This window comes from Frankia sp. R82 (assembly GCF_023716925.1).
Taxonomy (GTDB): domain Bacteria; phylum Actinomycetota; class Actinomycetes; order Frankiales; family Frankiaceae; genus Frankia.
On record NZ_JAMQQG010000021.1, the window covers coordinates 35,666 to 93,336 of the forward strand.

Below are 57,671 nucleotides of genomic sequence, written 5' to 3' on the forward strand. Positions count from 1 at the left end.
CCCACACCACCCTCACCGGCCACACCAGCACCGTCCTCGCGGTGGCGTTCTCCCCCGACGGCCACACCCTCGCCACCAGCTCCGACGACCACACCGTGCGACTGTGGGACACCCGCAGCGGACAGACCCACACCACCCTCACCGGCCACACCCGCAGCGTCCGCGCGGTGGCGTTCTCCCCCGACGGCCACACCCTCGCCACCGGCTCCGACGACAACACCGTGCGACTGTGGGAGGCCCACAGTGGCGCCGAGATCGCGGTACTGCTCACTCTTCCGGACGGTGGGTACGCGATGCTGGCCGCCGACGGCTCGTACACACTGACCGGGGAGCCCGATGGCCGGTTCTGGTGGGCGATCAACAACCATCGGTTCGAGGTGGGTGAACTCGACGACCATGTCGACGCAGTGCGACGACTTCCCGACGGTGCGCCGATCCCCCGTCCGTCCACATCTCGGCCGTCCGCGTGACGCGTGCGGCGGACGGGTTCACCGGATGGTTTCGTCGACGCCATGTGTCGGATGGCTCGCCGTCCGTCCGGGCGGCCAGCATCGACGGGCATGGACGCGAACCCCTCAGCTGCCTCGGTCCACGCGCGCGTCACCAGCACCGCGCCCATCCACCCGCCGCCCGATCCTGACGTCGACGGCGCAGCCGCCAGCCCGACTGACATCGCTCGCCCGGCTGGCGGAACGTCCCGGCGGGGGCTGCTGCGGGCCGGCGTCATCGGCGGCGGGCTCGCCCTGGTCGGCGGGTCGGCGCTGGGTGGCGGTTCGGGTGGGCCGGTGCTGTGGCGGCAGGCGGCGTTCGCGGGGACGAGCGCCGGGACCATCCCGGAGCAGATGCATCTGGCCTGGGGTGATGATCCGGCGACGTCCATGACCATTTCGTGGGTGTCGCCGGCGGCGGTGCGGCGACCGCGGGTGCGACTCGGGACGGCGACCGGCGGGTTCGGGCGGTACGTCGACGCCGAGGAGCGCACGTACGTCGACGGGCTGAACGGCCAGCGGACGATCGTCTACCACGCCCACCTTCGGGGGCTGCGCCCCGGAACCGCGTACACCTACCAGGTGGACACCGCCGACCGCGGCCCGGCTGCCACCGCAACCCCCACCAGCGGCGGCCCCACCGCGAGTCCCACGGGCGGGCCGGCCGGCAACGCCGGCATCGGCACGTTCACCACGGCCCGGCAGGGACGGTTTCCGTTCCGGTTCACCAGCTACGGCGATCTGGCCACCGACCGGGCCTGGACGATCTCGTCGCCGAACGCCTTCCACGCGGTGAACGCCGTCGAACGGTTCGCGCCGCTGTTCCACCTGCTCAACGGAGACCTCTGCTACGCCAACCTGACGTTCGCCCAGCAGCCGGCGGTCTGGCGGGACTTCGGCGTCAACGTGGCGCGCTCCGCGGCGAACCGGCCGTGGATGCCGGCGCTGGGCAACCACGAGATCGAGTTCGGCAACGGACCGCACGGCTACGAGGCGTACCTGACCCGGTTCAGCCTGCCGTCCAACGGCATTCCTGGCCTGGTCGGCACTTTCTACAGCTACCGGGTCGGCTCGGCGCTGTTCGTCTCCCTGGACGCCGACGACGTCATCTACCAGGACGGCGGTGCCTTCGCCGCCACCGACATCATCCCGGCCAACGGCACGGCCACCATCCCCGGCGGCACCAGCCGCTACAACCGTCAGTACACCGGGACGCTCGCCGCCGGCGCGAACGGCACCCTGGCCCCCGGCGGCAACCGGCAGACCCGCTGGCTGGAGCACACCCTCGCCACCGCCCGCGCCGACCACACCATCGACTGGATCATCGTGCAGATGCACCAGTGCCCGGTGTCCAGCTCGGCCACCGGCAACGGCTCGGACCTCGGCATCCGCCAGGCCTGGCTGCCCCTGTTCGACCGCTACCAGGTCGACCTCGTGGTCACCGGCCACGACCACGACTACGAGCGGACGTTCCCCCTGCGCGGTTTCGACCGCGACCACGGCACCGAGGTCCCCACCGCCTCAACCACCAGCGGCAGCACGGGTGCCGGCACGGGTGGCACCGCAGGCGCCTCCGGTGGCACCTCGGTCGACACGCTGCGACCGCGTCCGGTCGTCACCGACGCGTCGGCCGACACCTTCGACACCGATGCCGGCACCGTCTACCTGGTGCTCGGCGGCGGGGGGACGTCCGGCCCCACCGACACCTACGGCACCACGCCCACCGGCGCCCGCCAGGGCAAGGTCATCACCAGGCGCACGGCGATCAGCCGCGACGCGAGGACCGGCGCCTTCACGAAGTCCCCCGCGGACGCCGTCGAGGACGCCGTCTGGTCCGCCCGCCCGGACACCACCGGCCACCCGTACGGCATCGCCGTGTTCGATCTCGACCCGGGCACCCGCCGCGGCGGCCCCACCACCATCACCGTCGGTTACTACCATGCCCCGCGCGTCCAGCCCGGCGATCCCGCCCCCGACTACACCCTGTTCGACCACTTCACCCTCCGCCGTCCACGCCGCGACTGAACCACTTCACGCGGACCCTTCCTCCTTCCGGCCACCACGAAAAGTAACCGGTAAATGGCTCCATGCGCAGATTGCGGGTGCGTCGCCCCCAGGCCCGACGGCATCCCCCGAACCGTGGTCGCTCAGCCCGACCATGACCGTGCCCAGCGACCACGGTTCGGACCCTGACCGCGCCAGCCCCCTGATCCACGAAAAACTGGCCAGACCGCGGATCATCCCCGGCCAGACCGCGGATCAGCCCCAGCCAGACCGCGGATCAGCCTCGGCCACACCGGCGCCGGTCAGCCACCGGTCCCGCGGTTCCTGCCGAAGAGCTCGAGGTAGCGGCGGGAGCTGTTCGGGTTCAGGTTGGGGTTGTTCAGCGAGGAGCGGACGTTGTCGGCCTCGGAGTTGTTGAAATACGCCTCGTAGGCGAGGACGTCGGTGTTCTGGGTGAAGAACTCGTGCATCTTCTCGATGTAGAACGGGTTGTCGCCACCGCCGCCGTTCGAGTAGGACAGGCCCCATTCGGGCACCGCGAGCTTCTTGTGGTGGGCGCGGGCGAAGTCGGTGACGGTGCACAGGCCGGAGGGCTGGTGGCACTGCTTGTCCCAGGCCTCCTGCGTCTTGGCGGCGGGATAGATGTCGTAGTCGTCGATGCCGACGACATCCACATAGGCGTCTCCCGGATAGGCCGCCCACACGTCGTTCTTACTTCCGGGCAGCGTGTCGGTGTGTGCGCTCAGGGTCCACTCGATCTTCACGTGGGGCGCGGTTGACCTGATCGCGGTGGCCGCGCGCACAAAGCAGCTCTTCCAGGTCTGCGGGTCGCGGACGTGCCAGTACATCCAGCTGCCGTTGAACTCCCAGCCGAGCCGGACGTAGGCATCCCCACGATGGTAGCGGGTCAGGGTCGAGCCGAACTGGGCCCAGTAGCCGTCGTAGTCGCCGCGGGCGCAGGCCTGCTCGTCACCGTTTTCCGGATACAACGGCTGGGCCACCGACAGCTGGCCGGGAAACTGGGCCGGCGTGAACGCGCCGACCGGCCAGGGGGCCGTCGTGATACTCGGCCAGTCCTTCCGGGTGGTGAACACGACGGCCACATCCACGGGACGGCCCGTCCAGGTTGCCCATGCATTGATGTCCGCGGGATAGTTTCCGTTGGCACCGGACGCCCACCCCAGGCCGGACCGGACGGCCGGCGGTGACGGTGCTGCAGACGCGGTCGCCGACGGCACAGGCGTCGCAGGTCGACCGGCCGGCTTGGACCTGCCGGAACAGGCCTCGATCCCCAGTAGGAGAGCCAGCGCCACGATCAGCAGGAGCATCGGCACGCGTCTGTGCGCCCGCTGGGAAGTGGGCAGGACGGCCGCCTTGTCCCGCCGCCCTGCGACCAGGCCGGATTTTCTCATGTGGTCCTCGGATCCCCTTCGTGCTCCCGGGCGCCGACCCGTCGCCGTCATGCACGCCCGACACCAACCCTAACGTAACGTCAGACTCGATCTGTCGGCGCAACCGACACAACGCCAGTAACCGACGCAGACGAGCCATCCGTGGACGTTGCGTTAGTGAACGGCACATCAGAGGGCGGCGGCGGTCTGTGCTCAGGCACGTGCCGGATGGGAATGGTCTGCTGACCCGGTGAGCGGCGCCCCGCCCGGAGCAGGTACCCATGGGCAGGCTGTTCCACTCCGTGGTGCAGCGCCGCGGCACACGCGAACGCCAGGAGAAAACCGCCGATGACGCCGAGCGCCAGCCCGGCCGAGGTGGTCGCGTCGAACCAGCCGAGTTCGCCGGCGGCGGTCAGCGCGACGGGGTGCACGAGGTAGAACGCATAGGAGATCACGCCGAAGTACACCAGCGGACGGGCACTCGCCCCGGGCACGCGGCCACCGTCGGCCTCCCGGGTGGCAACCAGAAAGATCACCACCGCGAAGGACGGCAGGGTGAGGGTGTCGATGAGCCCCTGGTGATCGCCGTAGGGGTAGCCGAGCGCGATCGGGACGGCGAACCAGGCCGTGGCCAGGACGGCGAGGGCCCTGCGTCGCCCCGCCGTGCCGCGCACACCGTCCCGCGCCAGCAGCGCCAGGACGATGCCCAGGACGAACTCCCCGACCCGCACTGCCGGATTGGCGTAGGCGGCGAGGTCGATACGCGGATCAATCGCGCCAGCCAGGCAGGCCACCGCCGCGGTCGGCGCCAGAACGCTCGACGCCAGGCGAATTCGCGCCACGTTGGACCGGGCGGCAAGGCGTGAATGGACGAGCGGGAAAACAAGGTAGAAGAACGCCTCACAGGAAAGCGACCACAGAACCGCTCCACCCCACCCGAAATAGATCGACTGGGTGGGAATCCAGGCCTGAACAAGCAGCAGGCTCGGCAGAATAGAAGCGGGTTTCGAGCCGAACTCACCAATCTTTCCCAGCGACCCGGCGACGACGAACCACAAAAATATGGCGACAAGATACAACGGGTAGATTCTGGCGAACCGGCGCCAGAAGAACCGGGCTCGCGACACCGGGCCAGCCGACCAGGTGAGAACGAAACCCGAGAGCACGAAGAAGAACGAGACCCCCGCATATCCGATGTTACCCAGGGGGGCCACGGGAAGAGTCTCTCCCACGTCCGCATCGATGTGGCGCAGGAACACGAGGGTCGCAGCGACTCCGCGCAGACCCGTCAGCGCAGGCAGGTTGGCGCGGGGAGTGGAAGGTTGCGGACTGGCCCGCGACGTGGGACCCATCCGGTGCCGGCCAGGCGGTCGAGGCGGCATTCTCTGCGTCACCGCATCCTTTCTCGCTCATCCGGAGAACACCTGAGTGGGGGCGTCCACACGGGGGGCGGAACATGCCGATCACGCGGGCGGGTAGGACTGGCCGTGACGGCCGCCAGGCAAGGGACCGTCCGAAGGCCGTGAATCCAGCGCACCACCTCCCTTCCCTGGCCCGGATCACCCGACCTCCCGAGCGCAGGCCAAATATACTCTTACGTGAGAGTCTAGTCCGGATGGGGTAGAGCACCCGCATCATCAAAAATGGGGCAATCTAGAACCTCGCGTAACTCCTCGCGGGCGAGACCGCCGGCAGGCTCGAGCGCCGGCAACGGTCCACGGTCCGCCGGGTGGGATCACCCGCATCCGACGACGCGCCCGCAGCCACGGCGATCCTGCCGCCGACGGGACCCCGCCGATCTCGTCGCGGAGACGGGCGACCCGGTGACCGCCACCGAGCCCGTGTCACCCGCCGAATCCGCCCGAGATACCGGGGCCCCGCCAGCTCCATTCACGCCGACGCCCTCGGCCACCTGGCCACCCCGCCATGTCACCTTGAGCAAAGGGTTGACCGCAAGATACCCCCAAGGTGCCGACTTTCTGTTTAGATTGACTACATAGACGAGTCGCCCGCCTTCCCAGGGCTCACATCATGGCTAATCTTCCGGACGTATACCGGGCTGCGATGTCAACGGAGGCAGCCGTGACCTGGGGTCGGCATGCGGACAAAAACGGCAACACGTCCGGCGGCAGTAGCACGGGCCGCAACGGGCAGAAACGAGGGGGACGCAACTACACCGCCGACCAGGTCGTCGCGGCGGACCGCGGCATGCTCACCTGCCCGCGCTGCTCAGGCGCCGGCGACCTCTTCATCCCCAAGGCCGAGATGGACCAGAACGGCTCGTTCGACGGTTCCGACGAGGTGACCTGCCCACGGTGCGGGGGAACAGGAACGGTGTCAGCGTGAACGAGAAGACCCCGGCCGAGAACGCGCAGCCAACGCCGACGACGAAGCCGGCCTCAACACCTGAGCCGGCCTCAACATCTGAGCCGACACCGACACCGGCAGCGGCGGCGGCGGCAGCGGCGCGGAACGGACCGACCGGTCCCCCGCCCCAGGTGCGCGCGCTGTTCCCCACCTGCAACCGGTGCCGCCGCGAACGCGCCCGGACACTGCGCGCCACCCGCACGGGAGCCGCGACCAGCCCGGGCCTGCCGAGCCTCACGCTTCACCACCCGGTAAGACGCTGCCCCCACATCCCGGACGTCTGGGCCCCCGGTTTCGGCCCCGGCGCACAACCGCCACCCGACTCCGGCTGGGACACCCGCCCCGACAGTCCCACCTGACCCGCTGCGATCCGCCACCCTGAGGGACGTGTGCACCGAGGTGGCATGCGCCAAAGGGGCCGTCGGACCAGCCGCGACGGGCATAGCCTCGGGGATGTGGAGCTGCGCGAGGCGATGCGGACGGCCGGGGCCGTGCGGGAGTTCACCGACCAGCCGGTCACCGACGAGGTGCTCGAGGGAGTGCTGGAGGCGGCACGGTTCGCGCCGAGCGGCGGTAACCAGCAGCCGTGGGTGGTGCTGGTGCTGCGCGACCCCGAGCTGCGCCGGCGGTTGCGGGAGATCTCCCAGCTCGGCTGGCGGGAGTACGTGGCGCAGAACAACGCCGGGGTCCGCCCGTTCGCACCTGGTCCGGACGGGCGGTGGCAGGGGCCCGCGATCGATCTCGAGGAGGCGTCCCGCACACCGGCGCCGAGCCCGTTCGTCGATGACATGGACCAGGTGCCGGTGCTGCTGGTGCTGGTCGTGCGGCTTACCGCACTCGCGGTCACCGATGTGGAGCTCGAGCGGCAGAGCATCGTCGGCGGTGCGTCGATCTACCCGTTCGCCCAGAACATCCTGCTCGCCGCCCGCGACGTCGGCCTCGGCGGCACCCTGACCACCTTCGCCGTGCGCCGTGAACCGCGGCTGGCGGAGCTGCTGCGCATCCCTTCCGATCATGCGGTCGCCGCCGTACTCGCTCTGGGCTACCCGACCCGCCCACCACGGCGCCTCACTCGCCGTCCCGTCGGCCAGTTCGCCCACGTCGACACGTTCGACGGCCCGGCCTTCGGCACCGGTTCCTGACCGACCGGACCGGTCACCCCGCCCGGCGAGCCAAGCACTTTTCCCTGGATCTCGGCTGCGGCGGCGCGAGGCTCCGTCAACACCATTGACTATCTTGATGGTGGGCATCGAACCATCACCTTCCGCTCCTTGCGGGAATTTCTGCTGATGGATTCCCGGCGCCAAGAATGGCGAGGAAGGTCGGCGATGTCACCGAACCGCCAAGCCCGGCAGACACACCCGGACTGACGATGTAATCCCGGACCTGTACGGGATCCCCCGAGGCAATTGACGTTTCTTTGACTCGCCCACGGTCAGATGGGCCGAGGCCAGGTCACCGCGAGAGAGGGACGTCGCGGTGGCCACGAAGATTCGGGGGAATCATGGTCAGCAAAGCGATTGACGTGCACCACCACGCGATGCCGGCGCAGGTGCGGGCCTGGCTGGTCGAGCACGGGCAGCTGCCGCCGGTCGGGGGGCCGCTGTTCGCGACCTGGTCGCTTCAGGCCACGCTCGACACGATGGACCAGGCCGGCATCGAGCTGGCGCTGCTGTCCGCGGCGATTCCGGCCGAGTTCACGCCGACGCCGGCGCTTGCCGCCGAACTCTCCCGGCTCGCCAACGACGGCCTCGCCGAACTGGTCAGCGCGCATCCGACCCGGTTCGGGCTGCTGGCCAGCATCCCACGGGCCACGCCGGAGATCGCGGTGGCCGAGATTCGTCATGCCTTCGACGTTCTGCGGGCAGACGGGGTCCTGCTCATGGCGCACGACGGGTCCACCTATCTGGGCGATCCGGCGCTGGCGCCGATGATGGCCGAGCTGAATGCACGCGACGCGGTGGTTCTCGTCCATCCGTACAACCTGCCGTCCACCGCGCCGGTGGCGGTCCCGCCGTTCGTCGCCGATTTTCTTGCCGACACGACCCGCGCCGCCGTCCAGCTTGTCGTGCGCGGCGATCTGGACCGCTATCCGCGGATCCGGTGGATCCTTGCCCACGGTGGCGGCTATCTGCCGTACCAGGCCGCGCGGCTCAGCCTCGGCCAGGCGCTCGGCTACGGAGTCGACCCAGGGGTCGTGCGGGCGGCGCTACGCCACTTCCACGTGGACACCGCCGGTCCCATGTCGCCCTACAGCACGCCATCGCTGCTGGCCGCGGTCGGCGCCGAGCGCATCCTGTACGGCTCGGACTACAACGCCGTCCCCGCGGACACGGTGTTCGCCGGCCGCGACGCCCTGCTCGCCGACCCCGCGCTGCACACCCCCGCCCGCCGCCGCATCGAACGGGCGAACGCGCTTGCCCTGTTCCCGCAACTCGCCCACCGGCTCCCCGCCCCCGCCCCACGAGCCTCCGATCCCGCCGAGCACTCCGGATCCGCCGAGCATCCGCTTGGATCCTGACCCACATGTGAGCGCCCAGCCCTGACGCCGCCCGTCCGGGCGCCCGGTTGCGGGATGCCACCGTCGGACTGTCGGTGGCATCCCGAATACTGGAGGGGCGCGGTGATGCTCGGGGCAGAGCACGCTGCCGGGTGAGGCACGCAGCAGGGTGAGGCACGCAGCAGGGTAGGGCACGCAGCAGGGCACGCCGTCACGGTCAAGGAGGACCCGATGCAGCCAGTAGCGCCGTCCGGGCGGCAGGTGGAACTCGTGCACGGCCGTGCCCGGGTCGCCGTCACCGAGGTCGGCGCGGGGCTGCGGGAGTACCGAGTGGGCGGGCGGAACGTCCTCGATGGCTACCCGGTCGACGCCATGGCCAGCCGGGGCCGCGGCCAGCTGCTGGCGCCCTGGCCGAACCGGATCGCCGACGGGCGCTACGAGTTCGGCGGTGCGAGCTATCAGCTCGCGCTCAACGAGGTGCCGCTGCGCAACGCCAGCCACGGGCTGGTCCGTTGGTCCGCCTGGCAGCTCGACCAGTCGGCGCCGGACGCGGTACGGGCGTCGTTCGTCCTGCGGGCGCAGAGCGGCTACCCGTTCACGATCTCCTTCACCGCCGACTATCGGCTCGCCGCGGACGGCCTGACGATGACCTTCACGGCGACGAACGTGGGTGCTGAGCCTGCCCCGGTGGGGCTCGGTCTGCATCCGTACTTCGCGGTCACGGGCCTGGGCGGCGATGCCGAGCTCGCCGACGAGGTGACACTGACCGTCCCCGCCGCTACCCGCCTGCTCACCGATGACCGCATGATCCCCACCGGCACCGCAGCCGTCGACGTCAGCCCGGCCGACGGCGGCTCGTTCGATTTCCGTACGGCGCGTCCGATCGGTGATCTTGCGTTGGACACCTGCTACACCGATCTCCGGCGCGATCCGGACGGACGGGCCCGCGTCGTGCTTGCCGTCCCCGGCGGGGACGCGCTCACGGTGTGGCAGGACGAGGCCTGGGGCTATCTGCAGGTCTTCACCGGGGACACCTTCGGCCCGGCACAGCGGCGTCGCAGCATCGCGGTGGAGCCGCTGACCTGCCCGGCAAACGCGTTCAACAGCGGCGCGGGGCTGCGCGTCCTCGCCCCGGGCGAGTCCTTCGGCGGCTCCTGGGGCATCTCCCCCGCCTTCGACTGACCGTCCGGGGTGGCCGCCCGAAGTGGCCGTCCGGGGTGGCCGCCCGAAGTGGCCGTCGGTCGAACGCCCGTCCACCGACTAACCGTCGGCTGAGGCCGGTGGGCTGCACAGATCCGGCCCGGAGATGGCTGGAGACGGGCCCGACCCCCTGTCTCGTGCGGACAGGACGCGGATCACATCAGGCGGGCGGGCGCGCTGACGCAGGTTACGTCCTCCGGTCGACCCGGAAACCCTGGCGTTACCTGACACCCTGTCGTGACGTGGCGGACTCGGCCCCCCCCACGTCGCACAGGTGCCACGCAGGCGCCGCGAGGTACGAAAATATTTGTCGAAGCGTAAAAATGCGAAATATTTTCTCCCCTCGACGCGACTTTTCGAAAACTTCTCACCCCTCACCTGCGGACATCCGACGACTCGGCAGGCTGGACGCAGGGACCGGCACGTTCGGCGGGCCGCCCGTACACACAGGACCAGAGTCGCGCCTGCATCCGCAGATCAGGGCTTCCAGCCGCGTGACAGACGCAGGTGCGGGGTCTATGGTGCATCCCAGCCGCGTTCGCGGAGTTTGGATGCACCGGAGCATCGCCCGCCGGCCCGCGGCCGAGATCGTCACGGCACACCGTCAGTGCCGACTGAATCACCCTCTGCTTTTACCGGCAATCACCCGTTCGGGGGACGAAGACGTGGCAGCAGGCTCCACCGTGTTTTCCCGGCACATGGTCGCGAGCGCGAGCGTGGCCAGGTGCCGGACAGCCGCGGGTCCGGATTCCCGCGGCCCGGTCGCAGGTCCGGACTCCCGTGGTCCCGTCGCACGGTCGGGGCGGCGCTGCGGTACGCGGCTGACGCGCACCCGTCCGTTGGCGCTGACCGCCGCGGCGGCGGTGCTGGCGCTGGCCGCCGGCTGCGGCTCGTCCGGCTCCTCGGGCCCGTCCGCGACGGCGCCGGCCGCGCCGACCACGCAGGTCGTGACGTCCATGAGCGGGGAGAAGGTGACCGTCCCGCTGAAGATCGACCGGATCGCCGAGCAGTTCCCGGCCCACACCGTGACCGACATCATGCTCGGGGTCGGGCCGAAGCTGGTCGCCATCCCGCAGAACGTCAAGACCATTCCGTTCCTGCGCAAGGTCTTCCCCGGCGTGAACGGCCTGCCGGAGCTGTTCCGCAGCGGCGGCAAGGTGAACATGGAGGAGCTGCTCACGCTGAAGCCGGACGTCGTGTCCACGATTGACGGCGGCGCCACTCTCACCCCGTTCCAGCAGGCCGGCCTGCCCGCGCTGAACATGGACTTCGACACCTTCGACCAGCTCGTCCCGTCCATCGAACTGGCCGGCACGGTATACGGCGGCACGGCCGCGGCAAAGGCCAGGGAGTACGGCGCCTACGTCAACGCCCGACTGAAGCTGGTGCAGTCGCGGCTGGCGAACCTGCCGGATGACCAGAAGCCGAGTGTCGTGCATGTCGCCAGCTACCCGCCGCTGGTGATCGACGGCGGAAAATCCCTCATCGACGGCTGGATCAGGCTCGGCGGTGGCACGGACTCCGCCGGCGGGGCCAAGGGCACCCACGTCACGATCAGCATGGAGCAGCTGCTGCGGTGGAACCCGGACGTCCTCGTCGTCGAGACCCCGGGCGGTGACCAGGGGCTCGCGGCGAACACCGCGCAGTCGGTCATCAGCGAGTTCGAGAAGGCGCCGGGCTGGCAGAGCCTCAAGGCCGTGCAGACGAACCGGGTGTATCTCAACCCCCAGGGCCTCTACCCGTGGGACCGGTTCGGCCCCGAAGAGGCGCTGCAGATCCAGTGGATCGCGAAGATGCTGCACCCCGACCTGTTCAAGGACGTCGACATTCGCGCGGAGACGCGTTCCTTCTACCAGAAGTTCTTCGACTACCAGGTGACCGACGCCGACCTCGATCAGATCCTGCAGGTCGGCACCAAGTAATCACCTCTGGACGGGAAGGGCCGCGCCCCCGGCGCAGTGGCACACATATGATCATGCAATTCGGCCTGCCCGGCGGGCGCGGCGACCTCGGCGCAAGCGGGGCCACCTCCACGGTGGAACTCGCCCGGATCGCCGAGACACTCGGCTATGACAGCGTCTGGTTCACCGACGGCCATCTCGGTTCGGTCGGCTCCCGGTCGGTGACGTCCCGGCCGTCACCGATTCCGCTGGCCGCGGCGGTCGCCGCCGCCACCTCGCGGATCAGCCTCGGTTTCACCGCTCTGTACCTGCCGCTGCACGACCCGATCCAGCTCGCCGCGGACCTCGCCACCCTCGACCAGATCAGCCGCGGGCGGGTCATCCTGGGCATCGGCTGGCCAGTGGACGCCTACGCCGCGGCCTACCAGGGGGAGAGCAGCCCGGCCACGGCCGCGGTCGATCTGCCCGAGGCCCTCGACACGCTGCTCGGCTACTGGCGCGGCCGCACCCGCAGCGCCGCCGACGGCGCGCAGTTCCGGGTCGGCCCGGCCCCGGTGCAGCAGCCGCATCCTCCGATCGAGGTCTCCCCCTGCTCGGAGGAGTCGATCATCTGGGCGGCGAGCCGCCGGCACCGACTGCTGCTGCCGGCGGTCACGACCACCGCGTCGATCGCCGCCTGCGTCGCGCTCTACACCGCGCACGGCGGGCAGGCCGCCGACGTCCGGGTCGAACGGTTCTGCCTGGTCGCCGAGACCGACGAGGCCGCCCGGGAACGGGCCACCCCGATCGTCGTGCGCCTGACCCGGCGCCTGGCCGCCCTCGGCGGCGAGGAGCACGGCCACCAGATCGTCGGCGAGAGCGACTTCGATCCGGCCCGCTTCCAGGAGGACACCGCGGTGGTCGGCAGCCCGTCCACCGTCGCCCGCCGGCTGGCGGTGCTGCGCGACTCGCTCGGCGTGGAACGGGTCAACCTGCGGCCGTCGTTCAGCGGCACCGCGTCCCTGGCCCTGCAGCAGAGCACCGTGCGGATGTTCGCCGGCAAGGTCGTCCCCCTGCTCGCCCAGCCCGCTGTCCGCCGAGTGATGCCATGAGTCCCACCGAGACCGCCTCCCCCGCCCCGACCGTGACCGCCGACGTTCCCGAGGCCGGCACGCCGAAGGGACGGCGGGAGCGGGCGACCGCCCGGGCGCGCCTCACTCTCGGTGACCATCTGCGGGTTGTCCTGCTCGGGATCGTCCTGATCGTGCTGGTCGTGGTCTCCTTCGGGCTCGGACGGTTCACCCTCAGCCCGTGGACGGTGCTGCGGGTTCTCGGCCACGAGCTGTTCGGGATCGGCCACGCCGTCGGCGGGCAGGACCGGGCCGTCGTCATGGACATCCGGATGCCACGCATCCTCGCCGCACTGCTCGTCGGCACGGCGCTGGCGTCCTCCGGCGCCGCCTACCAGACGATGTTCCGCAACCCACTGGTCTCCCCGGAGATCCTCGGAGTGGCGGCGGGCGCCGGGTTCGGGGCGTCCGTGTCGATCCTCATCGGCCTGGACACGACCCTGCTGCAGATCATCTCGTTCGGCTGTGGTCTGTCCGCCGCGGCGCTGTCGATGGCCATCGCCCGGTTCGTCGGCCGCGGTTCACTGATCATTCTGGTGCTCGGCGGCATCATCATCGGCGCGATGTTCAACGCGCTGATCTCCAGCGTGCAGTACTTCGCCAACCCGGAGACCACCCTGCCGGAGATCACCTTCTGGCTGTTCGGCAGCCTCGCCCGGGCCAGCATGCACAGCCTGATCGTGCCCTCGGTCATCGTCGCGGTGTGCCTGGTCATCCTGTACGCGGTGCGCTGGCAGCTGACAGTGCTCGCCACCGGGGACGACGAGGCCCGCTCGCTCGGCGTCAACCGGGCCCGGATCTGGACGCTGACGATCGGCGCCTCCACCCTGATGACGGCGACCGCGGTCAGTGTCGCCGGCATCATCGGCTGGGTCGGTCTGGTCGTTCCGCACCTGGCCCGCTTCGTCGTCGGGCCGTCGTTCAACCGGCTGCTGCCGGTGGCGGCCATCATCGGTGCCGCCTACCTGCTGGCCGTGGACGACGTCGCCCGCACCGCGACCTCGCTCGACCTGCCACTGGGCATCCTGACGGCGCTCATCGGTGCTCCGTTCTTCGTCGGCCTGCTCGCGAAGGCGGGACGCCAGTGGCTGTGACCAGCACGCATCCAGGCTCGCCCGCATCGGCCACCGCCCCGGGGACGGCCGCGGCCGCCGACGCACCGCAGGTCCAGGTCAGCGGGCTGTCGTTCGGCTACGGCCGCAACGGGCACCGAATCGTCGACGTGTCCCTGTCGGTGGACTCCGCCGAGGTGTGCTGCCTGCTCGGACCCAACGGCGCCGGCAAGACGACGTTGCTGCGCTGCCTGCTCGGGCTGCTGCGCCCGCACGCCGGCGTGGTGCGCATCGGTGGACGGGACATCACCGAGTTCACCCCGCGTGAACTCGCCCGGCGGGTCGCCTACGTGCCGCAGTCGACGTCGTCGCCGTTCCCGTTCACCGCGCTTGACATCGCCGTGATGGGCCGCACCCCCCATCTGGGCCTGCTCGAGGCGCCGGGCGCCGCCGACCGCCGCCAGGCCCTCGAGCAGCTCGAACGGCTCGGCATCGGCCGCCTGGCCGACCGCTCCTTCGCCGCGCTCTCCGGCGGTGAACGCCAGCTCGTGCTGCTCGCCCGGGCGCTGGTGCAGCAGGCCGGAATCCTCATCCTGGACGAACCCACCGCTGCCCTGGACTACGGCAACGAGGTCCGCACCCTGCTGGTGGTGGCGGAGCTGGCCCGCGAGGGGCACTGCATCATCATGACCACCCACCAGCCCTCGCACGCCCTGACCTACTCCAACCGGGCGGTGCTGATGCGCGACGGAGTAGTCATCGCGGATGGATATCCCGACGACGTCGTCACCGGCGAACGGCTCAGCGACCTGTACGGCGTACCCGTGCACGTCACCGGCGTCACCCTGCCGCCCGGACACGGTCGACGCGACATCCGCACCTGCGTACCTATCCCCACCAGCCCGTCCGGCATGACCACCCCCACCGATGCAACCATCCCCACCGATGCGACGAGCCCGACCGACCCGGCCGCTCGGAGAGGAAACTGAGGCCGGCCCACGTTCCCGGGGCGGGCGGTGCTCTCGTCCGCTCCGTGGTGGGAACAGAACTGGACTCGGCGGCCCTGTCCCCGCCGCCGCGGTCACCTGCCATTCGACCGGCAGCCTTTCTGCCCACGGCCGGTCATCGCCCCCGTCCCACCCATGGGGCGCGACCGACCCAGGACGTTGTCCTGTCATTGGTTGAGGCTCGGGCAATGCAGCATGAGACGCCCGCCGCTCCCGCCCGAACAATGGTCGCAACCAGCGGTTCACGCCGGTCATCACAAAGTAACTCCCCACGGTTTCCCAAAAATCCTTCCACCAGGGCCCCGACCGCGTTATAGTTCTGCTTCACAGGGTCCGTACCGGTTCACGGATCAATGCGACACCAGATCACCGCGACACCAGATCACCGCGGCCGCCCGACGTATTCACGGGTCGACGAGTTTTTCCGACCGTCGCGCCGCCCCGGTCGCGACCCCGCTCGCACCGGGCCCGAAAACCCTCATGGTTCGCTCTGTTCACCGCGAAGTGCACTCCAGCATTGGGCACGGCACCCATGGCTGTCTCTGTACTCGGCCATGGCGACCCGAAGCCGGCCGTCCCGGGCCGGGCGAGTGAGGAGGAGAAGAAGAGATGACCTCGTCCGAGATCGTCGTCGATCCGTCCCGGATACGCCAGTTCGGCGATCCCACCGGCACCGTCTTCTGTCTTGTGACCAATGCCGGCCTCATAGACAAGATCCGCCTGGTCCGGGACGCCGCGTACGACGACTATCGCATCCTCGATTTTCGTGGTGGCGAGGACGAGTTCGCCCGGCTCATGCGCGAGGACGTGCCCGAACAGGCGCATGTCCTGGTCATGTCGCCCGACGCCTTCTTCCAGTCGCCGCCGGTCGACGTGCTCGGCCCGCGGCGCAAGCTGCTCGGCATGGCCTGCAACTCCACCCCGACCGACCTCGAGACACTGAAACACTTCCTGACCTGCGTCGAGGCGACGGACCCGCAGGCCCAGGAGGAGTTCTCCGACCGCTTCTTCGAGCTCGCCGAGCGCGGCGAGTCCCTGGAGTACCGCGACGACCGGTACGGCACCACGGCGGTGCTGCGCCTGTTCGACCGGGAGCTGGTCTGGAACCAGCAGGCCGGCCTGGTCGGCTGGGGTGAACAGCAAATTGTGCCGGCCGGTGAGATCAGTGTGCTGCCGATCGAGATCCGGTCTTTTGAGGACTACCTGCGCCTACCACTCGACGGTGATATCGTCTTTCAGGGGTATCCGATCCTGCACTCGGGCACACCGTCGTTCTCCCGGAACGACCAGGAGCGCATTCACGGCAAGTTCTGGCCGATGCGCGAGTACGCCGTGGTCGCCCACGTGGAAAACGGACTCATCACCGAAATGTCTTCCCCCGACCCGGGTGGGCATGTTATCATAGAGATGTTCGAGGCGCTCTTCACGGTAGACTCCCGATACCGGTTGGTCTGGGAGATCGGCCACGCGCTGAACACCACCCTGAACATTCTTCCCGGTAACCACGCGATGAACGAGGTCTACGGCGGAACCCAGGGCTGCCTCCACTGGGGGATCGGGCTCACGCCGTTCACGCAGTACCACCTCGACATCATTTCTCCGGGAACTGTCGTCCGCAACGACCAGGGCGACATCATGCTCGGCACGCCGACCGACGCCATACCGTCGGCGGCACCCCCAAGAAGTCCGGTCGGTCTGGCCACCTGACCGGTCGGGGCGAGGTTTTCCTCGTCTCTCACCGCACTACCGTGGATGAACGGAAGGAGGTGATCACTGTGGAGAAGGTCGCGCAGAAGAAGATCCAGGTGAAGAAGAACGACCGCTACCTGGGCACCCTCCTCGGCTGATATGCCGCGGGGTAGGGGTGGGTTGACTGGACCGGGTTGGCCCACCCCGACTCAGGGCGCAGCGCCGCGCGTTGCGCCCTGAGTCCCAGCAATGCCCACCAAGGTGCAATATCCGCCGAGGTGCAATGCCCACCGAGTCCCATCCGGTCGTCCCGCCACGCGTCAAGCCGCCCGTCACCTGCCATCCCGTTCTCCGTCGCGTCGCGCCTTCTGGTGGTCCTCATGGCACAGTTCGTCGTGCAGCCCGACTCCCATCGGGAGTTCCCCGGCCCCCACAACACGTTCTGCCTGCTCACCCAGGCCGACCGGGCCGCCGACTTCGTCCTGGCCGCAAGCGAGCGTTACCGCGAGGTCGTGCACCGCACGATCGAGGCCGGCCAGAGCCTCGCCGACGCCCTGCGCGCGCCGGGGATGCCCGCCGAGGCCGACGTGTTCGTCGTCTGCCCCGACCGTTTCCTGGTCTCCCCCGAACCCGACGAGATCGGGCCGGGGCGGCGCCTCGCGGCGATGCCCTGCGGTTCGACCCCGGTCACCGACGCGCACGTCGCCTACTTTCTCGACGTCGTGCAGCGCACCGACAGCGGCGCGCTCGAGGCTCGTGCCGACCGGCTGTTCGAGGCTCTGGGCGACGCGGACGAGGTCCTGTTGGCCGACCATGCCGGCCACGCCACCGCCCGCCTGGGCATCTCGGGTGACTATGAGTGGAACCAGCAGGCCGGGGTGCTCGGCCCGGGCGAGCAGCAGATCGCCCCGTCCGGGGAGGCCAGCGCCGCGCCGACCGGGCTCTACCGGTTCGACACCTCCAGCCGGCTCGCCCTGCACGGCAGCATTGCCCTGCGCGGCGCGCCGATCGTGCACCGCGGCGACGACCCGGCGGTCCTCGGCGAACAGGCGCAGCTGTTCGCCGACCTCGACGTGCTGCGCAACGCGACGATCGTGCTCGATCTCGCCGACGGTGCGGTCACCGACGTGCGCGCCATCGACCCGGCCGGGCAGCGTGCCGTCGACGCCCTCGGCAAGCTCCACGCCGCCGACGAGTCCTACCGGATCGTCTGGGAGTTCGGCATCGGTCTGAACCCCGAGCTCGTCCAGCAGTCCGGCAACTGCGGCCTCAACGAGATGTTCGGTGGCGCCGACGGCACCGTCCACCTCGGCTTCGGCCTCACCCCGACGACCCGGTACGCGCTCACCTTCACCTGCGCCGACACGGTGATCACCGACGCGGCCACCGGCGTCCGGATCGCCGGCCCCGAGGCCCCCGTCCGCGCCGCGCCCGACCCCGGGCCGACGCCCGTCCGGCGGCTCAACCGGCGCCGCACCCCCACCTGCGGCTGCTGAACCCGCCCCCTGTCACCGTCCCGTCCGGAAGGAGCCCCTCGCGATGACCGACGACCCGCGCAGCTGGTACGGAGACCCGCGGGCGGCCGCCGCCGCCCGCACCGCCGATCTCGGCGCGCTGCGCACGCAGGTCGACGACCTGCTCGACGCCATGATCGCCAAGTTCTACGCCGAGATCCCGTATGCGGACCACCAGGCCCGCGGCGAGGAGCTCAACCTCGCGTACTACAAGCGCCACAACATCGAGACCATCCTGCGGCTGCGCCGCAAGCGCACCATCGACGCGCTGGCCATCAACTACTTCACCAAGCGCGACCCGGTCCGCGGCGCCGCCTGGGCGCACTACGTCGAGGACGAGATGCTCCACGACGAGTGGTTCGCCGGTGATCTCGGCCGCGTCGGCGTCACCAAGGACGAGATCTACTCCACCGACCCGTTCCAGGCCACCAAGCTGCTCACTGGCTACCTGCAGTACGGCATGGAGTTCGAGGGCACCCCGCTGGCCCTGCTGTGCAGCGTGTACTTCGTCGAGTACACGACCACCAAGACGCAGCCGTCCTGGGTGAAGAACCTCGAGGACAAGCTCGGCCGGGAGAAGGTCGCCGGCGCCCGTCGGCACGTCGGCACGGACATCGACGACGAGCACGCCGACTTCGTCTGGGGTGTGCTCACCTCGCTGGTGTCCTCCGCCGAGGACGAGGCGAAGGTCATCCAGCACATGAAGATCGTCGCCAACCTGTGGGTGGCCTACTTCCTCGAGCTCTACCAGGCCGTGGTCGCCCCGGCGACGAACTCCTTCCAGGCCGCCGGCACCCTCGCCGGCCGGTTCGCCTGACCGCGGCGCCCGGTCCACCCATGGTGCCCGGTTTACCGTCGTCGCCACCCGTCATGCCCGGTACTGCCACCTCCACCGGTGCGGCGTCCACCTCGATGTCACCGCACGCCGTGCTCCGGTTCTCCCGCGACGAGGTCCCGCTCGGCCCGGCCGAGGAACGCTGGCTGCGGGACGGCCTGATCGACGCCCTGCCGGACCTGCGGATGAGCGCCCTGTTCGACGCCCGGCCAGGTCTGCTGCGCGAGGCGCAGCACCTGGTCATCGGGGTCGAACGCGACAGCGGCGCACCCGTGTCGGCGCTCGGCGCCAGCTGGGCGACCACCGCGTCCGGCCGGCCGTTCCTGCACATCGGCATCCAGTTCGTCGGGGCCCGGCTGCGCGGCGGCGACGTGTTCGCCACCAGCTGGCTGGCGCTGCTCGAGGAGGTCATCGCCACCGGCGGCTTCCCCTACCTGGCGGCGCTGCGCACCTACAACCCCGTCGCCTTCTGCGCGATGCGTGCCTACGGCCAGCTCCCCGGCGCCGCCCTCTACCCGTCGACGAGCACCACCCCTGGTGGGGACGACGGGCCGGGCGGCCGCGATGCGCAGGTCGCGGCGCTGGCGGGCGAGATCGCGACCGCCCTGGCGCCGGACGCGCCGTTCGACCCGGCCAGCGGACGCATCGCCGGCATCGGCGTACCCACCGATCTCTACCGCACCCGGCCGCGCTGCGACGACGGCGACGTCAACGCCCATTTCGCACAGCACACCGAACCGGGCGACCGGATTCTGTGCGTGGTGCACATCCCCGCGGCGACCGTCGACGCGATCATGGCGAACTTCGTCCGCCGCACCGACCAGAACCACCGGTCCGCGCGGACCTCCACCAGTTCCACGTAGTCCCCTCGTTCTTTTCCTTTTCCGTCCCAGGACACAGGAGCACAGGTGCTGGATCTGACAGGCAAGGTCGCGGTGGTCGTCGGCGCCGCGTCCGGCATCGGCCGCGCGATCGCGATCGGCCTGGCCGCCCAGGGCGCCGTCGTCGACTGCGGCGACCTCGACACCGTCGGCGTCGAGGAGACCGTCGCCACCATCGTCGCCGCCGGCGGCACCGCCAAGGCGGCCACCATGGACGTGCGGCTTTCCGCCGACGTCGACGGGTTGCTCACCCGCGTCGCCGCCGAGCGCGGGCAGCTCGACATCGCCGTCGGCACCCCCGGCATCAACGTCCGCAAGCCGCTCATCGACTACACCGACGACGAGTACAACGCCGTCACCGACGTGAACCTGCGGGGCGGCTTCCACGTCCTGCGCGGCGCCGGGCGGATCATGGCCGCGCAGGGCAGCGGCAGCATCATCGTCATCTCGTCGATCTCCAGCCGCGCCGTCGAACCCGGCCAGGTCATCTACGCGGGCACGAAGGCAGCGCTCGCCCAGATGGTGCGGGTGTTCGGCGCGGAACTCGGCCCGCTCGGCGTGCGGGTCAACGCGATCGCCCCCGGCCCGGTCGAGACCGCGCTGACCGTGCCGATCCGCTCGTCGTCGGCCTGGGCGAACGCGTACTCGGAGAAGGTGGCGCTGCGTCGCTGGGCCAAGCCGGCCGAGATCGCCGGTCCGGCGGTGTTCCTCGCCTCGGACGCGGCCAGCTACGTCAACGGCGAGGTCCTCTACGTCGACGGCGGCTGGGTCGACCTCGACGCCGACTTCGCCGACGAGAAGGCCGTCGAGACCGACACCGCCGCCACCGCCTGACCGACGGCGCACCGCCACCGCACCACGGGTGCGCGCAACCGTCGGCAACCCGCCCGGCACGGTTGCGCGCACCCGCCGCACGCCGCCCATCACATTCGAGCTACCAGGGGGAATCGCACGTGGACATCGCCGTCATCGGGGCGACGGGGGTGGTCGGCCGGGAATGCCTGACCCTGTTGGAGTCGGGCCTGGTCCCCGGCGTCGACCGGGTGGTGCCGGTCGCCTCCGCCGGGTCGGCCGGACGTGCTCTCGGCGCGGAGTTCGGCCTGAACCTGAAGGTCGAGCCCGTGGTCGCGCTCGAGGAGTTCGACCCGGCCAAGGTGGACGTCGCCGTGTTCAGCGCCGGCGCCGCGATCAGCGGCGAGTATGGTCCGAAGGTCGCCGCGGCCGGCGCGCTCGTCGTCGACAACAGCTCGGCGTTCCGGATGGACGACGACGTGCCGCTCGTCGTCCCGCAGGTCAACCCGCAGGCCCTGGCCACCCGGCCGGCCCGCGGGATCGTCGCCAACCCGAACTGCTCGACGATCCAGCTGGTGCGGGCGCTGCACCCGCTGCGGACCGTCGGCGAGCTCGAGCGGGTGATCGTGTCCAGCTACCAGTCGGCCTCCGGTGGCGGCCTGCGCGGCCTCGAGCAGCTCGCCGAGACCACCCGTGGCCTGCTTGACGGCGCCGACCCGGCCGACCCCACCCCCGGCAGGTTCGGCCCGCCGTTGGCGTTCAACCTGATCCCCGAGATCGGGATGCGCGACGACGACGGCCACTCCCACGAGGAACGCAAGCTGCGCCGCGAGCCGCGCAAGATCATGGACCTGCCCGGGCTCAGGGTCGCCGCGACCGCGGTGCGGGTCGCCGTCATCAACGGCCACTCCGAGGCCGTGCACGTCACGTTCACCGCACCCGTCTCCCCCGACGACGCCCGCGCCGCCCTGCGCACCGCCCCCGAGCTGCGTGTCTACGGCGACACCGGTGCTGGCGGCAGTCCGGCGGACGGTTACCCGATGCCGCGCTTCGTCTGCTCCTCGCCGACCGAGCGCCGGCTCGTCCACGTCGGCCGGGTGCGCGCCGATCCCGATGATCCCTGTGCCCTGTGGATGTGGGTCGTCGCCGACAACCTGACCGTCGGCGCGGCCCTCAACGCCCTCCAGATCGTCTCGCTCGCCGCCGGGATGCCCTGGTGGCGCTGACCGAGGTGCTCGTGCTGAAGTTCGGCGGAGCGGCCTTCGCCGCTCCCGGCGCACACCGCCAGATCGCCACCTATGTCGCCGACCGGCTGCGCACGGGGGGCGCAGCCGGCGCCGACGGCACGTACCGGGGTCAGGCGGTCGTGGTGGTCAGTGCCGTTGCCGGAGAAACCGACCGGCTGGCCGCGACCATGCGGGCCGTCAGCCCCGATCCCGACCGGGAGCTGCTCGCCGCGGCGCTCATGGCCGGCGAGACCGTCAACGTCGCGGTGATGACCGCCGCCCTGCGTGACGCCGGCCTCACCGCGCTGCCCCTCGGCCCCGCCGACACCGGCCTGCTCGGCGCGGGTGAGCCGCACAGCGCCGAGCTGCGCGCGATCGATCCGTCCGCGATCGTCGCCCACCTGGCCGGTCAGCCTGCGGGAACGGTGCTCGTCCTCCCCGGCGGACAGGCCCTGGACGCCACCGGCCGGCCGGTGATGCTCGGTCGCAACAGCTCGGACCTGTCCGCGATCGCCGCCGCCATCGCCCTGGCCTCCTCGGCCTGCGAGATCTTCTCCGACTCTCCCGGGATCTGCACCGCAGATCCGCGGCTGGTCCCCGCCGCCCGCACCCTGGGCACCGTCGACTACGACACGATGATCACCATGTCCCGCCACGGCGCCAAGGTCCTGCACCACAGCGCCGTCGACTGGGCCCGGCGGCACCACGTCGAGATCCGCTGCCGGTCGCTGCTACCCGAAGGCCACATCCACTCGGTCGTGTCCGCCAGCACCACCACCGACCCGGCCGTGCTCGTGCACACCACAGGCGCCGTCTGGACCGGCGCCACCCCCCTGGTCCACGCCCTGTTCACCGAGCTCACCGCCCTCGGCGCGGATGTCGTCCTCGTCGCGTCCACCGTCGACGTCGGGCCGTCCGGCAGCGATGTGTCAGCCGCCGGTGACGACCGCTCGTACCTGGTGCTTGCCGACGCGGTGCGGGATCTGCGGGCCCGCGGTCTGCACCCGCTGCCCGACCTACGCCTGGTCACCACGCTGTTTCCCGACGGCCGACTCGACCATCAGGTCGTCGCCGCCGCGCAGGCCGCTGCCGTCGCTCGCGCCCAGCACGAGGCCGTCTCCCGCCCGACCCCCCGGGCCACCGGCGCCGCACCGATCCCGGCACGCTGACCCGCTGGCGGTCCCGTCCCGACCCGGCTGGTCCCGTCAGCGCCCGGGTCGGGACGCCCCGGGCAGGCCCGTCGGCGGTCTGCCACGCCGGGTAGCCAGGGCCCATGACCTCCGGGACCTGCGGGACCTGCCCTTCGGCACCTACGGCCAGCTCTACGACCGGTTCGGCACCCAACGGATCCTCAGGGGCGCCCGAGCCCGACCGTCGCCGCACGGACGCCGGTGGCGGCGCGGGTGACGGTGGCCAGGCCGTTGTCGAGGACGTCGGCGCGCCACCGGGGGTCGTCGGGGTTGAAGGCGTCGCGAACCAGCTCGCCGATATGGGCGCGCACGGCGTCGGCGACGGGCTCGCGCTGCTGCCACAGCCAGTTGTCGGCCTGCAGGGCGCGCAGCACGGTCAGACCGTCCTGGGTGCCGAACTCGCAGGTGATGGCGGTGATTTCCGGGGTGCTGGCCAGGGACCCCGGGTCGCTGAGCTCCTGGACGAGGGCGCGGGCGGAGTTGCCGCCGATCGGCGTCGAGCTGGAGGTGCCCGCGTCGGAGTCGGTGAGGCCGTCGCCGTACCAGGCACGGGCGCGGCGCGGGGCGTCCGGATCTGGACCGCCACGGAAGATCGGCTCGGCGGCACCGCGGGTGCCGAGGCCGCTGTGCAGATCGACGTAGGCGACGTGCTCGTAGCCGGCGAGGAAGGTGCGGATGATGCCGCGCCAGGTGCGGTTCGACCAGCTCGGCGCCGCGCCGCCGTAGAACAGCCCGTCCGGATGGGTGTACTGGCCGCCGGTGATCCGCTGCTGCACCTCACGCAGACCGAGCCGGTCGGCGTGGGCGAACAGGGCGGTGTCGGCCGCGGCATGGGCGGGGCCGTCCCAGTCGCCGGGCAGCAGGGCGTCATGCAGCTCGCCGTAGCCGCCGGGGGCCGGGGGGCGGTCGTGGTCGATGAAGTTGCGGTTGACGTCAATGTTGTCCTCGTTGACCCGACGGCGGTGGGCGAAACCGAACGGGTTGAGCGCGTGGACGAACACGATCGGCAGGTCCGGCCACGACGTCTCGCGCAGCACCCGCAGCTGACAGGCGGACCCGGCGAACCCCTCGGTACCGTGGGTACCACTGACCAGGACCAGCACCGCCGGCCCCGCGGCCGCACCGATCCGGGCGACGTCGGTGCTCAGCGGTTCGCCGGACGGGCCGCGCAGCCCGTCCAACGTGCTGGACTCGACGTGCGCGCCGCGCTCGGCCGCCGCCGCGAGAAAGCGTCGCCGCGCCTGGGCATAGTCCGAACTGAAGTACATCTGCCTGCCCTGCCCTTCAGCCCTGCCGCGCACCGGTCGGGTGGCCGACCGGACCCGCTGCCACCTCGGCACCAACCGCACCGGCCGCACCGGACCCATCGGCCGATGCCGGGTCCACCGCCTGCCCGGCCTGCCCACGGATCTGACCGAGCGCTGTCACCATGCTGGTGATGCCGATGAGCAGCACGAACAGACCCCGGTACCCGTAGGCGTCGACGACCGCGCCGGCGACGATCGGGAAGGCGAGGATCGCGACCTCGAACAGCAGCCCGGCCATCGGCAGCATCCGCACCCGCTCGGCCGGCCCGGCCAGGTTGACCGCGCGTGCCTGGAACGCCGGCAGCCCCAGCCCGTAGGTGCACCCGAGCAGCAGCGAAGCCACGCAGTACAGCACCGTGCTCGATCCGACGAACACGAAGGCCACCGACGCGGCCGTCATCCCGATGGTGGTGATGGCGACCACCCGGTCGGACGCGCTGTCCGACAGCATCCGGGCCAGGCCCAGCCGGACCGCGATGACCGCGATCGTGTACGTCACGTAGAACACGTCGAAGTCGAGGTGCCGGCTGTCGGCGAACGTGGTCTGGAAGCTGTTCATCGTGGTGAACACGCAGGCGCTGAGCAGCACCATCGTCAACGGCACGACGCTCGGCGAGCGCAGCATCCGCCGGAAGTCCCCGTCCTCGGCGTGGACGCCGTCCACCGGGCCAGCGGAGCCGGCCTCGTGGGCGGACGGGACTGTTCCCGGCCCCGATGCCGACGCGGCGGCCTCGGCTCGGGCGGCGTTCACGACCGCCAGCCGCCGCAGCTGCACCGTCAACGGGAGGACCAGCAACGCGGCCCCCAGCGCCAGGCCCGCGCCGACCAGGAAGACCTGCTGGTAGGACAGGCCGGCGTCGCGCAGCGCGTTGCCGAGCACCGGTCCGATGCCGAAACCGGCCTGGATGGTCCCGGTGGCGTAGCCGATCAGCGTGGCACGGGTGCGATCATCGGACAGATCGGAGGCGATCATCGGAGCGGCCGTGTAGGTGACCGCCCAGGCGGTGCCGAGCACGATCGCCGCGACCACCAGCGCCGCCCCCCGCGCGTGCACGTCGGCCGCCAGCACCGCGGCTGCGGCGTACACCAGGCAGGACGCGGCGAGCAGCAGGTTCGGCGGCACCGCCCGGGGATGGCGCAGCAGCAGTGCCAGCGCGATCGCGGTCGGGATCGCCGCCGCGGCGCACAGCGCCCCGTAGGTCTGTTCGGTGCCGCCGAGGGTCTTCACGAACGGCCCCATCAGCAGCAGCACCCCGAACGCCGATGACGACAACAGGACGACGCCCAGCAGGAGCCCCAGCACCGCCCGGTGGCTACCTGCGGGCGCGGCGACGCCGCGCCGGTTCACGGCACCGACCTGCTCGGTCTGTGGCTGCTCGATATCCCTCGTCCCACCGCCCCGGCCTCTGCCAGATTCCTGCATCTGCGGATCGAGGGCCGATATCTCATCCGCAGATGCGGATAGAAACTAACACAGAATCCGAAGGCTCGGGCCTGCTACCTGCGTTCCGTCCGACCGCCGCCTGGCCGCCCTACCGCCGCCCGGCCCACACCACCGTCACCCCTGCGTCCGGCTCCGGCCCGCACGTCTTCCGCACGTCCTCCGGAGGCCGTCAGCGCTCCCGAGCGAGGTAGCCGTGGCCCAGCAGCCAGGTGACGTCCACTCGCCCCGGCGCGCCGGGGATGAGGGTTCCGTCCAGCTGGTACTGCAGGCCACCGCCCGGCTGCCCGAACCATCCCGCAATCGGTCCGCCGTAGACGGCAAACGGCCGCAGCACCCGGTACTCGTGATGGTCACAGCCGGCCGCCGGGGTGTCGACCAGGCTCGACGGTGGGATCGAGCGTTCACGGTAGGGAGTGTCCGCCGGCGCGAGATAACGACCGCCCTCGGCGCCGTACCGATCGACCTCCTGCCCGGGCGCGAGGACGGTCGCGACCTTCACCGGCGTGCCGTCGGAGCGGACGACAAAGCCATCCAGCGGCGGGTAGCGCCAGCCGGCGGCGGCCGGATCCCAGAAGACCTGCAGGAATCGCTGTTGCGGAAAGTCTCCGGTGCGGGACCAGAAGAACAGCTGACGGCCAACCTCGCCCAGCAGCGGCAGACTCGCCGGCCCAAGCCGGACGTCTCCCTGATACAGCTGCGACGAGCAGGTCTCGAGCGAGACCGGGGGCAGCTGGACGGCCGGAGCCGGCACCACGCCGACCGGCGGCGACGCTGCCGATGGCGCTGCCGAGACCGCCGTCGACCCACCGAGCACGAGCGCCAGGGCGCCCGTCGCCGACGCGACGAACCTCCGAACCCGCACGCGCCACCCCTCCAACCATCACCGTCAGCATGTGATCGTGGCGCACAGTAGCAGTGCTGTGGCGCGCGGGGGGTGCGGTCGAGCATGGCCAGGACCCGGCGTGGCGCGTCCTGGCGCCGTCGACCCGCCGGTCCAGCCCCACAGACGTAGCGCCGTACAGTCGTCGAGACGAGGAAGCACCGGGCGCGCAGCCGCCGAGGTGCCGAGGTGCCGACCGTCCGGTTGCCGGACTGGCGTCGACACCGCCGCGATCAGCCCAACTACGCTGCACGACATGACGAACGTGGACGGCCACCACCCCGCCCGAACGTCGCCGTCACGGACGCCGGGCGGATCACCAGCGCCCGGCAGGACGGTCGCACGGTTGCCGGCACGGACGCCGATGGGACGACCGTTTCGCCAGGTGGACGTCTTCACCGCCACGCCGCTGCTGGGCAACCCGGTCGCCGTGGTACTCGACGCCGCCGATCTCGATTCCGCGACGATGCAGGCCTTCGCCCGCTGGACCAATCTCTCGGAGACCACCTTCGTCCTGCCACCGACGTCACCGGCGGCGGACTATCGGGTGCGGATCTTCACCCCGTCGACGGAGCTACCCTTCGCCGGGCATCCCACGCTCGGCACCTGTCATGCCTGGCTGGAGACGCAGCCGGACGGGGCGAGCCGCACGCACCTCGTCCAGGAGTGCGCCGCCGGCCTCGTGCCACTGCGACGCGGCCCGGACGGCCTTGCCTTCGCCGCACCGCCGCTGCGCCGGTCCGGTCCCGTCGATCCGGCCCGGCTACCCGGGATCGCGACGATGCTGGGCATCTCGCCGGACGACATCGTCGAGGCCGTCTGGGCGGACAACGGCCCGGGCTGGATCGCCATCCTGCTCGACAGCGCCGAGGCGGTGCTCGCACTGCGACCGCACGACGTCGACGGAGCCCTCGGCGTGGTCGGCCCCTGGCCGACGGGTTCGACCACGGCCTTCGAGGTCCGCGCCTTCCTCGGCCAGGGCGACGCCACCGTGGAGGACCCGGTGACCGGCAGCCTGAACGCGGCTGTCGCCCAGTGGCTGCTGGGCACTGGGCGGGCTCAGGCGCCCTACGCGGCAAGCCAGGGCGCAGCCGTGCACCGCGCCGGACGGGTGCAGATCTCCACCGACGCCGAGGGCATCGTCTGGGTCGCCGGCGAGACGATCACCTGCCTGAGCGGTACGGTCCTGATCTGACCGTGCCGGCCCCGACCTGGCCAGGCCGGCTCCACGGCGACCGGGTCAGTTCTCGACCCAGCCGTAACGTTCCGCGATCCGAATGAGCTCGGCGCGGATCCTGACGATCTGCGTGCTCGTCAACGCGGGGTCGATCCGCAGCAGTGTCTCGGTCACCTCCTGGGTGAGCTCGCCAACCGGCAGGACATCGCACAGCCCGTCAGTGTCCTCCGCGTGCGAGACAACCCGCACCGGCGCGATCGAGGGGACAGCCGACTCCGGCGCCGACGAGCCCACGATGCGGGCCGCACTGGCTTTCAGCCCGCGCTCCCCTTCTTCAACCTTGAAGTCCATGAGGACGCCCGGCACCACGAGATGTTTTTCCACAAGCAGATCGTTCGCATGGAGAAAGATATCGTCGCCGCCGTCACTGGGGGCAATGAAGCCGTAGCCACGAACCTGGTCGAACCGAAGAACCTTACCTGTACTCACGACTCACCTCAACAACACCAGAAAGATTTTGTCCCCGCCGTGACAGCCAATTCCACTCCACCACCAACACAGCGGACCCGACCTGAGGGCCCTTAGCATACCCGCCCCGCCAGCGTCCCGTGCACGGACTCCACGCTGTCACCGAACCCGCGCGACACAAGGTCCCGCCCGACTCCATCGAACCGGGTTCATCGCCCATCCGGCCCGAGTCGGTCCTCATTGACAACCACTTCCTCAAGTGCAGCCACCACACACACCATATCGAACGCAAGTTCGACATCCGCATTCGACTGCACTATCTTGATGGCATCAGCACACCGGTTCCCCGTCGCTACCGGGAACCGATCGTCGATCGATCCGCTGCCACCCGGATCCACACCCATCCTCCGGTATCGGAAGGCTCTACGCGTGTCCGCACTCCCTGCTCGCACACCCGATCGGCATGTCGGCGCACCGGTCCGTGGGCCCCGCGCCCGCGCTCCACGAACCGAAGCGCGCGCACCAACCTCCCCCATCGCCCCACCCGGGTGCCAGGTCGCTCCGGCCGACCGTCCCGGTGTGCGGCCTCCCGCGACCGGGTTGCGTCCGTCGCCATGAACGCCCCATCCATGTCCCAGCAGGCCGCGCCCGTCAGTGACCAGGCTCGCAAGGTTCGGCCGCCCACCGCGGGCCCGTCCGCCGACGTAAGACTCTCGACCCCAGGGGCCGGCGGCCGCCAAGACCGCCCCCCTGAGGCGGAACGGCGCACCGCCGGTAGACGACAGGGGCGCCCATCCTCCGGCCGGAGGAGCCAACAACCCGGCACACAGCGATCTTCGCCGCCGGCCACCGCCACAGTGCGTGAGCATGCCCCAGGAACCAGAAGCCTGGTGAAGAGTTCAGCGGAGCCGGCTACGCGGCGATGTGGTCGGCGGGCAAGCGCCCTCGCCGCCCCACGCAGATCGCCACGAGAGATAAAAGACCAGTTCAGAGGGCTACGCAGTCGGATGTCGTCACAACCGAGAGCCAACGGCGAGATCGGCCGGATACGGCCGCCATGGCCGCTGCAACACGCTGGCCGCAGCCTCAACTACCGGCCGGCCCAATAACAGAGCGTTAGTAACATTTGATCACAGGTTCGCCCCGGGAAGGGCCAAAACAGACGAAAGGAGTATTCTTGCACTCGTGCCGAACGTTGCGGCGGCGTCAGGCGGGCGGACGCCGTTGTCCGACCACCTCGCGGTTCAGGCCGCCGCGGGAGACGCAGGGGCAGCCATCCAGGCCAGGTCCGCCACCGTCACCACGAGACGACTGGCAATATCGTCGGCATCCAGGCCTCGGTCGAGCGCCTCTCGCAGGGCGATTCCGCGTACGGTCCGTAGTTCCAGACGTCGCGGATGGTCCGCCCACATCAGCTGGTCCGCGAGCCTGGCCCGCTCGACCGGATCCGTTACCTGCAGCACGTCGTCATAGGTCATCACGGGCCAACATGGTTACGGTTTGGCGGACGTTTCGCAACATTGCAGTAGCGATATTTTTGCCACGGTCCAGGCCGAGCCGCCCGGCCATGGCCGTTCCCTGTCATGGTCCTGTCCCGCAACCCGGCACCGATCTTCTTCTGTACCGGCTCGCCGCATGACCACCGAGCCACCACCGGACACTTTGGGCGAACAAAGCGTCACATGCCGTGTTTCCCCTGGTGAAGTGCCGCACGCTGCGGGCCGGGGCCCAGGGCGACGAGCTACTGGAGGGCAGGGGCGCCAGCTTCGGCCCCGAGCCACTGGCCGGCGATCCGCAGAAGGTCACCGGAACCACGGAGCCGGGAAAGCGCATCATCGACACTCTGGGCCAGCGGGTTTCCCCTCTCGAACACCATGCCCAGCTGGTCAGCTGGTTCCGCGCCGAAGAACTGTCCGAGGATGAACGCGTTCGGAAGGGTATGCGTCAGCGCGAAGGCCGTCACAAAATCGACGACGATGCCGTCGATCGGCCCGTTTTCCAACGCCTCGGCCGCCTCGTTCGTGTCGGCAAAGACGGCAGGTTCCTGCACGGGCGCGATCAGTTTGGCGATTGTCTCCTGGCCGTTTCCGGTGGCCCGAACCCCGAGCTTGGCGTCACGGAGAGCAGCCAACGTGGTCACCTGCGCGATCCGCGAGGTCCTCAGTGCTACGACCGTCTGCGGGATGGTGTAATAGCCGACGCTGAGATCGACGTTTTCGCGAAGCTGCGGACTGATCGCCACGTGGTCGATGTCGATATCGAAGGATTTTTTGCCCGCCGCGATCGCGTCGTTGTGTGACACGGTCGTCCAGCGCACCCGGTCTGCGGAGAAGCCGAGTTTCGCGGCAATGGCGTAGGCGAGGGCACTTTCGAATCCACGGCCGTTCGTCGGTTGGCCGTCGGCGAACCACGGAGTGTCGAACGGCGCGCTCGTCGCGAACGTCAGCTGACCCTGGTGGACGAGGTTCAGGTCGCCGTCTCCGGCAGACGATCCCGAACAGGCGGCCAGCATGACCAGCAGCACACTGATCGTCGCGAGCACGCCGAGCCGCCGCGGGCGTGCGGACATAGGGGCCTCCCGTGATGCCCACCGTCTCGCGGTGGCGCGCCGGACGAAAAGTGAGCAAAAGGGTCTTACGTGAGGAAGCAGCTCACAGTATGGCCGGGCGACTACCCGCTCCTCGCGGGTGCCCCGCTCTGTCTTCGCCGGGTACCCCCAGGCGGTGGCCCCCGCGGTCGATCCGTGACGCGGGCCGGCTCAGGCTGTCGCGACCACCGGCGACCCGACGTACACGCCGCGTGGACGCAGACGCAGGGGACGTTCCTGGTACTCCTCCAGGGCATGCGCCAACCACCCGGCGGTCCGCGCCACGGCGAAAATCACCTCGCCGGCGTCTGCGGGCATGTCCGCGGCAAGGGTGAGCACGGCCAATGCCAGGTCGATGTTGGGGCGCAGGGCGCGTTCCCGCCCGGCCGCCTCGACGAGTTGACGGGCTGCCGCGCACGCATCCTGCGCAGCCGGCACCGTGCTCAGCGCCTGCAACAGGGCCCGGGCCCGAGGATCACCGTCAGGATAGGCGGGGTGCCCGAATCCCGGCACCGGTTGACCCGCGCGCAACCGTTCGGAGAGCACACCGACGGCGTCGTCTCCTGCCAGAACCTCTGCGATCAGGCGGTGGGCGAGTCGGCTCGCCCCACCGTGCAGCGGGCCGTCCAGCGCGGCGAGTCCGGCTGCGACCACAGCGTATGGATCGGCCCGAGCCGAGGCCGCAACCCGGGCCGCAAACGTGGACACGGCAAGATCGTGATCTGCGAGCAGGCCCAGGGCCTGGTCGAGGCAGCTCACCGCGCCCTGCTCGCCGACCAAGCCGGTGAGCCGCTGCCACAGCCGTTCGGCCAGCGGCGCCGCGTCACCGGCCGCGGAGGCCAGGACGGACGGGGGCCCCGGCAGGGCAGCCACGAGTGCCGCGACGAGCGTGCGGGCGGTGAGCAGGACGCTGTCCTCCCGCAGATCGAAGCGCAGCGGATCGTTCGCCGCCGCGAGGGAGACCGCGATCCGCAGCCGGTCGGTCAGCCGAGCGCGCGCCGGCACCAGCGCACCGACCTGCTGGAGCATCGCGGCAAGCTCAACGGGCACGGCGAAGGGTGCCCGCGGTTCGAATCGCCCGTGCCAGAGCCAGCCGGCGACCTGTTCGAACGGGCGATGGGCAGCAAGCTCGACGGCATCGACGCCTCGGTAGTAGAGGCGGCCGTCGCGGATGACGGTGACCCGGGTACGCACCGCCGGCAGACCGGGATCGTTCTCGGACCACAGACCCACCCCACCCGCACCAGACCCACCAGACGCTTTGGCAGCCGTGACGGCAACGCTCGGACCGACGGCACCCGTCCGTACCGCGCCATCGCCGCCAACCAGACCTCCGTTGAACCTCGGGACGACCTCGACAGGCGGGCGCGCCTCCGCGTAGGCGGAGATCTCACCGCCACGCAAGCCTGCGCGCCCGCTGCCGCGCAGCTGCTCCACTTCGGCGGGGTCGAAGGTACTGCCGCGCCGGCCAGGCTCGCGCTGACTGTGCAGCAACCCACGACTCGCGTAGGCGTACACAGTTTCGATCTTGACCCCGAGGCGCCGCGCAACCTCCCGCGAGGTCAGCCGCTCCTGGCCGTCGTCCACCCGATCCCTCCCGCCGCTCCGGGCAAGTGTACTGGTTCACGTTGACTGAAATCAATGTTGACTTCGGACACGACTGGATCAATCATTGATGTCGAGGAGGTCAACCATCATGGTGATCACAACGCGGGCTGCGGCTCGAGACCCTCGCGATGACGCTGCCGGCACGCACACCTCGGCTGCACCGGCGCGAGCGCCACAGGCGGCGACCGCGCCGGCACCGGGGGCACCAGGCGGGGAGGCGCCGCCCGGTCTGAAGGGGCTGGTTGTCACCCGGACCGAGCTCGGCGACGTCCACGGTCGCGAGGGCTTCTACCACTACCGCCAGTACTCGGCGATCGAGCTGGCCGAGCGCCGCAGCCTGGAGGATGTCTGGCATCTGCTGCTGTTCGGCGAGCTGCCGGACGAGGAGGCCAGGACGGCCTTCGTCGCCCGGGTGGCCCCGCTGCGCCACCTACCACCCGAGATCGCCGAGGTGCTGCCCACGCTGGTGCGGTCAGGGCGTCATGGTGGGCCGCTCGACGGGCTGCGCACGGCGCTGTCGCTGGTCGGCGCCGCCCGCGGCATGCAATCCCTCTACGACGCCGATCCGGCCAGCCGCCTTGAGGACGCGTTGGTGGTCGGGGCGGTCACGCCGACGCTGGCAGCGGCACTGCACCGGCTGGGGCTCGGGCTGGCCCCGGTATCGCCCCGCGACGATCTGTCCTTCGCCGCGAACTATCTCTGGATGCTGCTGGGTGCGGAGCCGACCGCCGGCCAGGTGCGGGCGATCGAGCGGTATCTGATCGCCACGATCGACCATGGCTTCAACGCCTCGACATTCACCGCCCGGGTGATCGCCTCGACGGGGGCGGATCTCGCTGCCTGTGTGGTCGGCGCAATCGGCGCGCTGTCCGGTCCGCTGCACGGCGGGGCACCGAGTCGGGCGCTGGACACCCTCGACGCCATCGGCAGTCCCGAGCGGATTGATCCCTGGATCCGGGAGCATGTCCTCGCCGGCGATCGCATCATGGGGTTCGGCCATGCGGTGTACCGCACCGAGGATCCGCGGTCCCGGATGCTGCGCGGGGTGGCCGAGGAGTTCGGTGGCGATCTGGTCGCCTTTGCCATGCGGGTCGAGCGGCGGGTGGTGGAGCTGCTGGCCGAGCTCAAACCGGGGCGGGAGCTGCACACCAACGTCGAGTTCTACGCCGGCGTGGTGATGGAGCTGTGCGGCTTGTCCCGGGAGATGTTCACCCCGACGTTCGCCGTGGCCCGCACGATCGGCTGGACCGCGAACATTCTCGAGCAGGCCACCGATCCCCGGATCATCCGACCGTCCGCCCGTTATGTGGGACCGCCGGCCCCACAGCCAGTGCCATAGCGGCAGCTGGCCGGCGGTGTCCGAATGCAGCGGCCGGCCGCGGGCGCGGTTCCGGCCGCGGCCATGACCTCACAGGTCATCGACGGCCTCGGCGGCGTGCGGCACTGTGAGCGCATGACAGAAAACCAGGAGGTACTGCCGGTGCCGTTCCACGAGGAGTCCATCGAGCGCTATTTCGCTGCCTGGAACGCCACGGACGACGTTCTCGACAAGGCGGTGTCCGCAGCGCTGACCGAGGACGCAACTTACACCGATCCACTGGCCGATGTTGCCGGGCATGAAGGGATTGCCGCGGTGATCCGCGGAGCCCGCGCACAGTTTCCCGGATTCGAGTTCCGGGTTTCCGGCTCGCTGGATGCCCATCACCACGTTGCCCGATTCGGTTGGGAGCTGGTCTCCCAGGCAGATGGTTCGGCACCCGTGGCAGGCTTCGACGTCGTCGCCCTTGCCGAGGACGGACGCATCCGCTCGGTCAGCGGCTTCCTCGACCGCGTTCCAGGCGCGTAGAGATCCGTCAGGTTCGCCTGCCGTCGGTGTGGCATTCCCCGCCGGACCGCCACACCGGCAGCAGGTGGCCTCGATCCATACCGCTCCTCGGAGCCCGGTGGCCGATTATCACAACATGACACAAGAAAGGATTTATATCGGCGTGGTGGGCCGAGCAGTGCGGCCTCCGCCCAACTGCGGCAGGCCGAGGTGATCGGTCGGCTGCTCGCCGAGGCCGGCTGAGCGGTCATCTGCGGTGGGCTCGGCGGAGTGATGCCGGCGGCCTGCCGCGGAGCCGCGCAGGCCGCCGGGATGACGATCGGTCTGCTGCCCGGCACGTCCCGACGCGACGGCACTGACCATCTCGCCTGGCGCGGCTCTCTGAGCTCATCGGACCTCCTCGTTCGAGCTACGGGCGTGCCCGCTGTCAGCTGCGTGTGCGCGCATAGCCCACCGCCGTGACCACTGCCCGAGTGGACGAAGTAACTCCATGAGCTCGCGGCCCTCGGCGGTGAGGCGATAGCCTCCGTCCCCCCGCTCGACGATCCCGGCCGCCGTGAGGTCGCGCAGCCGGTCGCGCAACACGCTCGACGACACGTCGTCGCAGCGGTGCGCAAGGTCGCGGAACGTGGCGTCGCCCTCGCGGAGTTCCCAGACGATGCGCAGCGCCCACCGGCGTCCGACGAGGTCGAACAGCGCCATGATCGGACGTCCGGTGGTCGAGCCGCGTACCGGGCGACCGGGGATCGGAGTGCTGGCCATGCGAGAAGTATTGCTTCTGAAAGCAAAGCATGCCACTCTTGAAGTATGCCTCTGATTCCGAAGCGTCCGAGGATTGCTCCGACGGCACGGCCTTTCGACGACGACACCCGCGCGACGCTCGACATCCTCGGGTCGCCGATCGCGCTGTTCGGTGTGTCAGCGGATACCGCACTTCCGGCGCAACGTCGAGACCGAACTCGTCGCGCTGCTACCGCGCGAAGTCGGACGGTGTTCGGGCCAGCTCTGTGACGCACCTACGACGTGCTCGCCCCTCGCAGCAGAAATCGATCTCGGCGAGCTGACATGAGCCGCAGGACTGTCCAGTACGCCGTCCCCAACGACCCCGAGAGATTCGACAACCACCGAAGGTGGCACCTACCCGATGTACCGACTGACCGTGGTCTATGACGAGCCTGCCGACAAAGAGGCCTTTGACCGCCGCTACACCGACGAGCACGTCCCCCTCGTCAAGGCCTCACCCGGGCTGGTCCGCTTCCAGCTCAGTCACCCGAAGGGCGGCACGCCGTACCTCGTCGCCGAGCTGTTCTGGCACAGTGAGGACACCTTCAAGGCCTGGACCGCGACGCCCGAGAGGGCCGAGGTCCGCAACCACGCGGAGGGCTGTGGCACGACGTTCACGACCTACACCGGCGACGTCGCCGAGGTCTGACCGACCGCGCTGGTCCGTGCTCGGACTGGGATAGCGCCGATCACATGGCACCATGGCGGGCAGCAGGGGATCGATCAGTGGTTCCTCAGGTACCGAGCTCGACGTCGACGACCGGGCGGCGATCAAGGTGGCGTTAGGCTCACCGGAGACGGTGAAAGCCCGCGTTACCGTCGGCCGTTCCCGTCCGCGCAGGGATCGCGGACAGGGATCCCACCGCAGAGCCACGTCGTACGCCATGCGAACCACTCGCCGGGACGAGTCGCTCGACGTCGGTGCTGCCGGCCACGATGTGCAGCAAGGGCACCAGCGTCCCGGCGGTCGGGGCGGTGTAGTACCGCAACGACAGTCGGGTGAGCTCGGGTAGTTCTTCGATGCGGACACCGGTGTGGCGCAGGGTCTCGACCACTGCCCAGAACCAGAATCCGCCCTCCTTCATCACCGTGACCCGAGGACGTCGTCTCCGCCCGGTGCGCCCTCCTCGTCGCGGCGCGACCAAAGAACGTCCAGGTGTCGTCAACTTTCGACGCACCGAACCGGAATCACCTTTTGTGACCGACGGTTCCCGTCCTGCGATCGCGCTGTCACCGCCGCGCGGCCGGTCCAGCGCCCGGCGCTCGCGACACCAGCACCCGAGGTTCCGGGAGATAGCGTCACGTCCATCGGGACGGCGCGAAGCCGCACCGGCTGGGTCGGATGCCCAGCCGCCCGGCCCCGCGCGTCAGGACGATGGACGCTGGAAAGGACGGCGAACGCGATGTTCCCGGTAGGCATGGTCACCGGTCTGCTGGTCGCCATTGCGGGGGCTACCTGTGCTGCGCTGCTGTCGAGCGCGGGCTGGTGGGCGGCGGTCGGCGTACTCGTCGCCGCACTCGCGCTGGCCGGGTACGACCTGGCGCAGCGGCAGCACGCGATCCTGCGTAACTACCCGGTCGCCGGGCATCTGCGGTTCGCGCTGGAGCGCATTCGGCCCGAGATCCAGCAGTACTTCATCGAACGTAACTACGACGGCACGCCCTTCGACCGGGACGTGCGCACCAGCGTGTACGAGCGGGCCAAGGGCATCCACAGCGATCAGGCGTTCGGCACCGAACGGGACGTCAACGCGGTCGGCTACGAGTTCCTGCCGCACTCGACGGCACCGCGCACTATCGCCGCCGATGCGCCACCACCGCGGGTACGGGTCGGCGGGCCCGACTGCACACAGCCCTACGACATCGCGCTGCTGAACGTGTCCGCGATGAGTTTCGGGTCGCTGTCGGCCAACGCGGTACTGGCGATGAACCAGGGCGCCGCCGCCGGCGGATTCGCCCACGACACCGGGGAAGGTGGTCTCACCGAGCACCATCTGCGTTACGGGGCCGATCTTGTCTGGGAGATCGGCAGCGGCTACTTCGGTGCGCGCACCCCCGACGGCGACTTCGACCCGGCCCGGTTCAAGGACAAGGCATCGTTGCCGACGGTGCGGATGGTCGAACTCAAGCTCAGTCAGGGGGCGAAACCCGGCCTCGGCGGCATCCTGCCGGCGGCGAAGGTCAGCGCCGAGATCGCCGCCGCCCGTGGGGTCCCGGCCGGGGTGACCTGCGTCAGCCCGGCCGGCCACCGGGTGTTCGCCACACCGCGGGAGCTGGTGCTGTTCGTCGCGCAGATGCGGGAACTCGCCGGCGGCAAGCCGGCGGGGTTCAAGCTGTGTGTCGGGTCGCGGCGGGAGCTGCTGGCGATCTGCCGGGCGATGGTCGCCGAAGGCGTCACGCCCGACTTCATCGTCGTCGACGGCGCCGAGGGCGGCACCGGCGCAGCCCCGCTCGAATACGAGGATCATGTCGGCACCCCGCTGACCGAGGGTCTGATCACCCTGCACAACGCACTGGTCGGTGTCGGCCTGCGGGACCGGATCCGGATCGGGGCCAGCGGCAAGGTCGCGACCGGGGTGGACATCGTCAAACGGCTCGCCCAGGGCGCCGACTACACCAACTCGGCGCGGGCGATGATGATGGCCGTCGGCTGCATCCAGGCACAACGCTGCCACACCAACACCTGTCCCACCGGCGTTGCCACCCAGGACCCGCGGCGCGCCCGCGCGCTGGACGTCGCGGACAAGGGCGAGCGGGTCCGCCGCTACCAGCAGGCCACCGTCGCCACCGCCGTCCAGATGATGGCGTCGCTGGGCTGCGCGGCGCCCGGCGAGCTGCATCCCGGCATGCTGATGCGCCGCGTCACGCACACCGACACCCGCAGCTACGCCGAGCTCTTCGACTGGCTGGAGCCCGGCGAGCTGCTCGCCGACCCGCCAGCAGGCTGGATCGCGGACTGGGTCACCGCCGACCCCGACAGCTTCCGGGCCTGACGGCTGGCGAAAACTGTCGGAGGGAGCAGCTACGGTTCTGCCCATCGGAGGCGAACAGGCGTCCGATCCAGGCGACCGATCCCGACGAAGGGTCCGCACATGCCTCCCATCACGCCGTGCCTGTGGTTCGACGATCAGGGCGAGCAGGCCGCGCAGCTGTACACGTCGCTGTTTCCGAACTCGCGCATCACCAACGTCAGCCGGTACGGGCCCGGCGGGCGCCGGCCCGAGGGCATGGCGATGACCGTCCAGTTCGAACTGGAGGGTCGGGAGTACGTCGCGCTCAACGGAGGCCCCGAGTTCCCGCAGACCGAGGCGTTCTCCCTACAGGTGTTCTGCGAGTCGCAGGCCGAGATCGACCGGTACTGGGACGCGCTCACCGCCGATGGCGGCACGGAGAGCCAGTGCGGCTGGCTCAAGGACCGGTTCGGCGTGTCCTGGCAGGTCGTGCCCACCGCGCTTGGCGAACTGCTCGGCGATCCGGATCCAGAGCGCTCGCAGCGGGCCACGGAAGCCATGCTGAAAATGTCCAAAATCGATATCGAGGAGCTCCGGCGCGCAGCGGCCGGCTGAGTTCCTGCCGGTGGGCCGGTGGGCAGTCGGTGGACGTGGGCCGATACCTGCCCGCAACCACGACCTCGACGCGACATACGATCATCCCTCGTGCGTAGGGTGCTCGTCGTCGGTGCGTCCGGATCAGGCAAGTCCACGCTGGCCCGCCGGGTCGCCGACACGCTGTCGGTGCCGTACATCGAGCTTGACGAGTTGCATCACGGCCCCGGCTGGGTGCCTCGGCCGACCTTCGTCGCCGACGTCGATGCGGCCACCGCGGCGCCTGCCTGGGTGGTCGACGGCAACTACTCTGCCGTCCGAGATCTCGTCTGGGCCCGTGCGGACACGGTGGTCTGGCTGGACCTGCCGCGGTGGCTGATCGAATGGCAGCTCGTCCGCCGCACGGCAGAGCGGTTGCTGCTGCGCCGCGAGCTGTGGAACGGCAACCGCGAACGCTGGCGCGATCTGCCGCGGGCCGACCATCCGATCCGCTGGTCGTGGCGCAAGCACCCGATCTACCGCCAGCGCTACGGCGCGCGCTTCGCCGATCCCACCACCAGCCAGACCTGCATCCGGCTACGCAGCCGCCGTGAGGCACGAGGATGGCCTGCCCACCCATCGCCCTGATGCGGCTGGCCGTGAGCTCAGCGTGCGGGGGCGGGTGTGGCGGGTGCAAGCAGGATCAGCGCGGTGCGGACAGCCACGGCGACGATCTCGCCGCGCTGGTTGCGGGCGGTGTGTTCGAAGGTGACCACGCCCTCGCCGGGCCGGCTGCGGGAACGCCGCTTGGCGAGCACCACCGTTTCGGCGTTGAGGGTGTCGCCGTGGAGGACGGGTGCCGGGAAGCGGATCTCGCCGAAGCCGAGGTTGGCGACGGTGGTGCCCTGGGTGAGCTGGCTGACGGACAGACCGACCAGGGTCGACAGGGTGAACATGCTGTTCACCAGGCGGGTGCCGAAGGGTTGGGTGGTGCTCCACGCCTCGTCCAGGTGCAGGGCCTGCGCGTTCATCGTCAGGGTGCTGAACAGCGTGTTGTCGGCCTCGCCGACGGTACGTCCCGGCCGGTGCACGTAGACGATGTCCGTCTCGAGCTCGTCGAAGTACAGCCCACGCTGCTCGACCCGCCGCCGCGAGCCCGCTGGCGTTTCGCCGTCACGGGGAGATGCCGCACCCTCGCGGCGAGATGAACCGCCCTCGTGTACCGGCGCCTCGCCGCCAGCGAGAGGCTGCTCGACCTCGGCGCGAGGTGTCCTGCCGTCGGGTGCGGTCATCGCGGTCACAGGCCCAGGTGGCGGGCGATGAGAAGCTTCTGGATCTCGCTGGTGCCCTCACCGATCTCGAGGATCTTGCTGTCGCGCCAGTGGCGGGCGACCGGATACTCGTTCATGAACCCGTTGCCGCCGTGGATCTGGGTGGCGTCACGGGCGTTGTCGACGGCGGCGGCGCTGCTGACCAGCTTGGCGATCGCGGCCTCTTTGGCGAACGGTCGGCCGGCGAGCACGCGGGCGGCCGCGTCGTAGTAGGCGGTGCGGGCGACGTGGGTGCGCGCCTCCATCTCGGCGATCATGAAGGCGATGGCCTGGTTCGAGGCAATCGGCTGGCCGAAGGCACGGCGGCTGCGGGCGTAGGTGATCGACTCGTCCACGCAGCCCTGGGCGAGCCCGACCGCCAGCGCCGAGATCGCGATCCGCCCCTCGGCAAGAATCGCCAGGAAGTTCGCATAGCCCCGTCCCCGTTCGCCGAGGAGGTGGTCTTCCGGCACCCGCACGTCGGTCAACGTCAGCGGATGGGTGTCGCTGGCATGCCAGCCGACCTTCGAGTACGCCGGCCCCACCACGAGCCCCTCGCTGGGCACCGGCACCACGATGGCACTGATCTCGCCGGTGCCGGTGCCGGTGCCGCGGCCGGTGGCGGTGCCGGTGCCGGTCAGGGCAGTGACGGTGACGAGGCGGGTGATGTCGGTACCGGAGTTCGTGATGAACGACTTCGAGCCATTGACGACCCAGGCACCGTCCACGAGCTCGGCGGACGTGCGGGTTCCGCCCGCGTCACTGCCCGCCTCGGGTTCGGTCAGGCCGAACGCGCCAAGGGCCTCCCCCGCGCACAGCGCCGGCAGCCACCGTTGGCGCTGTGCCTCGGTACCGAACCGGTAGATCGGCATGGTGCCGAGCCCGCAGCCGGCCTCCAGGGTGATCGCCACCGACGAGTCGACCCGGGCCAGCTCCTCGATGGCCAGGCACAGCGAGAACAGGTCGCCGCCCATCCCGCCGTACTGCTCGGGAAACGGCAGCCCGAACAGCCCCATCTTCGCCATCCCCGCGACGACCTCGTACGGAAACGAGCGCTGTTCGTCGTGCTGCGCGGCTACCGGCGCGACCACCTCGCGAGCGAACTCGGCGACCGAGCGCCGCAGCGCCTCCTGCTCGTCGCTGAGCTCCGTGTTCGGCACGGCACACCTCCCGTCCGAGACCCGCGTACCCGAAGCCTGTCGCCCCGGGCCGAGGATGGCACCTGTCACCACGGGCAACCGCCCGGACGCTAGCACGAGCAACGCCGCGCCCACGCGAGGAAGGAAGACCCCGCCGTGACCGACCCCTCGTTCCGCCCGCCGACCGTGCGGTTGATGCAGGCCAGCGCTGCCGGCGAACGCGAGATCCTCGAGTCGTTCCTCGAGTTCTACCGGGACGTGTTCGTCCACAAGGTGCGCGGCGTCAGCGCCGAGGACGCCGCCCGCCGCCTGCTGCCGTCGCAGACCACGCTGACCGGCCTGGTCCGCCACCTCATCCAGGTCGAACGCAACTGGTTCCACCGCCTCACCAACCCCACCATCGACGCCGACGACGAGTCCGAGGCGAACGGCGAGCCGCCGTCGAGCTGGAACCTGCACCCCACCGACACCCTCGAGGCTGCCCTCGCCGACTACGAACGCACCTGTGCGCACTCCCGGACGGCGGCGGCCGGCTTCGCCCTGGACGACGTCGTCGGGCAACCGGAACTCGGCACCGTGTCGATCCGCTGGATCTACATCCACATGATCGAGGAGATCGCCCGCCACACCGGCCACGCAGACATCCTGCGTGAACTCACCGACGGCGCCACCGGCGAACTCGGCTAGCGCGCCGTCCATGAACGTTTCCGGTTGTGGCCAGGGTGCCGGGGTGACTGCGGGCGCATCCACCGGGGGCGGAGGCAGCCACCCGGCACCGGCGGCCTGCACCCGGCGACCGGCGTGACGCACCGTGATCAGATTGGCTCGTCGGGTCGAGACAATCCCGGGCGTGTCGATCAACATGGCCCTTCTATAGGGGTCAAGCCGAAATTTTGTCCGTTTCATCCCTACAGAAGGACCCATCCGCCCCGCCAGGCCCGCCGACGCCGACAACGGCCCGTGACGGCGGCGAGGTCGGCCGTCGAAACCAGCCTCGCGGGGCCATGGAGCCACAGAGGGTGCCCGGGCAACACCGGAGAGCACCCACGGACAGCAGCGGACGCCAGCCAGCGACAGCCCAGCCAGCCCCAGCCCCAGCCCCAGCCCCAGCCCCAGCCCCAGCCCCAGCCCCAGCCCCAGCCCCAGCCCCAGCCAGCTAACCGAACGTGAGATCAAGGCCTCGCTGATGGCTCCGGGTCAGCAAGGATCCGGAAGGGCACGGCGTTCTCGCGGATGCGGGCGCACGCCGCCGCGGCGGGTTCCGGATCACAGCGACGGCCGTCGCGCAGCCGCAGCGCGATGTGGCCCGCGGCGACCTCGGCCGGGCCGAGGACAGCCTGGTAGGGGACGAGGCGGGCGGCGCGGATGCGGGCGGCGAGGGAGCCGCGGTCGGGAGCGGCGATCTCGGCGCGCAGGTCGAGGTCGGGGTCGAGGCAGCGGCGGGCGAGGACACCTGCGGCGGGGAGTTCGGCCTCGGTGACGGGCAAAATCATCAGCTGGATCGGGGCGAGCCAGGTGGGCAGCGCGCCACCGTGGCGTTCGAGCAGGCAGGCGACGGCCCGCTCGACGGAGCCGATGATGCTGCGGTGGATCATCACCGGGCGGTGGCGTTGACCGTCGGCGCCGGTGTAGTGCAGGTCGAAGCGTTCCGGCTGGTGGAAGTCGATCTGGATGGTGGACAGGGTCGACTCACGTCCGGCCGCATCGGCGACCTGAACATCGATCTTGGGGCCGTAGAACGCGGCCTCGCCGGCCGCCTCCTCATACGCGACGCCGGCTCGATCCAGCACCTCCCGCAGCAGTGCGGTGGACCGTCTCCACAGCTCGGGCGCCGCGACGTACTTGCCACCAGAGCCCGGCAGCGACAGTCGGTATCGGGCGGCAACGAGGCCCATCGCCGCGTACGCCTCGCGGATCATCGCGAGCGCGGCGGCGGCTTCGCCCGCGACCTGGTCGACGGTGGCGAAGATGTGCGCGTCGTTGAGCTGGATCGCGCGAACCCGGGTCAGTCCCCCGAGCACACCGGACGGCTCCGAGCGGAACATGCCGCCGAGTTCGGCGAGGCGCAGTGGCAGCTCCCGGTAGCTGCGCCCGCGGGACCGGTAGATCAGCGCGTGGTGCGGGCACAGGCTCGGTCGCAGGACGAGCTGCTCGCCACCGACGTCCATCGGCGGGTACATGTCGTCGCGGTAGTGCGACCAGTGCCCGGACAGTTCGTAGAGTTCCCGCTTGCCGAGCACCGGCGAGTACACGTGCCGGTAGCCGGCCCGCCGTTCCGCGGCGCGGACGTACTCCTCCAGCACATGGCGGATGGCGGCCCCGTCCGGCTGCCAGTACGGCAGACCGGCGCCGATCAGCGGATCGGTGTCGAACAGCCCCAGCTCCCGTCCGAGCCGTCGATGATCGTGGGATACCGGGTGGTCGTGAGATACCGGGTGGTCGGGCATGACGGGCTCCTCGCGGACGGGCGAGGCGGGCGCCCACGTGGCGAAGCCCCGGGGCACTCGCCCCGGGGCTTCGGCTGCAGGTCAACGTGTCAGCGCGCCGGGACGGACTCCGGCGTCGTCGTCACGGCGAACTCAGCGCGCTTCACGGCGATCACGGTAGGCGACGCCGCCTGCGCCGTCCACCGGATTTTCAGGCGAACTGGGCCTCCTCGGTGGAGCCGCGCAGGGCGACGGTGTCCGAGGTCGGGTTGACGGCGGTGCTGACCAGGTCGAACCAGCCGGTGCCGACCTCACGCTGGTGGCGGGTGGCGGTGTAGCCGTCGGCCTCGCTGGCGAACTCGCGTTCCTGCAGGTCGACGTAGGCGGTCATGCCGTCGCGGGCATAGCCGTGGGCGAGGGTGAACATCGAGTGGTTCAACGCGTGGAAACCGGCCAGCGTGATGAACTGGAACGCATATCCCATATGCCCGAGTTCCCGCTGGAACTTGGCGATGGCGGCGTCGTCGAGGTGAGCCCGCCAGTTGAACGACGGCGAGCAGTTGTAGGCCAGCAGCTGGTCGGGATAGCGGGCCTTGATTCCCTCGGCGAAACGGCGGGCGATTTCGAGATCCGGGGTGGACGTCTCCATCCACAGCAGATCGGCGTACGGCGCATAGGCGAGGCCGCGGGCGATACACGGCGCCAGGCCCGCCTGCACCCGGTGGAAGCCCTCGGGGGTGCGTTCGCCGGTGACGAACGGACGGTCCCGCTCGTCGACGTCGCTGGTGATCAGAGTCGCGGCCTGGGCGTCGGTGCGGGCGATGATGAGGGTGGGGATGTCCGCGACGTCCGCGGCGAGGCGGGCGGCGTTGAGAGTGCGGATGTGCTGGCCGGTCGGGATGAGTACCTTTCCACCGAGATGACCGCACTTCTTCTCCGCGGCGAGCTGGTCCTCCCAGTGCACGCCGGCCGCACCGGCGGCGATCATTGCGGCCATCAGCTCGTAGGCGTTGAGCACACCGCCGAACCCGGCCTCGGCGTCGGCGACGATCGGCGCCAGCCAGTCCGTCCCCCTGGCCGCGCCGGCCGCGCCGGCCGCACCCGCGGTGGCAGTGCTGCCGGCGCCAGCACCTGCCACGGCCGGGGCGGGAGCAGGGGAAGGGATACTCCTGGATGGGGCGCTGCCCGCCTCGGCACAGGCGATCTGGTCGGCACGCAGCAGCGCATTGTTGATCCGGCGCACGACGGCCGGCACCGAGTTCGCCGGATAGAGGCTCTGGTCCGGATAGGTCTGGCCGGCGAGGTTGGCGTCCGCGGCAACCTGCCAGCCGGACAGGTAGATCGCCTTGAGGCCGGCGCGGACCTGCTGCACCGCCTGGTTTCCGGTGAGCGCGCCGAGTGCATGGACGTAGTCGGTCTCGTGCAGCAGCCGCCACAGCCTCTCGGCACCGAGTCGGGCCAGGGTGTGCTCCTCCACGACGCTGCCCCGCAGCCGCAGGACATCACGGGCGGAATAGGTGCGGCTGACATCAGCCCAGCGCGGATCGTTCGCCCACCGGTCGGCAAGTTCCCGCTCGGCCCGCTCCGCCCGTTCCTTGTGCACGTCGGCGGGCGCTCCCGCCGCAGCCGGCCCGGGCCTCGCCATCTCGGTCTCGGTCATCGTCGTCTCCCTGTCCCGAATCCGTTCGTGTTGTCCGCCTGCCCTGGTCCCTGAAACTGACAGATACATTCCCTGGGGTCGACCCGACCAACGGGCCAACTTCTGCAAATCCTGGCGCCTGTTCCGGCAAATTCTGCAAATGGCGGGTTGGCAGCAGGTGGGATATCCTCCGATCAGGAGGAGGTCGATGCAGAAGACGTTTGTCGGGAGCCGCCTGCGGGAACTGCGCGAGGAACGCGCGATGAGCCAGGTCGAACTGGCTCGCCTGCTGGCCATCTCACCGAGCTATCTCAACCAGATCGAGCACAACTCCCGGCCGCTGACCGTCCCGGTCCTGCTGCGCATCACCGAGGCGTTCGGGGTTGACGCCGGTTTCTTCGCGGCGCCCGATGTGACCCGGCTGATCGCCGAGGTCCGCGAGGTGCTCTCCGACGACACGATCGGTCTCGGCGTGGCCGGACTGCGGGTCCGTGACGGCGAGATCACCCAACTCGCCGAGCAGCTGCCGCAGGTCGCACATGCGTTGATCATGCTGCACCGGCGCTACCGGCAGGCCGGCGAACGGCTGGTCGCCCTCACCGGCGAACGTGATCCACAGCTCGGTGGGCCCAGTGGGTCGGCGGCGGTCCCGATGCCGGACGAGGAGGTTCGCGACTTCTTCTACCAGCGCCAGAATTACGTCGATGAGCTGGACGTCGCCGCCGAGGAGCTGGCCGGCGAGCTGTGCCTGACCCCCGGTCGGATGCACGCCGCGCTCACCGAACGGCTCGCCCGGCACGGCGTCCGCGTCCATGTCCGCGAGCCGGAGTCGCCGACGTCCACCTGGTTCGACCCGGGCGGCGCCGGCATCGGCCCTGCTGCTGGTGGCGTCGGGGTGGGTGGCATCGGGATGGGTGGCATCGGTGCTGGTGGCGGCAGCGGCGGTGGCGGGCGCGATCTCGGCCGGGACGAGCTGTACCGGTTCGACGAGCAGACCGGCGTGCTGACCCTGTCACGCCATCTGCAGCCCGGGCAGCGAGCGTTTCGGATGGCGTTACATCTGGGGCTCACCGAGTTCGGCGCGTTGATCACTCGTCTCACCGACGAGGGCATCCCGAGCGGTCCGCCGGCACGCACCCTGACCCGCATCGGCCTCGCGAACTACTTCGCCGCCGCCCTGCTACTGCCCTACCATCGGTTTCGGAGCACTGCGGAACAATTCCGCTACGACGTCGAACGCCTTTCTGATAATTTCGGCATGGGCTTTGAGACAATCTGCCACCGGCTGAGCACACTACAACGTCCCCATGCCCGCGGCGTGCCGTTCTCGTTCATCCGGGTCGACCGGGCCGGGAACATGTCAAAGCGCCAGTCCGCCACCGGTTTTCATTTCTCCCGGGCCGGCGGAACCTGCCCGCTGTGGAACGTCTACGAGGCACTCGCGGCGCCAGGTCGTATACACACCCAGATTGCCCGGATGCCGGACGGGCGCAGCTACTTCTGGATCGCCCGCACGGTCAGCAACGGCTACGGCCGCCACGGGCGTCCCGGCAAGACGTTCGCGATCGGGCTGGGCTGCGAACTGCGCCACGCCAGCCGGCTGATCTACTCGACCGGGCTCAACCTCGACGATCCGGCAGCCGCGGTGCCGATCGGCATCGGTTGCAAGGTCTGCGAGCGATCCGACTGCGCCCAGCGTGCCTTTCCCCAGCTCGGCCGCGCCCTCGACCTCGACGAACGCCGCGGCACGTTCGCTCCCTACCCCGTCGCCCCCACCACCTGATCCGCGCGACAGCGCACCGTCGGGACGGACGATCCTCGGAGCGGACGATGCTCGGAACGGGACCTGCTCGGGGCGGAGGATCCCTGGGACCGAGGATTCCTGGACCGGGATCAGCGGGGCGAGGGCTCGCCGCGCAGCTGGTTGCGGCGCACCATGTCGACGATGCGGGCGACCGGGCCAACCACGAGCAGTTCGTCCCCCGGGCGCAGCCGCGTGTGCCGACCCGGCCGGTAGTTCGGCGGACCGCTCACTGCGCCCGTCGCCCCATGCACCGGCTCGGCCTCGCCGTCCGGCCTAGCCTCGCTGCCCGGACTGGCCTCGCTGCCCGGACTGGCCTCGCTGCCCGGACTGGCCCTGGCGACGGGATGCACGGCGAGGACCCGTGTACCGGTGGCGAGCTCCTGCAGCGTCGGGCCGACCAGCTCGCCACCACCGTGCACGGTCATCCGGGCCACCAGAAACGGCGTCCGGTCAACGTAGAAGGTGCTCAGGACGTCGTAGCCGAGTGCCACCCCGACGAAGTACGGCGTGGCCAGGTCGGACGCGCTGCGTGCGGTGTGGATCCCGAACCGGCGCTCGACCTCGTCGGCCATGGTCGTGTCGACGATCCGCAGCACCACCCGAAGCTCGTCGTGGGCCTCCCGGGCGGACAGGACCGTCTCCAGGTTCGCCAGGCCGTCGCTGGTCAGTGCGGCGATCGCGGTCGCATGTGCCAGGCCCGCCTCGAGCAGGGTCGAACGCACCGTCGCGTTCCCGATGACCACCGGCACGGCCAGCTCCCGCGCGACGGGCAGGTAGCGGTTGTTCTCGTCCCGTTCGATGACGACGACCTGGCGGCCGGCGCGCAGCAGCCCGTCCATGGTGGCGACGCCGACCGACCCCAGACCGCACAGCACCACGTGGTTACGCACGGCTCCGGCCCGTCTGCGGCCCAGGGCCCGTTCCAACCGGCGACTGATGATCACATTGGTGATGAACGCGTACACCACGGCGATCGACAGGGCGCCGAACAGCATCAGCCCGATGCCGAACACCTGCAGCCACCGGCCGGCGGCGCCGAAGTTGAAATCGCCGTAGCCGACCGTCACCATCGTTTCGACCGTCAGGTAGAGCGCGTCGAGCGGCCCGAAATCCGGCGGGGCGGCCCTGTTGTTGCCGGTGTAGGTCAGCGACAGGACCACCGTGCTGGTGGTCATGATGGCGAGAACCGCACCGATGGCCAGCCGAAACGGCCGGTCAAGCTCTCCCCGGACGGTCGCTACCAGCTCCCTCGCCCACACCAGCAGGCCGGGTCGCGCCCGCAGCTCCCCTCGCGTCCGCGTCAGCACACCGGACGGCAGGGCGCCGAGCGATCGTGCCTCGGATCGACGTGGGCTGGACGGACGTGCACGGGCAGGCCGTCCACCGGGCAAGGGCGCACCGGCGGCGTCGGGATGGCTGAGAGCGGCGAACAGACGCGCGTCGTGCAGACCGGAGACGTCCATACCGCGCTCGTCGAACTCGGCGAGGCGACCGATGACCGTCAGCCGGTCGCCGGGATGCAGTGGGATGTCCCGCGGCGGGCAGACCTCGGCGTCACGTTGGCCCGCGCGGCGCAGCGAGATCGGAGTGAGGTCGCCGTAGCGAGCCCGGAAGGCCCCCCGGCCGGCGATCTCCTCCTCGATCACGGCGAAGACGTCGGCCTGGGCGTCGGCCTGGGCGTCCATGGTGAACGCGTGGGTGACGTCGGAGCGTACGCAGGCCTCGACGAAGCTCGGCCCAGCGAGTTCCGCCAGGTTCAGCACCCGTGCCCGTCCCAGGGCACCGGCAAGCTGATCACCGAGCTGCGCGTTGTTGACGTTCATGACCAGGCGGACATCCGGCGCGGTGTCCGCGACGACCAACGCCGTCTGCAGTGTCTCGAGGTCGGTCTCGTGGCAGACCACCACCGCAAGCGCGTCGGCGACCCCCACCTCACGCAGCGCCTCCGGTGCATGTGGGCTTTCCAGCACCAGCCGCACCCCGAGCCGTTCGAGGCGGCGACGCGCAACCGGCGACACCCGGTCATCCACCGCGACCACACCGACGCCGGAGTCGCGCAACTGCTCGACGAGCCGCAGCCCGAGTCCTCCCAGCCCCTCGAGACCCGCCACGATCACATGCCCGACGAGCGTGTCCACGCCGTCCGTGTCGTCCGTGCCGTTCACGTCGTCCGTGCCGTTCACATCGTCCGTGCCGTTCACGTCGTTCACGTCGCGACGGGCATCCTCGAAGGGCTCCCCAAAGCCGTCCGCATGTCCCTCCTCACCAGCGGGTCAGTGTCGCATGGCCCCGCCGGGGAGGAGGTGTGCGTACGCCAGGGTCGCCGGGCGTTGACTGTTCGCGGTCAGATGCGACCTCTGCGTCAATAACGTCTGGCCGGGTGGGAGGCCTGATCGCCGTCGGCGAAGATTGTGGTGTCGAGTTTTTGACGCGGCTTTCCGTCCGCGTCCTGTCGCGGGAAGATTAGTGCAGGTAAACGCACCTCTGTCTGTTCTCTCTCTGCTGAGGTATGTACGCGTGTCTGACCAGATCGACCTTGCTACCGTCACCACCAACCTGGAATTCGGCCGCGCGCTCACCACCGTACGGCTGCACGCCGGGCTCAGCATCCGCGACGTCGCGCGTCAGGTGCGGATCCCGGCCAGCACCGCCGGAGGGTACTTCAGCGGCGCGCACCTTCCCGGCCTGCAGCCCGCGGACCTGCTCCCGGACATGCTGCGCGCCTGCGGTGTGTCCGACGAGGCCGAACTCGCCCGGTGGACGGCGACCTGGATGCGGCTGCGGCGTGCCCGCCGGGTCGAGGATGCCCACGGTGTCGGCCTGCACGGTGTCAGCCTGCACGGTGTCGGCCTGCACGATGGCGTGTCGGGCAGCGTCGATCCGCAGCGCGAGGGCGGGCGGGTCGAGCCTGGGGCGTCCGGCGCGGGACACGATCGCGCGCAGCCGGGACAGGCTCCGCTCGGCCATGTTCACGGCAGCGACGACCTCACCCCGGCTGGAGGCGGCTCTGCGCGCGCCGACAGCGACCGGGGGTGGGGCACCAGCGGCCTTGGGCGGGGTGGCGGCGCCGGGCGGTACGGCGCCACCGCTGCGTTCGGCGGCGAGGGGGACGGGGAGCGCGGCGGGGTGGGCGAGCTTGCCCCACCGATCACGATTGTCGCGCCGGTGGCGCGGTTGAACCGGATCGGCACGCTGCGTGGGCGTGCGGACATCCTCGATCTGCTGTCCGCGCGGCTGCCCGCCGTCACACCAGACCCGGCCGACCCGGTGGGTGCGGCTCTGCACGGAAATGGCACCGGAGCTGGTGGGGTGCACGTCCTGCATGGGATGGGTGGGATCGGTAAGAGCACGGTGGCGCTCGCTCTCGCCGAACGGGCGCTGCAGCGTGGGCTACGGACCTGGTGGGTCAGTGCGACGGGGGTCGGTGCGGTGCCGGCGGCCATGGCGGCGCTTGCGGTGGAGCTGGGTGCGACCCGGCACGAGCTGCGTAGCGGCAGCCTGCCCGATCTGCTCTGGCGTTACCTGCGCGGGCTCGACGAACCGTGGCTGTTGGTGATCGACAACGTTGACGATCCGGCGGCCCAGCTCGCGTTGCCGTCCGGTGAGCTGCTCGACGGCAGCGGCTGGCTGCGCCGGCTGGACGGCACGCGCGGCATGGTCGTCGTCACCACCCGAGACCGGTCGGCCTGGACGGCCGCGGCCGGCGTCGGCCTCGGCACCGGCCTTGATGGGCTGGGGGTGCGGCTGTATCCGGTGGCCAGGCTCGATGACGACGATGCCGGCGCGGCGCTGATCGATCTCGCCGGTCCGAACGCGGGAACAGCGGCCGAGGCCCGAGCGCTCGGGCGTCGCCTCGGCGGCCTGCCGCTGGCGCTCGCGTTCGCCGGGCGGTTCCTCGCCCGCACGGCACGGATGCCAGCGCACTTCGGCGACCGGGACGTACCACGTACCTATCCGGCCTACGAGCAGGTACTACGCGCCGGTGGGTCCGGGCCGGTCCTGCCCGACTTCGACGGGACCGCACCCGCCGTCGACGGCGGATCCGGACGGGCCTCGAGCCGCGACCGCGAGCGCGCGCTGGTCGGGCCGACCTGGGAACTGTCGCTGCAGGTCCTCGCCGACCAGGGCCGCCCGGCCGCCCGGGCGCTTTTGACCCTGCTCGCCTGCCTGGGCCGCGATCCCATCCCGCTCGAGCTGCTGGACCCGGCGACGCTGGCCGCCGGCCCCCTGTTCGACGGTCTGCGGCCGACCCAGCTGTGGGACCTGCTGGACGCCCTGGCCGGCCAGGGCCTCATCGACCTGCTCCAGGACCCGCCGCAGCCCGCGCAGATCTGGCTTCATCCGCTGGTCCAGGACAGCTTCCGGCGTGGCGCGCTGTACGGCGGGCAGCTGGCCGACCAGCTGGAAACGGTCACGGCGCTGCTGGCCCGGGCGACCCGGATGGACCCGCGCGATCCACACCACTGGGCGGGCTGGACCCGGCTGCGCGGGCATGCCGACGCGAGCCTGCTCCTGCTGGCCGAGAGCCCGGACCCCGCCGGCCTGCGCCTGCCACCGGAACTACTCGTCTCCGCCACCCGCGAGGGTCGCTTCCTGCGCGCCACCGGCCACCTCACCCAGGCTGTCGCCGCCTACGAAGCGGTCCTGGCGGTGGGACGGCCGCTGCTCGGCGACGAGCATGCCGACGTGCTCTCCGCCGAGCACGACCTGTACCGGGTGACGGCCGCGCTGGGCCGGCAGGCCGAGGCCGAACCGGGTTTCCGCCGGGTCCTCGACGCCCGGATCCGACTGCTCGGCGTCCACCATCCCGACACGTTGACCACCCAGCACTACCTGGCCCGCACCCTGCGGGAACTCGGCCATGTCACCGAGGCGTTGGAGCTGTTGGAACTGACGCTGCAGCGGCGCCTGCCCGTCCTCGGTGCCGAGCACCGCGACACGCTCACCACCCAGAACAACATCGGCGATGTGCTCGCCGAACTGGGCCGCCTCGACGAGGCGGAGCAGACCCTGCACGCGGTGTGGTCGGCCCGCGGCGACATTCTCGGCCCGACCCATCCGGCGACGCTGGTGACCCTGGCACACCTGACCCGGCTTGCCCTGCGCATCGGCGCGGCGGACCGGGCCGCCGCCCATGCCACCACCCTCGTCTCCGGCTGCGAGCAGGTACTCGGCCCGGACCACCCGCGAGCGCTGGCAGCCATGGGCCTCTACGGCGAGGTCGAACGGCGCCGCGGACGGCTCGCCCCGACCACACGGGCCACCTACGTGGCCGCACACGAACGCAGCCTGCGCGTCCTCGGCGCACAGCACACGACCACCACGACCCTCGCCCGCCTGGCCACCGCCGACACCCCCTGACCCGGCTGGCCCGCCAACCCGGCCGTCCTCCTGTTCGCGGTACGCACTGCTCTCAGCGGGGACGGGCCCACAGGGCGGCGGTCAGCGTCCAGCCAACGAGGATCGGGGGGGACGTCCACCAGGGGAGATCACCCGGTGTGGTCAGCAGCCAGGCGATGGCCGCCAGGTGGCAGGCAAGCAGGTTCACCAGGGCGAAGCCACCCCCCGGTGGCGAGGACCGGTGGACCGGGTCGAGGCCAGGTGCGCCCGAGCGCAGCAGATGGGCCAGGCCGATCGCCGCCACCAGGGCGGCGGCCAGCGCCGAACAGGCTGCGAGGCCGTGACCCAACGTGGGCAACCCAGGATCATCGGCCAGGCCAACCCCGACGACGACGGCCACCGCGACGAGCAGGCCCGCCTGCGCCGCGCAGACCAGCAACACATACCGCGAGGGAAAGACGAACCCGCTCGGTCGGCGCAGCCGCACCCCGGTGACCAGTGCCGTCGTGAGCCGGCCGGTGAGCCGGTCAATGGGCAGATCACGCAGGCCGATCACGGTCGCACCGGTGACGGCGGCGCCCAGGGCGAACCCCGCGGCCAGGGCGAACGCGTCCAGCCCGGGACGTCCGCCGGCGGCGAGCACCCCCAGCGGCACACCGGCGGCCGGTGCGAGGGTGGCCACCACCGCGTCGGCCAGCCACCAGGCGGCGCTGGCCTTCTGCACCGCTGTGACACGGCGCATCGTTGTCCGCGACGTTCGGGCGGCGACGAGCAGGGCGAAGCCGAGTCCGCGGGTCACCGTTGGCGCCAGGAGGAGGGCACCGAGCATCACGGCCAGGCCGGCCAGGCCCGCTCCCGCCGCGACCGGGGCCGTTCTCACCCGTCCTCGCACCAGCGGGCTGGCCCGCCGGGCCGGATTGAGGCGGTCGGCGGGCAGGCCGCCCAGCGCATCCAGAAGTCGGCCGTGGATCGACAGCAGCACACCACCGAGGGTCAGCAACAGCACCGTTCCGACTCGGGGATGGGTGATGGCCAAGCCCCCTGCGGCGAACGGGACGGCGTCGGCGAGCGCCAGACCCGGCCGCGCCAACGCCACGGCATCAGCGAGCCGACCTCGGCCCGCGCCCGCATCGCGGGTTCCCCCCATAGGACCTCACGATCACTTCTCGCACCCGGTGGAGCACTGCGCTCACGAACGATCGCAGCCTGTTGAGATAAACCCATTACGAGCGCCAAGAAAAGGTCCCGAGGGATCACCGTACAAGCTCGTACGGACAGCGTTCGGTGCACAGGCAACAACCCGCTGTCGAAAATCCGCCCGCCCGAGCCGAAAAAATTCCGCGAACGCGTTTCCCGGCGATCACGGTGCGAAACGAAGCTCCCGCTCCTCCTTTACCCATCAAGACCGGGACAAGCCGGCGCGATACTCAGCGCGGTCTCGACGCGACGCGGCATCGTGGCGTCCTACTGCGGTCGGGTGACCCGAGGAGACCAGCGGTACGCCACAATGCCGGAGCGGGCCTCCCCCCGACGAAAGGCCCGCTCCGGCGACAGCCCGGAGTCGGTGGTTCCGCCCACCGCCCCGCGACCAGGACGCGGGGGCAGATCATCCGGTGGTGGGAAACACGTTGGTCCGGCGCCACTAAGACAACCGTGGGTCGGGCCTTTCGCAAAGAGCATGAGGGTACATCCGGACAACGTCGGACAGGGGCGGCGTACAGGTCCGGACAATGCCCCGTCACCCGTCCTGGACAGACCCCCTCCGGGCGGTATCCGATGTGGCGCGCAGCATCTCCCGGACCGGTTCGGGGTCGGCGCCGACGGGCAGTATTCTCGCTGCATCGCCGCATTTGCGGGAGGGCACTGCGGTCCCGGCCGGACCGGAGCGGGCCATCCGCGCACCGGCGACAGGGAAGGTCACGCCCGGGCTCGTCGCCAGCCCCAGCAAAAGCCTCCTTAGACCCTAAATGTCCGTTCTCAGGAGACCCGGTATGACCCCCTTCGTGGACCAGCGGTTGCGGGAAAGACTCGATAAGAAGGCTGCGGACGAGCTGGATCAATGGTGCGTCCAGTCCGAGAACAGCTTCACGCTGGACCACTGGCTGACGAATGGGCTGTCGACGGCTGCCGTCGCCGCCGTCCTCGAGCGGCACCCCCACCGCGGGGCCGAACTGGTCATCATGAAGGCCGACCGGGCCACCGGCGAGCCTCGGCCCGGCGAGTTCGCCCGGCATGACGATGCCCTCCACCACGTGAAGGCCTTCGCCGAGTTGCACCTCGCCCAACGAGTGCGCGAGCCCGTCTCCGGCGGCAACGGGTGGTGGTTCGTGTTCCAACGGGTCGCCGGCGGCAGCCTGTCCGACCTGGTCACCCTGCAAACGGTGCTGCGCGCCGTTCTGCACCCGTCGCGTGACCGGCATGGCTCGCGCCTGGTGGCGGGCAACGGCCAGGGGTCGTCGTTTCCCCCGGCCCAGACCCGGTCCTACTCCCTGCCCAGCGCCGACGCCGCCATGTTCGCCGCCACCTTCGCCGATGCCAGCGCCACCGTCGTCAGCTCGACCCTCAACGACTGGGCCGGCCGGCCACAGGTGGAATTCCTGGACGTGCCCATGATCCTGCACCGCCAGCTCGGCCACCGCGCAGCCCCGAACGGCGCGGTCACCAAGCTTGCGCAGGCCCACCCCGGCCCCACCCTCGTCTGCGAGGACGAGGACCAGGCCCTGCCCAACCCCTTCAGCCTCGTGTTCGACACCGACCGCTACCGCGACATCCAACTCCCGACCTTCATCGGCCGCGCCCACGGTGACCTGCACATCGAGAACATCCTCGTACCCGCCTCCCTGCACAACATCGCCGCGTCCTACCAGCTCATCGACCTCGCCCGCTACTCCACCGACGCCGTGCTCACCCGCGACCCCACCCACCTCGTCCTGCACGTCCTCGCCCGCACCCTGAACGAACTGGGCCCCACCGGACGCACCGCCGCCATCGACATGCTCCTCGACCCACGCGACGAAGGAGTACGGCTCCCCACCTGGCTTGCGACGTTCATCTCCGAAACCCGTAAGGCCGGCGAAAACTGGGCCCGCCAGGCAAGCCTGGTCGACCACTGGCGTGACCAGATCCCCCTGTCCCTACTCGCCTGCGCCCTGACCTGCGCCGTACGCCCCTCAACCCGCCCCGAGGACCGCGGCTGGTTCCTCCGCCTCGCCGCCAACGCCGCCGCCGTCATCTTCGGCCAACACATCCCGGCAGGCGTTGGCACACCCACAGCGACGACCACCCCACCAGCAACGGCTACGTCATCCGCCACCGCGGCACGTCCGGCCACCCTTGCACCGTCCGCCACCGCCACGCCATCGTCTGGCCCTGCGTCCTCGGCCACCGTCGCCCCACCCACCGCCCCACCCACCGCACCGTCCGCCGCAGCTGAGGCTGCGCCGCGGAGCACCGGCGACTCGGCTCGGCGTTCCAGGTCGCAGCCGGCGTCGGACATCGACATGGTCATCTCCTACGCGCCCACCGACGAGTCCTGGGCAACCTGGATTCACTACCACCTAGTGAAGGCCGGCTGGCGGGTAGCGGACCTGGATCCCACCCGGGCCCACGGACAGAGCCGATCACAGGCCGGCTCAACGCAGACCCGAACCCTCGTCGTGGTATCACGAGCTCACCCCCTGCCCGCGACTGGAACGACGCACGATCTGGTCGTGGTACAGGTCGAGGAAACCCAGCCATCCGCCTCGGCCATCGACATCGACATGGTCGACCTCGCCGGCCTTGGCGAGAGCGAGGCCCGCACGACGCTCCTCACCCGAATCTCGGCGATCTTTCCCCGCTGAGCGACTGTGCCCTTCCGCCATCCCGCCCGGTGTCCCCGTCATCCGGCCGCCCCGATCCCCGTCCCGGCGCTGACGTCGGCTCCGGACTCGGTCCCGGTCCTCGTGCCGGCATCGCTTTCGGTCCCGAACTGACCTTCGGTTCCCGGTCCGGGTCCGGGACTGGGACCGGGACCGTCGGCTGAGGGTGCGGCGACGACTACGAGGAGCTGGTCGAGGCGAACCTGGTCACCACGGTGGGCGTGCACCTCGGCGACAACTCCCGAAACCGGCGCAGTCACGGGATGCTCCATCTTCATCGCCTCGACGATGGCCAGCGGCGTTCCGGCGACGACGGTCTCCCCTGGTGTCACCAGGACGGCGGTCACCGTTCCGGGCATCGGGCTACGGGCAGCGCCGCTGTGCGCCGCGGCGCGCGGCCGGGTCGACGGCGCGGGCGCCTCCGCGAACCCCCAGGCCCGGCCGTCACGCCCCAGCCACAGCACCCGACCGCTACTTTCGTTCGACGTACGGTCGACCGCGGTGCTCTCGCCGGTGGCCCACGCGAACGACCAACGAGTGGTGACCGATCCGATGGTGATCAGCAGGTCCCGCTCGCCGTCCACCTTCACCACCCGCACGGACGCGGGCACTGGCGCATTCTCGCCCAGGCGGACCCTGGCCGAGGCGGGTGTGCCCCGGGCTGAGACCCGCACGGTCCGCGACATGCCGCTCAGTGCGACGCCTCCCGCCGGTGTGATCTCCCCGGCCGGCTCGTTGTGCCCCGCTGCTTCGGCGCCTCCGGTCGTCGTCTCCGAACCTGCCCCGACACCGTTCGCGCCGACGTCTGTCGACCGGGATCCCGACGTTGCCGACGGCGCCGCGCCCACCTGCGCCCCCGTCCCGGCCGGAGGAAGCACGACCTCCCAGCTCAGCCAGGCGGGTTCACCGGGACGCCACCCCGAGGGGACATCCCACGGATCGATCAGCGCACCGGTCGGTTGTAGCGCGAGCAGCCGCACCAGCGCGTAGGCGTAGATCGCCTCGGCGGGCGGATCGTCCCGGACGAGGCCACCCAGATCCCGTTCGATCAGGCCGGTGTCAAGGCGGCCGGCGCGCACGTCCGGGTGATCGAGCAGCGCCCGCAGGAACCCGATGTTGCTACTGACGCCGAGCAGAACCGTGCCGGCCAGCGCCGCATCAAGACGAGACAGCGCGGCCCGCCGGTCAGCTCCCCAGGCAACGATCTTGGCAACCATCGGGTCGTAGTCGGTGCCGACGGTGTCCCCGGTGGCGATGCCGGCGTCGACGCGCAGGGCCGGGCCGGCCGGCTCGCGGAAATCGAGCACGTCCCCGCCGGTCGGCAGGAATCCACGGGCCGGGTTCTCGGCGTACACACGGGCCTCGACCGCATGGCCCGCAGTACGCACATCGGCCTGGCCAAAC

At 70.5% G+C, this 57,671-nt stretch carries 47 protein-coding genes (1 of these 47 cut by a window edge); 29 read left to right on the forward strand and 18 right to left on the reverse strand.

Annotated features, from left to right (window positions below; all coding sequences use genetic code 11):
• Together ND747_RS06320 and ND747_RS06325 are read left to right on the forward strand one after the other, a co-directional pair.
• Positions 1-470, forward strand: a 470-nt coding sequence (locus tag ND747_RS06320; RefSeq protein WP_374216159.1) for a WD40 repeat domain-containing protein, incomplete at its 5' end; no start/stop codon positions are given.
• 90 nt (positions 471-560) lie between these two features.
• Complete coding sequence (locus ND747_RS06325) at positions 561-2,513, forward strand: metallophosphoesterase family protein (protein ID WP_251732520.1); 1,953 nt, start codon at positions 561-563, stop codon at positions 2,511-2,513.
• Positions 2,514-2,794: 281 nt separating this feature from the next.
• On the opposite strand, the gene ND747_RS06330 is transcribed toward ND747_RS06325, so the two are convergent.
• Positions 2,795-3,586 carry a glycosyl hydrolase gene (locus tag ND747_RS06330; protein ID WP_308204569.1) on the reverse strand — a complete coding sequence of 264 codons (792 nt, stop codon included), beginning with the start codon at positions 3,584-3,586 and terminating at the stop codon, positions 2,795-2,797.
• A gap of 398 nt (positions 3,587-3,984) precedes the next feature.
• Positions 3,985-5,265, reverse strand: a complete 1,281-nt coding sequence (locus tag ND747_RS06335) for an acyltransferase (RefSeq protein WP_308204572.1) — start codon at positions 5,263-5,265, stop codon at positions 3,985-3,987.
• Between the two features lie 700 nt (positions 5,266-5,965).
• On the opposite strand from ND747_RS06335, the gene ND747_RS06340 reads away from it, so the two are divergent.
• The 15 genes from ND747_RS06340 to ND747_RS06410 all read left to right on the forward strand — a co-directional run bounded on the left by ND747_RS06340 (position 5,966) and on the right by ND747_RS06410 (position 23,125).
• Complete coding sequence (locus ND747_RS06340; protein ID WP_251732522.1) at positions 5,966-6,229, forward strand: hypothetical protein; 264 nt, start codon at positions 5,966-5,968, stop codon at positions 6,227-6,229.
• 425 nt (positions 6,230-6,654) lie between these two features.
• On the forward strand, positions 6,655-7,392 hold the full coding sequence (locus ND747_RS06345) for a nitroreductase family protein (RefSeq protein WP_251732523.1): 738 nt from the start codon (positions 6,655-6,657) through the stop codon (positions 7,390-7,392).
• A 362-nt stretch (positions 7,393-7,754) separates the two neighbouring features.
• Positions 7,755-8,771 (forward strand): amidohydrolase family protein, encoded by a 1,017-nt coding sequence (locus ND747_RS06350; protein ID WP_251732524.1) that lies wholly within the window; start codon positions 7,755-7,757, stop codon positions 8,769-8,771.
• Positions 8,772-8,981: 210 nt separating this feature from the next.
• Positions 8,982-9,932 (forward strand): aldose 1-epimerase family protein, encoded by a 951-nt coding sequence (locus tag ND747_RS06355; protein WP_251732525.1) that lies wholly within the window; start codon positions 8,982-8,984, stop codon positions 9,930-9,932.
• An 857-nt stretch (positions 9,933-10,789) separates the two neighbouring features.
• Positions 10,790-11,872, forward strand: coding sequence for an ABC transporter substrate-binding protein (locus tag ND747_RS06360; protein WP_251732526.1), 1,083 nt, complete (start codon positions 10,790-10,792; stop codon positions 11,870-11,872).
• Between the two features lie 47 nt (positions 11,873-11,919).
• On the forward strand, positions 11,920-12,942 hold the full coding sequence (locus ND747_RS06365; protein WP_251732527.1) for an LLM class flavin-dependent oxidoreductase: 1,023 nt from the start codon (positions 11,920-11,922) through the stop codon (positions 12,940-12,942).
• Positions 12,939-14,054: an iron ABC transporter permease gene (locus ND747_RS06370; RefSeq protein ID WP_251732528.1), complete on the forward strand. Its 1,116-nt coding sequence runs from the start codon at positions 12,939-12,941 to the stop codon at positions 14,052-14,054. Before ND747_RS06365 ends, ND747_RS06370 begins: the two co-directional genes overlap by 4 nt.
• Positions 14,051-15,001 (forward strand): ABC transporter ATP-binding protein, encoded by a 951-nt coding sequence (locus ND747_RS06375; RefSeq protein WP_251732529.1) that lies wholly within the window; start codon positions 14,051-14,053, stop codon positions 14,999-15,001. The genes ND747_RS06370 and ND747_RS06375 overlap by 4 nt, the downstream gene beginning before the upstream one ends.
• Before the next feature lie 627 nt (positions 15,002-15,628).
• Positions 15,629-16,726, forward strand: a complete 1,098-nt coding sequence (locus ND747_RS06380; protein WP_251732530.1) for a hypothetical protein — start codon at positions 15,629-15,631, stop codon at positions 16,724-16,726.
• Between the two features lie 362 nt (positions 16,727-17,088).
• Positions 17,089-18,204, forward strand: a complete 1,116-nt coding sequence (locus ND747_RS06385; protein WP_251732531.1) for a hypothetical protein — start codon at positions 17,089-17,091, stop codon at positions 18,202-18,204.
• Between the two features lie 43 nt (positions 18,205-18,247).
• A complete protein-coding gene (locus tag ND747_RS06390) occupies positions 18,248-19,039 on the forward strand; it encodes an iron-containing redox enzyme family protein (RefSeq protein ID WP_251732532.1) in 792 nt (263 codons plus the stop codon).
• Between the two features lie 53 nt (positions 19,040-19,092).
• A complete protein-coding gene (locus ND747_RS06395; RefSeq protein WP_251732533.1) occupies positions 19,093-19,920 on the forward strand; it encodes a hypothetical protein in 828 nt (275 codons plus the stop codon).
• Between the two features lie 45 nt (positions 19,921-19,965).
• Entirely contained in the window at positions 19,966-20,772 is an 807-nt protein-coding gene (locus tag ND747_RS06400) for an SDR family oxidoreductase (RefSeq protein ID WP_251732534.1), read from the forward strand.
• A 119-nt stretch (positions 20,773-20,891) separates the two neighbouring features.
• A complete protein-coding gene (locus ND747_RS06405) occupies positions 20,892-21,956 on the forward strand; it encodes an aspartate-semialdehyde dehydrogenase (RefSeq protein ID WP_251732535.1) in 1,065 nt (354 codons plus the stop codon).
• On the forward strand, positions 21,947-23,125 hold the full coding sequence (locus ND747_RS06410; RefSeq protein WP_251732536.1) for a hypothetical protein: 1,179 nt from the start codon (positions 21,947-21,949) through the stop codon (positions 23,123-23,125). The genes ND747_RS06405 and ND747_RS06410 overlap by 10 nt, the downstream gene beginning before the upstream one ends.
• Positions 23,126-23,307: 182 nt before the next feature.
• Here ND747_RS06410 and ND747_RS06415 read toward each other — a convergent pair whose 3' ends face one another.
• The 3 genes from ND747_RS06415 to ND747_RS06425 form a co-directional block, all read right to left on the reverse strand.
• Positions 23,308-24,414: a M14 family metallopeptidase gene (locus ND747_RS06415; RefSeq protein ID WP_251732537.1), complete on the reverse strand. Its 1,107-nt coding sequence runs from the start codon at positions 24,412-24,414 to the stop codon at positions 23,308-23,310.
• Between the two features lie 16 nt (positions 24,415-24,430).
• Positions 24,431-25,801 carry an MFS transporter gene (locus tag ND747_RS06420; RefSeq protein ID WP_251732538.1) on the reverse strand — a complete coding sequence of 457 codons (1,371 nt, stop codon included), beginning with the start codon at positions 25,799-25,801 and terminating at the stop codon, positions 24,431-24,433.
• A 265-nt stretch (positions 25,802-26,066) separates the two neighbouring features.
• The gene (locus tag ND747_RS06425; protein WP_251732539.1) at positions 26,067-26,759 is read right to left on the reverse strand and encodes a TNT domain-containing protein; all 693 of its coding nucleotides are present in this window, start codon (positions 26,757-26,759) and stop codon (positions 26,067-26,069) included.
• Between the two features lie 382 nt (positions 26,760-27,141).
• Between ND747_RS06425 and ND747_RS06430 the strand changes: the two genes are divergently transcribed.
• A complete protein-coding gene (locus ND747_RS06430; protein WP_251732540.1) occupies positions 27,142-27,972 on the forward strand; it encodes a PhzF family phenazine biosynthesis protein in 831 nt (276 codons plus the stop codon).
• Between the two features lie 45 nt (positions 27,973-28,017).
• Here the strand turns inward: ND747_RS06430 and ND747_RS06435 are convergent, their stop codons facing one another.
• From ND747_RS06435 to ND747_RS06450, 4 genes are all read right to left on the reverse strand, one after another.
• Complete coding sequence (locus tag ND747_RS06435; RefSeq protein ID WP_251732541.1) at positions 28,018-28,443, reverse strand: cold shock domain-containing protein; 426 nt, start codon at positions 28,441-28,443, stop codon at positions 28,018-28,020.
• 1,223 nt (positions 28,444-29,666) lie between these two features.
• On the reverse strand, positions 29,667-29,900 hold the full coding sequence (locus ND747_RS06440) for a hypothetical protein (RefSeq protein ID WP_251732542.1): 234 nt from the start codon (positions 29,898-29,900) through the stop codon (positions 29,667-29,669).
• Between the two features lie 263 nt (positions 29,901-30,163).
• Positions 30,164-30,964, reverse strand: coding sequence for an ABC transporter substrate-binding protein (locus ND747_RS06445; protein ID WP_251732543.1), 801 nt, complete (start codon positions 30,962-30,964; stop codon positions 30,164-30,166).
• A 216-nt stretch (positions 30,965-31,180) separates the two neighbouring features.
• Positions 31,181-32,596 (reverse strand): citrate/2-methylcitrate synthase, encoded by a 1,416-nt coding sequence (locus ND747_RS06450; protein ID WP_251732544.1) that lies wholly within the window; start codon positions 32,594-32,596, stop codon positions 31,181-31,183.
• Positions 32,597-32,705: 109 nt separating this feature from the next.
• Here ND747_RS06450 and ND747_RS06455 point away from each other — a divergent pair, with 109 nt between their 5' ends.
• The 3 genes from ND747_RS06455 to ND747_RS30020 all read left to right on the forward strand — a co-directional run bounded on the left by ND747_RS06455 (position 32,706) and on the right by ND747_RS30020 (position 34,904).
• Positions 32,706-33,956, forward strand: a complete 1,251-nt coding sequence (locus tag ND747_RS06455; protein ID WP_251732545.1) for a citrate/2-methylcitrate synthase — start codon at positions 32,706-32,708, stop codon at positions 33,954-33,956.
• Between the two features lie 114 nt (positions 33,957-34,070).
• Positions 34,071-34,463, forward strand: a complete 393-nt coding sequence (locus ND747_RS06460; protein ID WP_374216163.1) for a nuclear transport factor 2 family protein — start codon at positions 34,071-34,073, stop codon at positions 34,461-34,463.
• A gap of 252 nt (positions 34,464-34,715) precedes the next feature.
• Complete coding sequence (locus tag ND747_RS30020; RefSeq protein WP_374216160.1) at positions 34,716-34,904, forward strand: hypothetical protein; 189 nt, start codon at positions 34,716-34,718, stop codon at positions 34,902-34,904.
• On the opposite strand, the gene ND747_RS06465 is transcribed toward ND747_RS30020, so the two are convergent.
• Positions 34,830-35,204 (reverse strand): helix-turn-helix domain-containing protein, encoded by a 375-nt coding sequence (locus tag ND747_RS06465; RefSeq protein ID WP_251732547.1) that lies wholly within the window; start codon positions 35,202-35,204, stop codon positions 34,830-34,832. The genes ND747_RS30020 and ND747_RS06465 overlap by 75 nt on opposite strands.
• 382 nt (positions 35,205-35,586) lie before the next feature.
• Between ND747_RS06465 and ND747_RS06470 the strand changes: the two genes are divergently transcribed.
• Complete coding sequence (locus ND747_RS06470; protein WP_251732548.1) at positions 35,587-35,874, forward strand: EthD family reductase; 288 nt, start codon at positions 35,587-35,589, stop codon at positions 35,872-35,874.
• Positions 35,875-36,013: 139 nt separating this feature from the next.
• Here the strand turns inward: ND747_RS06470 and ND747_RS06475 are convergent, their stop codons facing one another.
• Complete coding sequence (locus ND747_RS06475) at positions 36,014-36,310, reverse strand: hypothetical protein (RefSeq protein WP_251732549.1); 297 nt, start codon at positions 36,308-36,310, stop codon at positions 36,014-36,016.
• A 318-nt stretch (positions 36,311-36,628) separates the two neighbouring features.
• Between ND747_RS06475 and ND747_RS06480 the strand changes: the two genes are divergently transcribed.
• From ND747_RS06480 to ND747_RS06490, 3 genes are all read left to right on the forward strand, one after another.
• Entirely contained in the window at positions 36,629-38,218 is a 1,590-nt protein-coding gene (locus tag ND747_RS06480) for an FMN-binding glutamate synthase family protein (protein ID WP_251732550.1), read from the forward strand.
• Positions 38,219-38,317: 99 nt separating this feature from the next.
• Complete coding sequence (locus tag ND747_RS06485; RefSeq protein WP_251732551.1) at positions 38,318-38,791, forward strand: VOC family protein; 474 nt, start codon at positions 38,318-38,320, stop codon at positions 38,789-38,791.
• Positions 38,792-38,881: 90 nt separating this feature from the next.
• Entirely contained in the window at positions 38,882-39,397 is a 516-nt protein-coding gene (locus ND747_RS06490) for an adenylate kinase (RefSeq protein ID WP_251732552.1), read from the forward strand.
• 17 nt (positions 39,398-39,414) lie between these two features.
• On the opposite strand, the gene ND747_RS06495 is transcribed toward ND747_RS06490, so the two are convergent.
• Together ND747_RS06495 and ND747_RS06500 are read right to left on the reverse strand one after the other, a co-directional pair.
• Complete coding sequence (locus ND747_RS06495) at positions 39,415-39,876, reverse strand: MaoC family dehydratase (protein ID WP_251732564.1); 462 nt, start codon at positions 39,874-39,876, stop codon at positions 39,415-39,417.
• Between the two features lie 170 nt (positions 39,877-40,046).
• On the reverse strand, positions 40,047-41,219 hold the full coding sequence (locus tag ND747_RS06500; protein WP_251732553.1) for an acyl-CoA dehydrogenase family protein: 1,173 nt from the start codon (positions 41,217-41,219) through the stop codon (positions 40,047-40,049).
• A 174-nt stretch (positions 41,220-41,393) separates the two neighbouring features.
• On the opposite strand from ND747_RS06500, the gene ND747_RS06505 reads away from it, so the two are divergent.
• Positions 41,394-41,885 (forward strand): DinB family protein, encoded by a 492-nt coding sequence (locus ND747_RS06505; RefSeq protein ID WP_285900102.1) that lies wholly within the window; start codon positions 41,394-41,396, stop codon positions 41,883-41,885.
• Between the two features lie 485 nt (positions 41,886-42,370).
• On the opposite strand, the gene thrS is transcribed toward ND747_RS06505, so the two are convergent.
• Positions 42,371-43,645, reverse strand: a complete 1,275-nt coding sequence (gene thrS / locus ND747_RS06510; protein WP_251732555.1) for a threonine--tRNA ligase — start codon at positions 43,643-43,645, stop codon at positions 42,371-42,373.
• 190 nt (positions 43,646-43,835) lie between these two features.
• Positions 43,836-45,284: an isocitrate lyase family protein gene (locus ND747_RS06515; protein ID WP_251732556.1), complete on the reverse strand. Its 1,449-nt coding sequence runs from the start codon at positions 45,282-45,284 to the stop codon at positions 43,836-43,838.
• A 187-nt stretch (positions 45,285-45,471) separates the two neighbouring features.
• On the opposite strand from ND747_RS06515, the gene ND747_RS06520 reads away from it, so the two are divergent.
• Positions 45,472-47,046 (forward strand): short-chain fatty acyl-CoA regulator family protein, encoded by a 1,575-nt coding sequence (locus ND747_RS06520; protein WP_251732557.1) that lies wholly within the window; start codon positions 45,472-45,474, stop codon positions 47,044-47,046.
• Between the two features lie 110 nt (positions 47,047-47,156).
• Here ND747_RS06520 and ND747_RS06525 read toward each other — a convergent pair whose 3' ends face one another.
• Positions 47,157-49,205: an NAD-binding protein gene (locus ND747_RS06525; RefSeq protein ID WP_251732565.1), complete on the reverse strand. Its 2,049-nt coding sequence runs from the start codon at positions 49,203-49,205 to the stop codon at positions 47,157-47,159.
• Positions 49,206-49,584: 379 nt separating this feature from the next.
• On the opposite strand from ND747_RS06525, the gene ND747_RS06530 reads away from it, so the two are divergent.
• On the forward strand, positions 49,585-52,428 hold the full coding sequence (locus ND747_RS06530) for a helix-turn-helix domain-containing protein (protein WP_251732558.1): 2,844 nt from the start codon (positions 49,585-49,587) through the stop codon (positions 52,426-52,428).
• A gap of 52 nt (positions 52,429-52,480) precedes the next feature.
• Here the strand turns inward: ND747_RS06530 and ND747_RS06535 are convergent, their stop codons facing one another.
• The gene (locus tag ND747_RS06535; RefSeq protein ID WP_251732559.1) at positions 52,481-53,554 is read right to left on the reverse strand and encodes a 4-hydroxybenzoate polyprenyltransferase; all 1,074 of its coding nucleotides are present in this window, start codon (positions 53,552-53,554) and stop codon (positions 52,481-52,483) included.
• 844 nt (positions 53,555-54,398) lie between these two features.
• Here ND747_RS06535 and ND747_RS06540 point away from each other — a divergent pair.
• A complete protein-coding gene (locus tag ND747_RS06540) occupies positions 54,399-56,249 on the forward strand; it encodes a toll/interleukin-1 receptor domain-containing protein (protein ID WP_251732560.1) in 1,851 nt (616 codons plus the stop codon).
• Positions 56,250-56,287: 38 nt separating this feature from the next.
• Here the strand turns inward: ND747_RS06540 and ND747_RS06545 are convergent, their stop codons facing one another.
• A protein-coding gene (locus ND747_RS06545) for a biotin carboxylase N-terminal domain-containing protein (protein ID WP_251732566.1) crosses the window boundary here: on the reverse strand, positions 56,288-57,671 show its 3' portion. The gene runs 1,043 nt beyond the window's last position; only the last 1,384 of its 2,427 coding nucleotides appear in the window; its start codon lies off the right edge, out of view; the stop codon is at positions 56,288-56,290.

Coding starts and splice junctions, on each gene's coding strand:
- ND747_RS06325 (WP_251732520.1), top strand. CDS start 561: ATGGACGCGAACCCCTCAGCTGCCTCGGTCCACGCGCGCGTCACCAGC.
- ND747_RS06335 (WP_308204572.1), bottom strand. CDS start 5,265: ATGCCGCCTCGACCGCCTGGCCGGCACCGGATGGGTCCCACGTCGCGG.
- ND747_RS06345 (WP_251732523.1), top strand. CDS start 6,655: ATGCGCCAAAGGGGCCGTCGGACCAGCCGCGACGGGCATAGCCTCGGG.
- ND747_RS06350 (WP_251732524.1), top strand. CDS start 7,755: ATGGTCAGCAAAGCGATTGACGTGCACCACCACGCGATGCCGGCGCAG.
- ND747_RS06355 (WP_251732525.1), top strand. CDS start 8,982: ATGCAGCCAGTAGCGCCGTCCGGGCGGCAGGTGGAACTCGTGCACGGC.
- ND747_RS06365 (WP_251732527.1), top strand. CDS start 11,920: ATGATCATGCAATTCGGCCTGCCCGGCGGGCGCGGCGACCTCGGCGCA.
- ND747_RS06370 (WP_251732528.1), top strand. CDS start 12,939: ATGAGTCCCACCGAGACCGCCTCCCCCGCCCCGACCGTGACCGCCGAC.
- ND747_RS06380 (WP_251732530.1), top strand. CDS start 15,629: ATGACCTCGTCCGAGATCGTCGTCGATCCGTCCCGGATACGCCAGTTC.
- ND747_RS06385 (WP_251732531.1), top strand. CDS start 17,089: ATGGCACAGTTCGTCGTGCAGCCCGACTCCCATCGGGAGTTCCCCGGC.
- ND747_RS06390 (WP_251732532.1), top strand. CDS start 18,248: ATGACCGACGACCCGCGCAGCTGGTACGGAGACCCGCGGGCGGCCGCC.
- ND747_RS06395 (WP_251732533.1), top strand. CDS start 19,093: ATGCCCGGTACTGCCACCTCCACCGGTGCGGCGTCCACCTCGATGTCA.
- ND747_RS06415 (WP_251732537.1), bottom strand. CDS start 24,414: ATGTACTTCAGTTCGGACTATGCCCAGGCGCGGCGACGCTTTCTCGCG.
- ND747_RS06430 (WP_251732540.1), top strand. CDS start 27,142: ATGGGACGACCGTTTCGCCAGGTGGACGTCTTCACCGCCACGCCGCTG.
- ND747_RS06440 (WP_251732542.1), bottom strand. CDS start 29,900: ATGACCTATGACGACGTGCTGCAGGTAACGGATCCGGTCGAGCGGGCC.
- ND747_RS06455 (WP_251732545.1), top strand. CDS start 32,706: ATGGTGATCACAACGCGGGCTGCGGCTCGAGACCCTCGCGATGACGCT.
- ND747_RS06460 (WP_374216163.1), top strand. CDS start 34,071: ATGACAGAAAACCAGGAGGTACTGCCGGTGCCGTTCCACGAGGAGTCC.
- ND747_RS30020 (WP_374216160.1), top strand. CDS start 34,716: ATGCCGGCGGCCTGCCGCGGAGCCGCGCAGGCCGCCGGGATGACGATC.
- ND747_RS06465 (WP_251732547.1), bottom strand. CDS start 35,204: ATGGCCAGCACTCCGATCCCCGGTCGCCCGGTACGCGGCTCGACCACC.
- ND747_RS06470 (WP_251732548.1), top strand. CDS start 35,587: ATGTACCGACTGACCGTGGTCTATGACGAGCCTGCCGACAAAGAGGCC.
- ND747_RS06475 (WP_251732549.1), bottom strand. CDS start 36,310: ATGAAGGAGGGCGGATTCTGGTTCTGGGCAGTGGTCGAGACCCTGCGC.
- ND747_RS06480 (WP_251732550.1), top strand. CDS start 36,629: ATGTTCCCGGTAGGCATGGTCACCGGTCTGCTGGTCGCCATTGCGGGG.
- ND747_RS06485 (WP_251732551.1), top strand. CDS start 38,318: ATGCCTCCCATCACGCCGTGCCTGTGGTTCGACGATCAGGGCGAGCAG.
- ND747_RS06505 (WP_285900102.1), top strand. CDS start 41,394: ATGCAGGCCAGCGCTGCCGGCGAACGCGAGATCCTCGAGTCGTTCCTC.
- thrS (WP_251732555.1), bottom strand. CDS start 43,645: ATGCCCGACCACCCGGTATCTCACGACCACCCGGTATCCCACGATCAT.
- ND747_RS06515 (WP_251732556.1), bottom strand. CDS start 45,284: ATGACCGAGACCGAGATGGCGAGGCCCGGGCCGGCTGCGGCGGGAGCG.
- ND747_RS06520 (WP_251732557.1), top strand. CDS start 45,472: ATGCAGAAGACGTTTGTCGGGAGCCGCCTGCGGGAACTGCGCGAGGAA.
- ND747_RS06535 (WP_251732559.1), bottom strand. CDS start 53,554: ATGGGGGGAACCCGCGATGCGGGCGCGGGCCGAGGTCGGCTCGCTGAT.
- ND747_RS06540 (WP_251732560.1), top strand. CDS start 54,399: ATGACCCCCTTCGTGGACCAGCGGTTGCGGGAAAGACTCGATAAGAAG.